The sequence below is a fragment of the Sphingomonas sp. genome, assembly GCF_048595155.1.
In the GTDB taxonomy this organism is placed as follows: domain Bacteria; phylum Pseudomonadota; class Alphaproteobacteria; order Sphingomonadales; family Sphingomonadaceae; genus Sphingomonas_I.
On the sequence record NZ_JBMDXN010000111.1, the window covers coordinates 1 to 55,205 of the forward strand.

Sequence of the window (55,205 nt, forward strand, 5' to 3'; positions counted from 1 at the left end):
CAGCGTCCATCACGCCGCCGATGGAACGCGCATAATAAACGTCGTCGACATAGAAGCCGACGCCTGGATCGGAGAAGATAGCGAAATCGTTCTGGCCAACGCCACGGATGAAGACGGTGGCATTGTAATTGCCGCCGGAAAGCGCCGCGGCGCCATCGAAACGAATGTTCGGCGTGTATTTGGCGATCTGGTCGAGCGTGTCGACATTGCGGCTGGCCAAAGCGGCGCCGCCGAAGGCGGTGACAGCGACCGGCACGTCCTGCAGGCGCTCCGACGTACGCCGTGCGGTTACCACGATGTCATTGCCGGTGACGTCCTGATCGGCCGAAGCGACGGGCTGCGCCGCCGAGGCGGGCGGCGCGCCCACTTCCTGTGCATGCGCGGCTGATGTCGCTAGCAAAGCGATGCCTGATAACAGGCCCGCGCGATAAATCCCCCTCATTTGATCCTCCTCAGGATTGCCCGGGTTGTTGTATCCACGCGCTGCCCACCCGGAGCATTGAGCGCGCGTACCTTGCGGATGAGATGATCGAGCGTCGCCTTCTCCTCGGCACTCAGCACGCCGAAGAAATCCGCATCATGATCGGCCGTGACCTGCTCCACCTCGGCGCACAGCCGGCGCCCCGGCTCGGTCAGGTGCAGAGCATTGGTCCGCCGGTCTCGTCCCGGACGGCGTTCGGCCGCGCCGATCGCGACCAGTGCATTCACCGTCGCCATCGTGCTGGCGCGGTTGATGCCGAGCGCGCGGCCGAGCGCATTCTGGTCGCAGCCTTCGTGCAGACTGATGAAGATGAGGGCGGTGGCGCGGCCGGGCGTGACGCCGATGTGCGACAGCGCCTCGAACAAGGCGCTCATCGCCATGATGTCGAGCCGGCGGAGCTGATAGCCCAGCCGCTCGGCGATGACGCCGAACATGGCATCGCGCGCGTTTGGCATTGTCCTCACCCTGTTCGCGCGGCTTGGTATCGCGCTCTTATCTTCTGCTATAGTACGCGTGACATACATTTAAGCAAGCGCGACTGCGGGTGTTGCCGCCATTGCTGCGCAATTTGTCGCTTTGGGCAGGATGCTTGGCCCGCAACGCCTGCCCTAAGCCTGCTCGTGCGCATCCTTCTGGCGCGCATAAGCCTGGGTGCCACGCGTATAGACGTGGTCGCTCGTCAGGATCGTCTCGACCGGCACGTCCGGCATTGTTTCCAGTTCCGCATAAAGCGGCCCGAAATCCGTCTCCAGGGTCGCGCGCAGGAGATCGTCGAAGCTGTCGATGACGAAGTAGGTCTGTTGATAATCGTCGATGCGATACTGGGTGCGCATCAAACGCCTGAGATCGAAGCCCAGTCGATTGGGCGAAGCGTCATCGAGCGCGAATATCGATTCTCCATAGGAGGAGACGATCCCTGCCCCATAGATGCGTAGCCCTTCCGCGGAGCGGACCAAGCCGAATTCGACGGTATACCAGTAAAGTCTTGCCAGTTTGCTGATCGCTCCGGCGCCCGCGGCGCGCTGGCCGCCTTTGCCATAGGCTTGCATATAATCGGCAAAGACGGGATTCGCGAGCAGCGGCACATGGCCGAAGACGTCGTGGAAAATGTCGGGCTCCTGCAGGTAATCGAGCTGCTCCGGCGTGCGGATGAATCGACCCGCGACGAAACGCCGCTCGGCGAGGTGATTGAAGAAGACGTCATCCGGCACGAGCCCCGGCACCGCCAGCACCTGCCAGCCGGTGGCCTGCATCAGTCGTTCGTTCAGCTCGTTGAAGTCAGGAATGCCGGGCTTGGACATGCGGAGTACCTCCAGCCCTTCCAGAAACTCCGGCACCGCGCGTCCTGGCAGCATCTTTGCCTGGCGCGCGAACAGGCGATCCCATGTCGCATGTTCGACAGCCGAATAAGATGCCCAATCCTGCGGGATGGACCAATCCGCGTTGGCATGAGCGGGGCGTTGCAAATCGGTGTCTGCCATGGATACAAAATCGCATGTGGTAGCCGAATTTGCCTTTCTATCTCGTCGGATTTATGCCGGGAAACGAAATGTAGATTCAAAAAAGCCAGGAATGATGAAAAACAGTTTCGGGCTGGAGTCGCTGGACCGGCGCATTGTCGATCAGTTGCAGAAGGATGCTGCAATCAGTCATGCGGACCTAGCGGAACGGGTCGGCTCGTCCCCGGCCTCCTGTTGGCGCAGGATCCGGGCCCTGGAGCATGCGGGCGTGCTTACCGCCAATGTCCGGCTGGTGGATCCGGAAAAGGTAGGGCGCGGTGTTAACGTGATCTGCAACATCCGCGTCCGCAGCCATGCGCGCGAGGTGAGGGCGCAGTTCGAGGCGTTTGTGCGCACCCGGCCGGAGGTTATGGAATGCTATTCCATGTCGGGGGAATGGGATTATCTGCTCCGCATCGTGTCAGCTGACGTCGCCGATTATGAGCAATTCCTCATGCGGACGTTGCTGGAGCATCCCTCCGTCGGGGGCGCGGCATCCCATTTCGCGCTCTCGACCACGAAATACACCACAGCATTGCCCGTGTAAGCGTATCCCCTGGGAGCTGCACGCCAAGTGCGGAAACGCTCATTTCCCAGGCAATTGCCCCGCCACGATACGGTGATGTTCGACATGCTCCGGCTTATCGAGCAGGAAGCGATCGTCATCCGGATAGTAGCGGGCCGTTTCAATCGCATCACCGGCGAAGGCGCGGATCGCGTCCATATCGGTCCACCAACTCAGGGTCGTCACCTCGCTGGTGCCGTCGCCCAGTGTCCGCAGCAGCATCTGCGCGCCCAGGTTTCCCGGAGTGGCGCGGTAATCCGCCAACCCGGTGTCGCCGATATAGGCGATGTAGGCGGCTTCATCCTCGGTACGGATGCGCGACGCCCAACGACGCAGGATCTGAGTGGATTGCGACATTCCTAGTCTCCCTGGTGCGTTGCGATAGAAACGCGTGATCGGCTGGCGGGCAAGTAGAAGATGTGACACACGGCCGCTGTGATCCAGCCGCGTACATCCTCCCTCTTCCTGATCGTGGGCCTGCTGCTTGTCCTGGCGGGTGTTGTCAGCTGGCAGGCCGGATGGGATCTGCCGCTTCACCACTTCTTCCGCCTGCGGGGCACGGCATGGACGTCAACGGTGGTGTTCTTGTCGGCCCTAGGGGGCTTTGGCGTAATGGGGCCGGTCGGATTTCTGGCGATCGGGATCCTTCTGGTTCGCCGCCGGGCGGGCGAAGCGTTGTGGCTATTTGCGACCGTGGCCACCGGGCGGCTGGCGGTGGAAGGGCTGAAGCTCGTCGTAACGCGGCCGCGGCCGCCGCTGATCGATCGGCTCGAACTGGTGCAATCGTGGAGCTTCCCGAGCTCGCACGCCGCCGGCACGCTGATGACCTGTCTCGCGCTCGCCGTCGTCATCGGCGGTCGGCCTGCCTTTTTCCTGGCCTTTTTGGCGGCGTTAACCATCGGTTGGACGCGTCTTGCACTTGCCGTGCATTGGCCAGGCGACGTCCTTGCCGGATGGGGTGTCGGGCTGCTGTGGCTTGGCTTGGCGCTCCGGATCCATACACCGGTGCGCGTCAGGCGCGTGCCGGCCTTGTCGTCGGAAGACGGATCGAGGCCTTAAGACCCTTGGGGTGATTATCGGCGAGGATGAGGCGCCCGCCATGGCTTTCCGCCACGCTGGTGGCGATCGCCAGCCCAAGCCCGGCGCCACCCGTGTCGCGATTGCGGGAATCCTCCAGCCGCTGGAACGGGCGCATCACCCGATCGCGGGCCTCCGCCGGGATGCCGGGGCCGGTATCCGCAACGCTCAGCAGGATGCCACCGTCCGCTGCTTCGACTGTGACAGCCGCACCACCGGCATATTTGACAGCATTATCGATCAGATTGCGCAGCGCGCGTCGCACCAGATCAGGCTGCACCGATGCAACCTGGCGGGTGGATGGGCCCAAGGTGACGGGCTGACCCATCTCTCGATATTCCTCGACCACTGCCTCCGCCAAGGCTGTCAGATCCACGTCGCGGGCGCTCTCGCGTGCCCGCCCGGTCCGAGCCAGCACCAATATGTCCTCCAGCATCGCGGTCATCTCCATGACCTTTGCGATCGCCGCGTCGCGCTCCTCCGCCGGCTCCATCGTCTCGATACGGATGCGCAGCGAGGCCAGCGGCGTTCGCAGATCATGCCCGATCGCGCCGAGCATATGATCCTTCTCGTCCAGCAGCCGGGTCATACGCTGGCCCATTGCGTTGAACGCTTCGATGGCCTGCGCGACATCGCTGGGCCCACGCGAGGGCACCGAGATAGGGTCGCCGCGTCCCTGAAAGCGGATCGCCGCGCGGGTCAGGTTACGCAATGGGCGAGCGATCCGAATCGCGATCCAGATGGTGGCGCCTAATACCAACAGATAGAGCAGGACGGTTGCCGCACCCAGGCGCACGGCGAGCAGCGGATCGCGCTTTGCGGTCGCGATGCGCGCGGTCAGCCAGCTGCCATCCTGCTGACGCGTTGCGAAACGCAACAACTGAAGATCGGGGGGGAAATCGCGTCGCCGCCCGGTCCGCAGGCTGATCTGCGCATCGCCGCCACGCGCGGCGCGGATGGCTTGCGCCGGGGCGCCCGCTTTGATCAGCGCCGTGCGCAGCTGCGATTCCAGCGCCGCATCCCGATCCTTGTCCGCGATGCCGCTGGTGGCGGCTGCGGCGAAGCGGGCGCCCCGCCGGCTCTGATCCTCGATCACCGCCTTGCGGAAGATCGGCGCGGCGTCGCCATAATCGTCCGCGACCGCCGCGAAGGTTGCGATGGCCGGGCCCTCCGTCCTGGCCAGGCTGAGCTTCTGCCGCTCGTTCAGGATCAACGCGAAGTTGGCCAGCTGCGCCACCAGCAACGCAAAGCCGAGCAGCAAAGCCATTTGCCCAGCAAGGCTGGTCGGTAAAAACCGCCTCATATCCGCCGAACCTCGGCGGCGAGCATGTAGCCGCCGCCCCAGATCGTCTTGATCAATTTGGGGTCTGCCGGATCGGCCTCCACCTTGCGGCGCAGGCGGCTGATATGATTGTCGATGCTACGCTCGAACGCGGCGAGCTCCCGCCCGGCGCTCAGGTCCAGCAATTGGTCACGGGTCAGTACGCGCTTGGGATGTGTAACGAACGCGTGGAGCAGATTATATTCGCCGGTGGAGAGCGGCACGGCCACGCCGTCTGCGCCGAGCAGTTCCCGCTCGCCGGTGCGCAGGATCCAATCGGCGAAAGCGAATCCCTGCGCGTCCGGTGCGCGGACTTCGCCGCCGGCCCCGCCGGTGCGGCGCAGCACCGCTTTGATGCGGGCCACCAGTTCGCGGGGGGAAAAGGGCTTCGTCACATAATCGTCCGCGCCGATCTCCAGGCCGATGATGCGGTCCATCTCTTCCGCCTTGGCAGTGAGCAGGATCACCGGCAATTGCGTCGTCGCGCGCAGGAAGCGGGCGAGCGACAGCCCGTCTTCGCCCGGCATCATGATATCGAGCAGGACCAAGTCGATGGCATGCACCGCCAGGATCTCCCGTGCCGCCGCAGCGCTGTCCGCCTTGGTGACACGCATCTCATTCTTGGTGAGATAGGACGCCAGCGGATCGCGAATATCGCGATCATCGTCGATCAGCAGGATGTGCGGTTGATCGGTCACGGCCGGTTCCGTAGCGCAGCTACGTCGGCAAAGCGAAGGCCCCGCGGCTTCGCAGCCGCGGGGCCTTGCTGTGGCTTAGTAGATCGCATTGGCCAGAACGGACGCGATCACGCCGCTGGTGATACCGATCAGCAGCGCATCATTGCCCGACTGAACCCAACGATAGCCGCGCGGCGCGTCGTGCAGGCGATAATGACGCGGGCTGGAAATCACCCGGTAGTTGCGAGCGTAGCGATAGTCGAAGCGCTCGCCCCGGCGCCAGTTGCGATATTGAACCTGATTGCGCTTGTCGTACCGATTGAACTGACCACGATTGTCATGGCCGCGATTGTCCCAACGCTGTTCGTGGCGGCCACGATCATTATGGCCGAAAGGCTGTGCCATAACCGGACCGGCAACCACGGAAGCGGCTACGGCGGCAAGAAGGAACTTCTTCATCTCTCATCTCCTCATCGACGCCGATCATCGGCGCTGAGGACTAAATGGACCCCGCTTGTCGCAAGCCTTTGTCGGGCAGAGCACTACTTTGTCGCAAATTGTCGCAAGATCGCGCCGGTCAAGAGTGGGCCTCGATATAATCTTCGGGATCCTTGTTGACGGGCCGGACGCCGGTCAGATGATCCGCTTCGAACGCGGCGAAGCGCACCGCTAGATCATGGCTGAGACTTTGATCGGCCCGCCGGCGGAAGTCGGCCAGCCCTTGCCGTTCCTCCTCAGCCATATGATCGCCATTCGCTTTGTTGCACGCATCGAGCGCGGCGAACCATGCGTCGCTACCAACCTCCTCTTTGTCGACCGCCGCGCCGGTGTCGCGTATCTCATTATGATCTTCGATCGCGTCCTCGGTTTCATCCTCGGCGCTGTCCGCATCGGCCGCCCCATCGCCGATCTTCAGCAGATCCGGATAGAAGAAACGCTCCTCCGCCTCGGCATGGGTGTCGAGCAGCGCGCGCAGCCGGCGCCAAATCGCGCTCAATGCGGCGGTGTCCGACCGGTCGATCTCGTCCAGCATCGCGAACAAGCGACGCTGTTCGGCATGGTCGTCGAGAATAAGTTGCGTGATTTCCAAGACGATTTCTCCAGTGCGGAACGGCATGCTCCCTGCCGCTAAGCGAGACGGCGGCGGCATGGTTCCCTCGCCGCTTGCTCTAGGTTGTCGTAGCGCTGCAACAGTGCATGGCGCGATGAAGCGGCTGCACGGTTCGCAATGGCGCCCGATGCCGCGGGAGCGGTAAGGCCGCCGCATGCAAATCGGACAGCGAATAGAAGAAACGGGGCTGCTGCTGCGTGAGGGCGGCAGCTTTTACCTGCGACGCGATGTCGGTGGCCGCTTTGCGCTCGACCTGCGGCGTACGCCAATCGACGAAGTGGAAAAGCGCGTGAAGCTGATCGGAACCTATGTCGGTGCCGATCTGATCGACGTCGATGGCGTATCGCTGATCTGACATTCAGCGGAGAGCAAGCGGGCGTGTTTTAGGCCTGCTTCATGCGGACCTTGCTTGCTGCAGCGCTGGCGCTTCTGTCCACCACGGCCTTCGCGCAGGCGGAGGACGAGGATGCCGAGCATCGTGCCGATCGCCTCCGCACCGAACAGCTGAATCGCAACGCCGCCGATCGGGTCGATTCTCGCAACGCCACCAATGCCGCAGCGATGGATCGATATCGCGATGCGCAGGCCGCCTATCAGCGTGCGCGGGAGCGGTGGCGCCGCCGTGTCGAGGCCTGTCAGGACGGCGATTACCGCGCCTGCGACCCCGGCTGACGCTTTCGTCCTAAAGCTCGCGCACCAGGCGGCGGGCCACTGCCAGCCACGGCGCATCGGCGATGACGGTTTGCCGGGCGCCGCTGGTCAGCGGCAGCAGCAGCAGCTTGTTGCCATCCATGCCGATCATGCGCCCGAAAGCCAGTCGGCCGCCGGGGCGCGGCACCAGCACATCCCGATTGAGCGCCCGCGTGAAATGGTCGCGCTCCACTTGCTCGCACCAGATCGCATCGCCCGCCCGATAATCGCCGACGCCTTGTTCCACCAGGATGACGAGGCTGTCGGGGCCCGGCTGGGGCGGTGTTGCCGACAGTGTCTTGCCCGGCACCCGCGCGCCGTCCCGCGTGAGTAGCGCGCGCACCGGCAGTTCGGCCTTGGCGGGCAGCTGTACCAGATCGGCTGCCGCAACCCCCAGCGCGGCGGCGATCCGGTTGAGCCAGCCGACACTTACGGTGCGCGTTCCCGTCTCCAGCCGCCCGATCGTCTGCGCCGTGGTCGGGGGATCGCAACGCGCGGCGACATCCAGCAAGGTTAACCCCTTGGCCAGACGCACTTCGCGGATACAGGCTATCATCAGCCACTACTCCTAACCAATGAGGTTGGTTGAATCAGGTAATGATGCGCTTGGCAAGGGTGTACCGGCTGTTGACAGTATCGATGCGCAAACCGCCGCGATCGGCTAGGATCATCGCCATGAAGGTTTCCCGTCTCCGCGCGGATCAGTTGCTGGTCGATCGCGGCCTTGTCGAAAGTCGCACTCGCGCCCAGTCGTTGATCCTGGCCGGGCTCGTTTTCTCGGGCGAACGCAAGCTCGCCAAGGCCGGTGAGCAGATTGCGGTGGATGCACCGCTGGATGTTCGGGGTCGCGATCATCCCTGGGTGTCGCGGGGCGGCATCAAGCTTGATCATGCCCTTGGGCATTTCGGATGGGATGTCACCGGGGCGGTGGCGATCGACGTAGGCTCATCGACCGGAGGATTTACCGATGTCCTGCTCACGCGTGGCGCGGCCCGCGTCTATGCGGTCGATAGCGGGACCAACCAGCTCGCCTGGAAACTACGCCAGGATGATCGGGTCGTGGTGCTGGAAAAGACCAATGCACGTAACCTGACCGAGGCGGAAATCCCCGAGCCGATCGACCTTATCGTCTGCGACGCCAGTTTCATCGGGCTCGCCAAGGTGCTCGATCGTCCGATCCGGTTCGCTAAGCCGAACGGCCGGCTGATCGCGCTGATCAAACCGCAGTTCGAGGCGGGACGTGATGAAGTGGGGAAAGGCGGGGTCGTGCGCGATCCAGGCGTCCACGCCCGCGTGTGTGAGGACGTGCGCGCCTGGATCGAAGGCGAGGGCTGGGTCGTTGCGGGGATTGAACGAAGCCCGATTACGGGGCCGGAGGGGAATGTCGAATTCCTGCTCGCGGCGACCAGAGGAGAGACGCCATGAAATTGTCCGCCTGGATGATCACGGTTCCCGTGATCCTGCTGCTGGGCATGGCGTCCGGCTGGCTCAGCAATTCCGGCTATGGCAATCCGTGGTTCGATCGGCTGGCCAAGCCCAGTTTCATGCCGCCGGGTTGGGCGTTTCCCGTCGCCTGGACCACGCTCTACATTCTGATGGGCGTGGCGCTCGGCCTCGTGTTGGAAACGCAGCACCCGCTCCGCAATATCGCGATCGGCCTGTTCGTGATCCAGTTGCTGCTCAACCTGGCCTGGTCGCCGGTCTTCTTCGGCCTGCACCAGGCGCGTGCCGGCCTCGCCATCATCGTCGTCCTGTTTGGCGCAGTGGCGGCGACAAGCGTCACTTTCTGGCGGATCCAGCCGACCGCAGGCATATTGCTGTTGCCCTATCTCGGCTGGTTGCTGCTGGCATCCGCACTCAACGCGGCGATCGTGCGGCTGAACTTGCCAAACGTCTAAGCGCCACCCATTTAGCCGACTAACACACTTCGCCTTCAACCCGGTTCAGGAGTCACGGCCATGCAGAGCGAGAACAAATTTTTCGAAGATCTGGTGAAGATGGCAAATGGCTTTGCCGGCACGGTGGCGGGCATGGGCCGCGAAGCCGAGGGTAATGCCCGCGAAAAGTTCAAGCAGTGGGTCGGTGGCTTCGATTTCGTCAGCCGCGAGGAATTCGAAGCGGTCAAGGCCATGGCCGCCGCCGCGCGCGACGAAGTCGCCGCGCTCAAGGCCGAACTTGCCGCCGCCAAGGATCCAGGTGCGGCGCCGGCCAGCTATGACGCCACCTCCGGCGAGGATGGTCCGGCGGCCAAGTCTGGCGGGAAGTAAGCAAATCCTCTAGCTTAATACCGTCACCCCAGCGCAGGCTGGGGTCCACGCCCTCTCCATGGGCCGTGCGCCAGAGGTGAGGTCCGTGGATCCCAGCCTGCGCTGGGATGACGCTTCAGGAACCCCCTTACGGTCACGCGGCTAAGCTGCGTCCACGCGGCTTTCCTGGGTGACAAGGCCGGCGGCACAACGCCGGAATTCACGTCTGTGCCGGGATGATGAAAGCCGAAGAGTATCGCTACCTTTGCGGCCCGCGCGCGCGCCTGCTAGGCGCGCGCCATGACTCCCCTCGACAAGATCCGTAATTTCTCGATCATCGCGCATATCGATCATGGCAAGTCGACGCTTGCCGATCGCCTGATCCAGCGTACCGGCGGCCTCTCCGAGCGCGAAATGTCAGCGCAGGTCCTCGATAATATGGATATCGAGAAGGAGCGCGGAATCACCATCAAGGCGCAGACCGTGCGCCTCGACTGGAAGGGGCATGTCCTCAACCTGATGGACACGCCGGGCCATGTCGATTTCGCCTACGAGGTCTCGCGCAGCCTCGCCGCATGTGTAGGCGCCCTGCTGGTGGTCGATGCAGCGCAGGGCGTGGAGGCGCAAACCCTCGCCAACGTCTACCAGTCGATCGAATATGATCATGAGATCGTCCCGGTCATCAACAAGATCGATCTGCCGGCGGCCGAACCCGAAAAGGTGCGGCATGAGATCGAGGAAGTGATCGGGCTCGACGCGTCGGAGGCGGTGCTGGCCTCGGCCAAGTCGGGCATCGGCATCGACGAGATTTTGGACGCGATCGTCGCCAAGATCCCGGCGCCGAAGGGTGATGCCACCGCGCCGCTGAAGGCGATGCTCGTCGACAGCTGGTACGACCCCTATCTCGGCGTCGTCATTCTCGTGCGGGTCATGGAAGGCGTGCTCAAGAAGGGGCAGCAGATCGCCTTCATGGCGGGCGGCACCCAGCATCTGGTCGATCGCGTCGGCTGCTTCCGGCCGAAGATCGAACAATTGACGGATCTCGGGCCGGGCGAGATCGGCTTCATCACCGCGCAGATCAAGGAAATCACGGAGACGCGCGTCGGTGATACGATCACTGATGCCAAGAAGCCTGCGGCCGAGCCTTTGCCCGGCTTCAAGGAGGTCCAGCCGGTCGTCTTCTGCGGCCTGTTCCCGACCGACGCGAACGATTTCGAGAAACTGCGCGACAGCATTTCCAAACTGCGGCTGAACGACGCCAGCTTCAGTTTCGAAATGGAGACCTCGGCGGCGCTCGGTTTCGGCTTCCGCTGCGGCTTCCTCGGCCTGCTGCACCTGGAAATCATCCAGGAACGGCTGATGCGCGAATATGATCTGGATCTGATCACCACCGCGCCCTCCGTGGTCTATCACATCCATCTGTCGCATTCGAAGACCGAGGATGCGCACACGCTGGAGCTGCATAACCCCGCCGACATGCCTGACCCGAACCGGATCGAGAGCATCGAGGAGCCGTGGATCGAAGCGACGATCTATGTGCCCGACGAATATCTCGGCTCGATCCTCAAGCTCTGCCAGGACCGTCGCGGCATCCAGAAGAACCTGACCTATGTCAGCGGCCGCGCGCAGCTTACCTACGAATTGCCGCTCAACGAGGTCGTGTTCGACTTTTACGATAGGCTGAAGTCGATCAGCCGCGGCTATGCCAGCTTCGATTATCACCAGATCGGCTATCGCGAGGGTGACCTCGTCAAGATGCAGATCCTGGTAAACGAAGAGCCGGTCGATGCGCTGAGCATGATCGTCCACCGCGCCGCCGCGGAAGCGCGCGGGCGCGGCATGTGCGAGCGGCTCAAGGATCTGATCCCCCGCCATCTGTTCAAGATCCCGATCCAGGCGGCGATCGGCGGCAAGGTGATCGCACGCGAGACGATCGCGGCGATGCGTAAGGACGTGACCGCCAAATGCTATGGCGGGGACGCGAGCCGCAAGCGCAAGCTGCTCGACAAGCAGAAAGAGGGCAAGAAGCGGATGCGCGAATATGGCAATGTCAGCATCCCGCAGGAGGCTTTCATCGCCGCGCTTCGGATGGGCGAAGAGTAAAGCCACCCTCTGTCCGTGTGAGCGGAATTCAATTAAGCCGGGCCCGGAATGAGGCGCACTCACATGCGCCTCCAACGGGAGCCTGATCATGCGCGTGACCTTCTTCGCCTTAGCCCTTGCGGTTGCGACCCCGATCGTGGCGCAGATGCCGAAGGAAGTGCCCGGCAAGCCGGACGTAAAGCTGGCGCTTCCCGGTCATTACACCGTCGAACCCAAGCATACGCAGATCCATTTCAGCGTCATGCACATGGGCTTCACGCCGTATTCCGGTTCGTTCAGCGACGCGTCGGGAACGCTGGATCTTAACCCGGCCAAGCCTGCCGAAACGCGGGTCTCGATCAGCGTGCCGACGGGCACGGCCTGGACGCCCGTCCAGAAGCTGACCGACGAGCTGCGTTCGCCGATGTTCTTCGATCCCGCCAAATATCCCGCGATGACGTTCGTTTCGGACCGCGTGACCTTCCGCGGCACCCGTGCCACGATCGTCGGCAAGCTGACCATGCATGGCGTCACCCGCCCGCTCACGCTTGAAGCGAGCTTCGTTGGCGCGGGCACGATGATGGGCAAGCGCACGGTCGGCTTCACCGCGACCGGAACGCTGAAGCGCAGCGAGTTCGGTATCAACGCAGTGCTGCCGCTGGTATCCGATGAGGTGAAGATCGACATTTCGGCGGCGTTCGAGCAGCCGGCCTAGGGGGGCGCCGGCGCCCCAACGCGTCAACGGGGCACAGGCTGGCGTCTATCCCGCGCTTGTGCCTGGCCGCGGAATGGATTCCAGCCTACGCTGGGATGACGGATGGCTTGCGGGAGGGGAAGCCGTCACCCCAGCGTAGGCTGGGGTCCATATCGCTCTCCGCCACGCGACAGGCGGATTTAGCGGGTATGGCAGCAGGAGGTCGCTAACTCACCGGGTGGATTCAGGCGAATCGCTGCTTCAGGTCCAGCATCGCGATCGACGCCTTGGCCGCCTCGCCGCCTTTATCCTTCTCGGTCGGCCGCGCGCGCGCCAGCGCCTGGGCTTCGTCCTCGACGGTCAGGATGCCGTTGCCGATCGGAATGCCGTCGAGCGTCAGCGCCATCAGACCCCGCGCGCTTTCGTTGGAGACGACTTCGAAATGATAGGTCTCGCCGCGGATGATCACGCCGAGCGCGACGAACCCGTCATAGCGACCGGTCTCAGCCGCCATTGCGATCGCGGCCGGGATCTCAAGCGCGCCGGGCACGGTCACCGTCTCATGGCTATGGCCAGCCTCTTCCAGTGCGGCGCGCGCGCCTTCCAGCAGCAGGTCGTTGAGATGCGCGTAGAATCGCGCTTCGGCGATCAGGAAACGTGCCATCAGGCCTCTTTCTCGGAACAGGGGATAGGACGTTCGCCCACAATCGACAGGCCATAGCCGTCGAGCGCGACCAACGTGTGGTGCGAATTGGTCAGCAGGATCATGTCCTGAACGCCAAGCTCGGTCAGGATCTGCGCGCCGACGCCATAATCGCGCAATTCCTCCGGATCGGGGGTGCCGTTGCTGCTGCCCTTTGCGGCAACCACTTGGCTGAGAAGACCGCCGACCATCGGCTTGTTGAGCACGACGATGACGCCGCTGCCTTCTTGCCCGATAATCTCCATCGAACGCGCCAGCATGCCGGCGCGCGGCCCTTCCTCACCAAACATATCGGAGAACAAGGCCTGGGCATGCATGCGCACCAAGGTCGGCTTGCTCGGATCGACCTGGCCCTTGACCAGTGCCACCTGCTCGTCGCCCGTAGCCTTATTGTAGAAGCTGATTGCGTTCCACTCGCCGCCCCACCGGCTGGTGAACCGGGTCGTGGCGCGCTTCTCGACCAAGTGGTCATGGCGGCGGCGATAGGCGATCAGGTCTCGGATCGTGCCGATCTTGAGGCCATGGCGCTGGGCAAAGGCGACGAGGTCGTCGAGCCGCGACATGCTGCCATCGTCATTCATGATCTCGCAGATCACACCGGACGGATTGAGCCCGGCCAGACGCGAGACGTCCACCGCCGCTTCGGTATGCCCGGCGCGCACCAGCACCCCGCCTTCGCGGGCAACCAGCGGGAAGACATGGCCCGGGCTGACGATTTCTTCCGGGCCGTTCGCGGCATCGATGGCGACGGCGATGGTGCGCGCGCGATCGGCCGCGGAAATACCGGTCGTCACGCCGGTGCGCGCCTCGATCGAGACGGTGAAGGCGGTCTCGTGGCGCGTGCCGTTGTGCCGGCTCATCAGCGGCAGGCCGAGTTGCTCGACGCGGGTCTTGGCCAGCGCCAGGCAGATCAGGCCGCGGCCATGCGTCGCCATGAAATTGATCGCGTCCGGAGTCGCCATCTGCGCCGGGATGATGAGGTCGCCCTCATTTTCCCGATCCTCATCGTCGACAAGGATGAACATACGCCCGTTGCGCGCCTCTTCGATCACCTCTTCTGGGGTCGAGAGGAAAGCGTGGCGCAGACGCGCTACGTTGGGATTAGTCGACATGCGCGATCCTCGGGCGCAATTGTTCCATGCGGCCCAGATAGCGTGCCAACACGTCGATTTCGATATTGAGCTGCCGGCCCGGCGCGATGTCGCCCCAAGTCGTCATCTGCTGCGTATGCGGGATGATGTTGAGGCCGAACCGCACGCCGCCGCCGGCAAGGTCCGACACCTCGTTCACGGTCAGCGAGATGCCGTCGAGCGCAACGGAGCCCTTCGCCGCGATATAGGGGGCGAGCGCCTGTGGCGCCTCCACCACGACGCGCGTACTGTCGCCCTCGGGCAGCACCTCGACCACAGTTCCGACACCATCGACATGGCCGGTCACGATATGACCGCCGAGCTCGTCGCCAACCCGCAGGGCACGCTCCAGGTTCAGCGGGGTGCCCTCCTGCCAGGATCCGGCCGTGCGCGACAGGGTTTCGGCCGATACTTCGACGGCGAACCAGCCCGGCGCCTTGTCGACGACGGTCAGGCACACGCCGGAGCAGGCGATCGAAGCGCCCAGATCAATGCTGGCCGTATCGTAGGCGGTGGCGATCCGCAGCCGCAGGTCGCCGCGATGCTCCACGCCGGTAATCCGGCCGATATCGGTGATGATGCCCGTGAACATATCTTCCTCTGCGCCTCACCGGGGCGGAAAAGTCGAACAACCTTTCCTGATGAGGGCTAAGCGCGCTCGTAGACTTCGAGCCGGTCGATGCCAAGCATCCGGCTGTCGGTCATTTTCCATCGGCCATGCGCCTCGGCAAGCGAATTCAGCCCAATATCTCCCAGCGCCGGCCTGCCCGCGCCGATCAGGATCGGCGCACGATAGAGAAGCAGTCGGTCGACCAGGTCGGTCCGCAGGAAGGCAGCCGCCGTCTGGGCGCCACCCTCGACCATCAGGTGATCGACGCCTGCGAGCGCTGCAATTTCGGACGGGGCCGTGATCGCCTCCCACGCACTTGGACCGGATGACGATGATAAAAGTATGCGTCGGGGCGACCGTTCCTCCAGCCCCGGCAGTCGCACGTCGAGCCGCGGCGAGTCTGCCTCCACCGTGCCGCGCCCGACCAGGATCGCCTCATGGCGGCTGCGTTCGAGATGGCCGTGCGCGCGGGCCGCCGCGCCGGTGATCCAGCGGCTCTCGCCGTTCGCTCGTGCGATCATGCCGTCGAGCGACATCGCCAGCTTGAGCGTCACCCTCGGCCGACCTTGCGCCTGACGGATCAGGAAGCCGGCCATGCTCCGCCGTGCCGCCTCCGCGAGTACACCCTCGACGACCGTGATGCCGGCGCCACGCAGCCGGGCAAAGCCTGCGCCTGCGGTCCGCGGATCGGGGTCTACGATCGCGGCCACCACGCGGGCTGGTTTGGCGGCGACCAGCAGGTCGGAACATGCCGGCCCGCGGATGCTGTGATGCGCGCAGGGCTCCAGCGTTACGTAGACGGTCGCGCCCTCGACAGAAGCTCCGGCCTGCGCCAATGCCATTGCCTCGGCATGGGGGCGCCCGCCAGGCTGGGTCCAGCCGCGTCCGATGACTCTGCCGTCCCGGACGATGATGCAACCGACATTCGGATTGGGCGCGGTCCGCCCACGTCCGCGCTCAGCGAGCGCGATCGCGGCGGCCATGAACCGCGCGTCCTGGGTCAGAGGCCGAGCCTCTCGAGGCTCTTGTCCAGCTTCTGCCACTGATGGCGGCGTTCATCGGCCAACTTGCGATTTTCCATCGCATCCTTGCGCTGCTGATCCTTGATCTCCGCATCGGTGCGGCTAACCGGCCAGTCGGCGGCATAGACGATCTGCGGACCTTCCGGCATCACGCCCCACCGCGATTCCACCACGAACATGGTCACCAACAGCGACGTCACCGCGATCGCGGCTGTGCCGAAGACGAGCTTGTAGCGACGCGTACTCGTCGCCCACAGCCGGCGGACGTCGGCCAGTACGGCGCGGGGATGGGCCGGGCGGGGGAAGAAAGCCATGGACCCAAGATAATCGCAGACCGGGCTGGTTGCCAGCCCTAGGCGATGGCAGCGGCCGCCAAACGCTCGGCAGCACGCTCACGACCGATCAGCGGCAGCAACGCCTTCATGTCCGGGCCATGCTCCTGGCCGGTCAGCGCCACACGGAGCGGCAGGAACAAGGCACGGCCCTTCCGGCCGGTCTGCGCCTTCAGCAAGCCAGTCAGGGCGTGCCAGGGATCCTCGTTCCATTCGATCTTGCCGGCCGCTTCGGCGGCGGCCTGCAGATAGTCCCGATCGGCCGGATCAATCGCGGGGCAATCGATGCGATGCTCCACGACCTGCAGCCAGGCTGCGGCGTCGTCGATCTTATCCAGGTTCGGCCGGACCGCCAGCCACAAGGCTTCGCTCATCCCCAGCGGCAGGCGGTGCCGCACTGTCGCAAAATCCATCATATGGATCGTGCGCGCGTTCAGCGTGCGCAGTTCTTCCATGTCGAAGCGCGCCGGCGCCCGGCCGAAGCGGCCGAAATCGATGCCTTCGATCAAGGGCGTCATGTCGGCGACCGCCTCGACCGGATCGCTGGTCCCGATCCGTGCCAGCAGCGCATTGAGCGCCAACGGCTCGATCCCGTCTTCGCGGAACGCATCTGCGCCGAGCGAGCCGAGACGCTTCGACAATTTGCCTTCGCTGCCGACCAAAAGCGCCTCATGGGCAAAGGCGGGTGCGGGCGCGCCGAGCGCTTCAAACATCTGCAGCTGCAGGCCGGCATTGGTGACATGGTCCTCGCCGCGCACGATGTGCGTGACGCCCATGTCGATATCGTCGATCACGCTGGGCAGCATGTAGAGCCAGCTCCCGTCGGCACGCCGGATCACCGGGTCCGACTGCAATTTGGGATCCAGATGCTGCGGGCCGCGGATCAGATCGTTCCAGGTGATCGTCGCATCATGATCCAGCTTGAACCGCCAGTGCGGGCGCTTGCCATCGGCTTCCAGCGCTGCGCGATCCGCGTCGGTCAGCGCCAATGCAGCGCGATCGTAGATCGGGGGCAGACCGCGTCCCGCCAGGATCTTGCGCTTCAGCTCCAATTCCTCGCTGCTTTCATACGCCGGGTAGACCCGGCCCGCAGCGCGCAAAGCATCGAACCGCGCCTCGTATAAGGCGAACCGCTCGGACTGTTTGAAGGCAGCGTCCGGCGCCAAGCCCAGCCAGTGGAGATCGGCATGGATCGCGTCGGCATAGGCTTCGGTCGATCGTGCCAGATCGGTATCGTCGAGCCGGAGCAGGAAGCGGCCGCCATGTTTGCGGGCCCACAGCATGTTATGCAGCGCGGCGCGAATATTGCCGACATGCAGCCGTCCGGTGGGGGAGGGCGCGAAACGGGTCACAACGATGGTCATCCTGTGCCCTTAGCCGCTTCTACGCGGCCTGTGCCAGCCGTGCTTCGTGCTCAGCCGAACAGGAATCCACCCAGCGTCCGTGTGGGTATCAGCGTGAAATAGCCGGCAATTACCAAGGCCGCGTAGACGATGGTCATGGTCCGCCGATGACGGGCGATCCGGCCCGCACGCGCATCCAGGATTGCGCGAGGCAGCGCCAGCAGGGTGACGACCGACAGGATGTGGATCAGGCTGAGATGCCCCGTCAGGTGGCGCACGCCGAAGCTCGCCAGCGCGGCGATCATCATCAGCGCCACCCAGACACGGCCGATCAGTCGATGGAGGCGATCCCCTTTCGGCCGCAGCAGCATGACCGCGCCGAGCGGGACCGCCGGGATGATCGTCAGCAGATGTACGGTCATCCATGGGCCCATGGCCACTGGTGGTTGGCCGAGATGACGGCCGAACGCCGCAACCAACAACACGAGCAGCAGGCCCGCCGCCGCCAGCAGCGGATCGCGGACGCTGCGCGGATACGTCCATGTGCCGGCCGTTATCGTGGTCACTTTATGCCCCCTGAATTCCCCGCGCCCTTGGTGGCAGAGACACGCATCTGTGCCAAGCTCTCGCAGGCCATGTATACGGTTTATCCCGCCGGCTCTTCCCCGCGCGCGGACCTGCCGCTAGGAGCCCGGTTCGAAAGGAAGCCCGCGCATGAAGTTGATGACCGGCAACGCCAACCGCGTGCTTGCCACGGCGATCGCCGATTATCTGGAGATCGGCCTGACCGATGCCTCGGTACGGCGTTTTGCCGACGAGGAAGTGTTCGTCGAGATTCACGAGAATGTCCGCGGAGAGGACGTGTTCGTGCTTCAGTCGACCGGCTATCCCACCAACGACAATCTTATGGAATTGCTGATCTGCATCGATGCGCTGCGACGGGCTTCGGCCAAGCGCATCACGGCGGTCATTCCCTATTTCGGCTACGCTCGGCAGGATCGTAAGCCCGGGCCGCGCACGCCGATCTCGGCCAAGCTCGTGGCCAACCTCATCACTGTCGCCGGCGCGGATCGCGTGCTGTCAGTCGATCTTCACGCGGGCCAGATCCAGGGTTTCTTCGATATCCCGACGGACAACCTCTACGCTGCGCCCGTCATTTCGGCCGATATCCAGGCCCGCTTCGGCAAGCGCAACCTGATGGTCGTTTCGCCCGACGTCGGCGGTGTCGTCCGCGCCCGCGCCCTATCCAAGCGGCTCGCCAATGCGCCGCTGGCGATCGTCGACAAACGGCGTGAAAAGCCGGGCGAAAGCGAGGTCATGAACATTATCGGCGATGTCGAGGGGCGCTTTTGCATCCTGGTCGACGACATCGTCGATAGCGCCGGCACGTTGTGCAATGCCGCCGCCGCACTGCGTGAGGCGGGTGCGGAAGATGTGGTGGCTTACGTCACGCATGGCGTGCTTTCGGGCGGCGCGGTCGCGCGGGTCGAAGGATCGCAACTGACCGAGCTGGTTATCACCGATTCGATCCAGCCGCTGGATGCCGTGCGCGATTCCAGCAAGATCCGCCTGCTGCCGATCGCCCCGCTGCTGGCCGAGGCGATCAAGCGCATCTCCGACGAGAGCTCGGTCTCCAGCCTGTTCGACTAGGCCGCGACCTGATCACGGCCGGCGGCCTTGGCCCGGTAGAGCGAACGGTCCGCCCGGGCCATTGCCAAGGAAAGCGTCGTCTCTCCTCCGTGGACGCGGGAAAGCCCGATGCACAGCGAATAGCGGGGCAGGCCGGAGCCCGTCAGATCGGGCACGGTTCGCACCTGCTCCGCCAGCGCCAGCGCATCGGTGTCGTCGGCCGTGGGGGCGACCAGCACGAACTCGTCGCCGCCCAAGCGCACGAACATGCCGTCGCGCGCCCGTGCCACCGCCTCGATCCGCGCGGCGAAGGTGGTCAGCACGGCATCGCCCGCGGCATGGCCATAGGTATCGTTGATCGTCTTGAAATGATCGATGTCGATCAAGAACAGGCTGTTCTGCGGGAGCGCCAGCGCTGCTTCCTGCTGCTTGAATGCCGTTCTGTTCCAGGCACCGGTCAGCGGATCCCGGTAGGCGGCGTCGGTCACCTCGCGCAGCGCTCGTTCCCACGGCGTTGCCAGCAGGCCAAGGTTAAGGACCCCCAGGAGCACCTGATCCTGCAGCATGGGAAGCAGGTCGAGCATGCCGGCACCGAGCGGTCCCCGTATTTCGATCCAGATCGAAAGCAGGTAGGTCGGGCCGTAGAGCAGCATGCCGAAGGCCACGATCTTGCGCGGCGTACCGGTCTCGCGATCGCCGCTAAGCAGGATAGCGCAGGCGCAAATAACCATGCAGCCGCCCAGCGCCAGCGCGCCGGTGATGTGGCTTGTCATGAGCGCGGCCGCAGGATCGGCTATGGCCATTAGCGGCAAGGCGACGCCGATCATGGAACCGAGGATCGGCACCGTCATCCAGAGGGCGAATGGGCGTTTCCCGTCGAAGCGCCGCATGCCCATCAGCAGCAGAAAATCGGATAGGGCAACGATCCCGTAATTCAGCGCCGCGCCGATCGGCGCATAGAGCGCATTCAGCGTTTCGAAACCGAGCAGGCCGGCCGCGTACAGAGCTGAACTCATCCCCCAATAAAGCAGGTAGGTTTCGTTTCGCCGCCGCGCCCACAGCACAAGGAAGATGGTCGCGTAGGATAGCGTTGCCAGCAGGCTGCATAGTCGCAGTGTGGGGATATCGGGCGTGTGCACAAACATACAGATGGCGCGGCTATACCTTAGTTGGACGGCGGATGATCAGACTTTTGCGCCCAATTGGGTGCTAGTTGCGCAATCTGACCCAGACCGGCGCGTGGTCGCTGGTCTTCTCCCAGCCGCGGACCTGGGCATCGACCTGGGCCTCCTTCAGCCGCTCCGCCAAGGCCGGGCTTAATAGGATATGGTCGAGCCGCAGGCCGGCATTACGGCCGTAAGCGTTCCTGAAATAATCCCAGAATGTGTAGATGGTCTCGGTCGGGTGACATGTGCGTAACGCGTCGGTCCAACCCTGTTCCAGCAAGCGGAAGTAGGCCGCCCGTGCCTCCGGCGCGAACAGCGCATCATCCATCCACCGTTCAGGTTTGTAGACGTCACGCTCGGTCGGCACCACGTTGAAGTCGCCCGCCAGGATAGCGGGCAGTCCACTCGTTGCCAGCGTCTCCGCATGATCGATCAGACGATCGAACCAGCGTAGCTTATAGTCGAATTTCGGGCCCGGCTTTGGGTTGCCGTTGGGGAGATACAGCGCTGCGATCAGGATGCCGTTGACGGCCGCCTCGATATAGCGGCTCTGCTGATCGGTGGGATCGTCCGGCAAGCCGCGCATGGTTTCATGGATCGCTCCGATCCGGCTCAGAATGGCAACGCCGTTCCAGCTTTTCTGGCCGTGCCAGATCGCCTGATAGCCGGCCTCGCGGATCGCTTGCTCCGGGAACTTGTCGTCAGGCGCCTTCAGCTCCTGCAAGCAGACGACGTCCGGCTGCGCCTCGGCAAGCCAGCGCAGCAGCACGGGCAGCCGGCCGTTTACGCCGTTGACGTTATAGGTTGCGATCTTCACCGCTTGCTACGCGTCAGCGGTTACGATGATTTTCCCTGGTTCTTGCGCCGCGTGACCCAGCCCTTGCGGGCTGCGGCTGATCTTTGCTCGGGCGAACCCGACTTATTCGCACGGCCGCCGCGGGAAGAGGCCGAATGATTGTCGGGCTTGCCGCGCCCGGAGCCAGATTTGTTGCCGCCTCCGGATTCCTTGTTCACCGTTGCCCACGCGCGCGCCTCAGCGGTCTTCTTGGGGACGCCACGCTCTTCGTAACTTTCCTCGATATGTCCGGCCTTGCGCTTCTGCTTATCCGTATAAGCGTCCTTGTCGCCGCGGGGCATCGTCCATCTCCTTGCATTAATGGGATAACGCGCGGCCGCATTGCCGTTTCCGGGCTTCTGTATGTGACGCCAAAAGAAAAGGCCGCTGCGAACAGCGGCCTCCCCTTTGAACATCCGTCGCGGCGCTTCAGAATTTGAAACGCGCCCCCAGCAGATAGCGTGCCGAACCTTCCTGCAGGAAGAAGGTCTGGACCTTGTCACGCCCGTAGGTACGGATACCTTCCTCGGTCAGGTTGATCCCTTCGAAGGATATGGCCAGATGCGGGGTGATGTCATAGCTGACGTTCACATCGAGCGTGCCATAAGGGGCTGCGAAGACAGGATTGTGGCTGCCGCCGCGGTTGAGCTCCGTCAGGAACTTCTTGCGGTAATTGTAGGCAATCCGGGCCGAGATGCCGTTCTTATCATAGATGCCCGTGATGTTGTACGTGTCGCTGAGGCCGATCAGCGCGAACTGGTTGGCGGTCGGGTCCGCATTCACATCCGCCTTCACGTCGCCGCGCACGAGCGTGTAGCTCGCCGCGATACCAAAGCCCGTATTTCCGAGGAAATAGGTCCCTGCCAGTTCGAAGCCCCAGATCTTGGCATTCTTATTGTTGATGGGGGTGCTGACCAGGAAATCTGCCAACGGATCGTTGGGATCGCCCGCAATATCGACCGCCGCCAACGTGGAGTCGACGAACGCCTGATTGAGCGATCGCGTGCTTGCATTGTAATTTTGGTTGAAGATCGATGTGGCGGCCGCGGTGTTGTTGTTATTCTGCTGCAGCAGCGCGGTGTAGGTGAACAAGTTCACGTCGCTGAGATCGTAGCCCAGGCCCTGCAAGGCCGTTTTGGCAGTGCCCGAACGGCTACCGGGTGTCGCTGCGGTTGGATCGCGCAGGCCGAACAGATTTTGGCTGACCAGGCTGTTGCCGATGAAGTTCTGCACACGCTTCTCAAAGAAGCCGCCTGAGACATAGCTTCCCGGCTTGAAATACCATTCAAGTGAAAGGTCGAAATTGTCCGAAATCAGCGGTTGCAGGTCGGCATTATGTGCATTGCCGCCGGCTGTGCCGCCAAGCGTCGTCGGCCGGCCCGGAGGGGCTGCCGTGGTCGCGGCGAACAGATCGCCATAATTGGGCCGGGAGATCGTCTTGCTGAACGAGAAGCGGCCGATCAGATTGGACGTGAAGTTGAGCTGGAAATCCATCGACGGTAGCAGATTGTTATATTTGCCCTTGGCTGAAATGGGCTGTTGATCCGCTGACTGCAGGATCGTGAAGTCATTATCTGCCTGCCATACCAGGGCGGTTGGGATTGTCTGGAGCGAGGTCGAGTGGACGGTCGTGCGCTCGTAGCGTGCGCCGGCCACCAGCGTGGCGTCCATATTGCCGAACTGGCCCTTCCACGTGAACTGGCCATAGATGGCGGCGATATTCTCATTCACGCGATTATTGTTGTTCGCGTCGATGCGGATGTTGTGACCAAGTTTCTGATAGGCATCGAACAGACTGTTATACAATTTCGTCGCGTCTTCGGTACGCCAGCCGATCAGCCCCGCGCCGCTCGCCTTGGGATCGTTATGGTGGAACTGGCAGGCGGTGCAGAATTCGAAGACCTGGCCCGGCGCATATTGGATCACGTCGCGCGGATTGGCGTTGCCCCAGTCGCCCAGCGTCTGGATGGTGTTGAACTGCCGCTGGGTGACCTTCGATTTGCGATAGTCGCCGCCGAAATCGAAGCGAGCGCCGTTGCCGAAATCCCAGCCGGCATCGATCCGGCCTTCTTTCAGATTCTGGTGCTGCCACGATGCAAACTGGCGGTTCTGCTGGGTAGCGAGATCGCCTTCGTCCCAGACGCCGTTATTGTTGCCCTTGGCGGAATCGTTGAACGAGATCTGCTGCTGCGGGAAACCCGTGCTCTGATCCAGTCCATATTCCGACAGGATAGGCGAGCTGATGGCGACCGCGGTCGAGCTGACGCCGTTGGGATTGTCGGGCGAGCTCGATGCGGTGCTGACATGCGCGTCGGCGGAAATCGTGAAACGATCGGAAACGTCCCATTTTGCATTCAAGCCGAAGTCCTTCACCGTGCCTTTCTGCGCGCGATAGGCTTGCTCCGCACCGCTATCCTTGGTCGATCCCTGCTCGATCTCGTGCAGGAAGATAGCGGTGGCGACGCCGGGATTGCTGTTGAAGGTGACCTGGTCGAACGGTCGGTTGAACCAGTTGGAGGTGTCGGAACGGCGTTCCGACTGCTTGTCCTGGGCATAGAGCACGTCGCCGGTGATCAGCAGCGTATCGGTGGGCTTCCACTGGACCGATCCCTGGCCGTTGATCCGCTCACGCCGATCTTCGGAGAAGTGGTACCGGAAATCGTCGGGGATGCCGACATAGCCGCTGGTCGGCGCATTCTTCACCACAGTCGAGCTGTTGATGTAAGGCCCGCCGGTATTCATGAAGTCGGCGATCGGGACGATATTCCAGCCATTATTGGCGACGCTGGGTACCGAGAAGTTGCGTTTCTGGTAGCTGCCGAACACGGACACGCCGAAGGTTTGCTCGGTGTTCGTCCAATTGAGGACGGCCGAGACTTCGGGTGTCACCTTCGATCCGCACTTCACGCAATCGTCGGCGCTGGTGTCGTAGGACGCTTTGCCGCCGATACTGCCGGTAAGGCCGCCTTCCTGGCCGTCCAGCGGCCGCCGGCTGACGACATTGATCGTCGCGCCGATGCCGCCGGTCGGAATCGCTGCGCGACCGGTCTTATAGACTTCCAGCGTCTTCACGCCTTCGGATGCAAGATTGGAGAAGTTGAACGATCGATCGAAACCGCCCGCACTGTCGCCATTCTGGTCACCACCGACGACGGTGATGTTCGCAGCGGCCAATTGCCGCCCGTTCAGCGTCACCAGATTGTACTGTGGGCCGAAGCCGCGCACCGTGACGGTTGCACCTTCACCGTTGACTCGGTTGATCGAAACGCCGGTGATGCGCTGCAGCGATTCAGCCAGATTGGTGTCGGGAAATTTGCCGATGTCCTGGGAAGAGATCGCGTCGACGACGCCGGTCGAATTGCGCTTGATGGCAATCGATCGTTCCAGCGATGCACGGATGCCGGTGACGACGACTTCGTCGGCTGTGCCGCCACCCGCAGCTTCCGCGGGCGTCGCCTGTGCTGTCGCCGGTGCGACCGCGGTCGGCTGCGCGTCGGTCGGACTGCCGGAGGCGGTCTGCGCCTGCGCCAGGCTTGGTACAATTAGACAAGTAACGATCGCGATTGCCGAAGCCGAGCGCGCGAGCGCCGAGGTTAGCCCGAAGCCTTTCATGATACCTCCCTTTGTGCGGTGCCGTTCCCATGGCACCGGTTTCATTTTTCGAAGCAGTGTGTTCCTGCTTGCCGGCAAAATTATCACAGGCGACATCGATGTCAAAGACTGAGATGTTAGCGGTATCAAGGTTTCTCGTCCGAATTGGCAGGCCTCGAGCTGCCGATCGCGTCAAAATTTACCGACAAGCGTATAAAAAGAGGCAAAAAAACGGCCACCGGGCATTCGCCCTGGCGGCCGTCAGCTCTCTCGGCGGAATGCCGGCCGGAGAGTAGGGGTAGATCCCAGAGAGGCGGGATCTGGCACAATATCGTTCGATTTAGACATCGATGTCAAGTCAGATCGGACGGGGTTGCGTGTGGCGTCCTGTCGGCTAAGAAAAGACGGTGGCTGCCGCGGCAAATACCGATCTGATCGCTGCGCGGCTGTTCCGCCTGTCGATCGGCGTCTTCTTCGTTGGCGGGTTCCTTTCTTCGCTGATCAGCCTGTTCGTGCCGCGTATGACGCTGGTCTATGGGCTCGATTACGCCCGCGCGTTGCTGGTCCAGCTGGCCTTTCACCTGTCCTATCTGCTGTTCGCCCTCCCGATCGGCATGACGATCATCCGGATCGGTTATATGCGCTCAGCGGTGGTCGGGCTCACCATCATGACCCTGTCCTGCGGACTGTTCCTGTGGTCCCATGGTCTCCATAGTTACGCGCTACTGCTCTTCTCCCTCCTGTCCCTCTCCGCGGGCATCACTTTTCTGCAGATCGCCGCCAACACGGTCGTGGCCGTTGTCGGCGGCGCCGGCGGGGCGGCTTCGCGCCTCAATCTGCTGCAGGCGTTCAATTCGGTCGGCACCGTGGCTGCGCCGCTGGTCGGTGCGGCGTTCATCCTCAAGAGCCCGACGGCCGCCCGCCACGCCGCCTTGATGGATATCGCACCCCCGTTTCTATTCGCCATATGCGTGCTGGCGACGCTGGCGCTGGCATTCCTGCTCCATCGTAATCTGTTGGCGCCGGTCGGCTCTGCCCAACCCGCCGGTGTTCGAATGGATTGGACGACGCTCTTGGCCGATCGTCGCCTTGTTGCCGGGGCGTTGGCGATCTTCGCCTATACGGGGGCCGAGGTCGCGATCGGGGCGTTGTTGGTCAATTATCTGGTTCAGCCGCAGATATTCGGTATCGGCTCGGTTGCCGCCGCCCGGTTGGTAAGCCTCTATTGGGCAGGTGCGATGATCGGCCGTCTATGCGGTGCCTTCGCGATGCGGCGCCTTTCGCCTGCGATAATGCTGATGGGGGCGGCCGTTGGCGCGGCGCTGCTCACATTGCTGGCAGCGACGGTGCAGGGCATCGGCGCCGGCCTTGCCCTCTTGGCGGTCGGTCTGTGTAACTCGATCATGTACCCGACAATCTATGTACTGGCGTTGCCGGCCGATCCACGGCTTGCCACGCCAGGAGCGACGTTATTGTGCATGGCTGTGGTGGGCGGGGCGATCGTCCCATTGCTCACCGGGATGCTTGCCGACCAGCTGGGGCTTGCCGCATCGTTGGCGTTGCCGGCGGGATGTTATCTGGGAGTGGCCGCCTTTGCGCGGCGGTGCCGAGGAAGCGGGTTTTGACGGTAGTAACGATTAAGGATGTCGCAGCGCGGGCGGGAGTTTCCGCCAAGACCGTGTCGCGGGTCATCAATGGCGAAGCGCATGTCCGCGCCGACAAGCGCGAAGAGGTGCTGCGGATCGTGCGCGAGCTCGATTACCGGCCGAACGCCTTCGCACGCAGCCTTTCGAGTTCGCGATCCTATCTGCTGGGCTTCCTCACCGACGATCCCGGCTCCGGCTATGCCGCCGACGTGCAATTGGGGGCGCTGAAGCGCTGCCGCGAACGCAGCTATCATCTGCTCATCGAGCCGATCGATCGATCCGATCCGCATTGGGCGCGTGACCTGACCGAGAGCGTCAAAACATTGCGCCTGGACGGCGTGATGCTGACGCCGCCCTTATGCGACGATGCGAGAGTGCTCGACATTCTGGACGCCGCCCAGATCCCCTATGTCCGGATCTCCCCAAGCGGTGCCGAAGATCGTTCAGGCTATGTGCGCATGGACGAACAGGCCGCCGCGGCCGAAATGACGCGCCATCTGATCTCGCGCGGCCACAGCCGGATCGGGTTCATCAAGGGGGATCCGGCCCACAGCGCATCGCGTAAACGCTATGCCGGCTTCGTCGAGGCGATGGTGGCGGCAGACCTGCCGGTGGAAGCAAGCCTGGTCATGGAGGGGGACTTTTCGGTTCGCTCCGGTGTCGAACTGGGCGAGCAGATGCTGTCCTCGCCCGAGCCGCCGACCGCGATCTTCGCCAGTAACGACGACATGGCATTGGGCGTGTTGATGATCGCAATGAAACATCATCTCGACGTTCCCCAACAACTCGCGATCGGCGGGTTCGACGATGCGCCCACGTCGCGCCTGGCCTGGCCGCAGCTTACCACCATTCATCAGCCGAAGGCGGCGATGGCGGCAGCGGCCGTCGATATGCTGACCGATCCTTATTATCGTCAGGCCGAGCATAGCGTCGGTTTCCGCCGCTCGATGGACTATTCCCTCAAGATACGCGGCAGCACCGATCCCTCCTGCTGAACACGCTCGCATGAGGGCGACGGCGCTACGCGGCGCAGGACGCTTGGCGGGCGCGCTGCGGCGGCCTAAGCGATGCCATGGACTTTGACGATCAGCTGCGCCGCTATTTCGGCACGGACGACCTTTCGAGCGTGCCCCAATCTGCGTTGATCGCGGGGATCGATCGGATGCGTGTCGATCTCGGTATGGAGCAGGATAGCGGCCGGCGCTTTGCCATGTGGGCGTTGCTGTACATGCTGGGCGGCGCGCCGGATCTGGATGTCGCGTTCGAGGATGAGGCTGATCGGGAGGCCGCACGGACGTTCATGGAAATGACCGAGCAGGAGGATGAGGAAAGCTGACGGACACGCTTTCCCCGTCAGAGGCCCGGCGGATCGCGCTGGCGGCGCAGGGTTTCGGCCATGCGCGGCCTGAGGGCCCGATTCGTCCCGATCATCTGCGGCGCGTGCTCGATCGCGTTGCCCTGCATCAGATCGACAGCGTCAACGTGCTTGTTCGGGCACACTACCTCCCGCTCTTCTCGCGGCTCGGCGCCTATCCGCGCGACCTGCTCGATCAGGCCGCCTGGGGTGCGAAGAGCAAGCGCCGGCTGTTTGAATATTGGGCGCATGAAGCGTCCCTGCTGCCATGGGATCTGCAGCCGCTGCTGCGCTGGCGGATGGAGCGCGCGGCGCGGGGCACCGGCATATGGGCCAATCTGAAGCCCTTTGCCTCGGATCGCGCGCCGGAAGCAGCCGCCATGTTCTCCCGCATTGCGGCCGACGGACCGCTCGCAGCGTCCGACATAGCGGAGACACGCGGTCCCGGCGGATGGTGGGGCTGGAGCGAGACGAAACGAGTGCTGGAATATCTGTTCTGGTCAGGCCGCATCATGACGCAGACACGGCGCAGCAGTTTCGAGCGCGTCTATGATCTGTCGGAACGCGTATTGCCGGCGGCCGTGCGGGACACGCCGACCCCGCAAGAGGCAGAGGCGCATCGCGATCTGATCGAACGATCGGCGCGCGCGCTCGGTATCGCCACGGCAACCGATCTGCGCGACTATTTTCGGCTGAAGCCAGAGGACGCGCATCCCCGTATCGCCGAGCTGGTCGAAGCGGGGCGGCTGCAGCCGGTTCGCGTGCGTGGGTGGACCCAGCCCGCTTACCTGCACGCGGACGCGCGCAAACCCCGCCGTAGCGCCGGGCAGGCGCTGTTGGCGCCGTTCGATCCGCTCATTTGGGAGCGATCGCGCGCAGAGCGGCTGTTCGGCATTCGCTACCGCATCGAAATCTACGTGCCTGCGGAAAAGCGTATCCATGGCTATTATGTGCTGCCCTTCCTGCTGGATGGGCAGATCGCGGCCCGCGTCGATTTGAAGGCGGATCGGCAGACCGGCCGGTTGCTGGTTCAGAGCGCCCATGGCGAAGCGACCGCGCCGTCGGACATGCCGGAGCGCCTATCGTCCGAACTCGCCGTGACGGCGCAATGGCTAGGCCTGGAACGGGTCGAGAGCGCTTCTGGCGTGCCTATTGCCGATCTGCTTCGCCGGTCGCGAGCCGCCGCAGCCGACTGAGGTCGAGCCTGTCAAGTGATTACGCCAGTTGTTTAGGCGTGCCGCGGTCGTCGTCGCTTGGTCCGTCCATGCGATACCCTGCCAACTCCGGCGCCATCCGTGTCTGGTTGCGCTCGCGCAGTCTGGCGCTGGCATCGTCATAGAAGAAGGGCAGGAAGGCATAACGCTTGCCGCGCGTGACCGGCGTTGCCTCATGCAGGAGCGAACAAGAGAAGATGACGGCGCCGCCGGTGGGAGCGCGATAGGTGCTTGGGCCGAACTCCGGAAAGCGCAGCTCGCCTCCCTCATATTCGTCCGCATTCAAATTGATTGTGCAGGCGAAGCGGCGGTGCGCCGTGCCGGCGGTCGTATTATCGCGATGCGGCCGGAAGAAGCCGCCGCTCGCGCTGTCGTAACAGGCGACCATCCAGCGCTCGACCCGTGTTGCGCGGAACTGAAAGGCCTTTTCGATCTGGGGGAGCAATCGCCGGACCAATCGCTCGCGCAGCATCGCGCGAAAGCCTTCGTCGCGAATATGGTAATCGTCGCGGCGCTTGAAGGCGTCGTCGAACTTGGCGACTGTTTGGCCGTTCTCCTCGCGCATGAAGCCGGATCGGGATCCGCCATGTTGTTCATATTGCTGGATCAGCGTCCGGCACAGATCCGGCTCGAACAAGCGGGGTATGATCAACACCGGCGCGCTGGTCGGTTCGGTCGTCGACTCGATCATTTGGGCAAGCGTCGCGAATAGCGCCGGCCCATCAGCCAAGTCGGCACGCTGGACGATCCGCTGCATCGCGTCGAGCAGGAACCAGCATGGCGCCAACCGCGTGCCGCTGGGCGTCAACTCAGCCGCGCCATAGGCGCGCGATATCGCGCCATCATAATCCAGAAACCAGCGGATCCCGGGCAATTGCCGCGCAATCCGTCCGCTGCCCGCGTCGTCCGGATCGACGGTGACGCCGAAGAAGCGCGCCTGACGGTCGTCGAACGTGGCGCGATGGCGGCCGAGCAACGCCAGCGCGGCCGCGGTCTGCGCGGATCGACCGCTGCCAAGAAACAGCAGCACGGTCGGGCAGCCCGCTGCCGTGTCGAAATGAAATTTCGCATTTCCGCCAAGGGTAGCCCCCACGAACAGGGGTGCCGCCTCGCCCGCCTTGAGCGCCACCGGCGGGGTGACCATCATCGTGCTCAACGTCTAGCCAAGCCCATTGTCGGCCAAATCCTTCGCCGCCAAGTCCAGCGCGGCCGGTGCATCGACGCCGGTCAATGCATAGGCCATGTCGCCATTGCGCCAGTAGGCGACGGTCGTCCGGCCCTTCTGGATGGTGGCGGGCTGGTCAGGCGCGTGGGTGGGCGTGCGCACGGCGAAGAGCGACACGGTGGAGCCGTCCGGTATTCGTACCATGAGCTGCAGTGCTGGGCCCTCTTCCGACGGAAAGAGCTGCACGTCGGTCACGCGCCAGCCCGACGGGATGACGGGGACACGAATGCGGGTGAAGCGCTGCACATCGTGCGCATCGAAACGCGGCGTTTCGAGCTGCGAGGGCATGTCCGCGCGCAGCAGGCTGGTATGATAGGCCTGGATCGCGTCGCCGACATAGGTAGGCGGCCCGGCCCGCGCGATCGGCGCATTGGGGATCACGACCAGCGCTGCCACTGCGGCCGCCGCGGCAAACCCGCTCATCCACTTGCGGCGTCCCAGAAAGTGCGTGAGCGGCCGCGTTGGTGTGCGCATACCAACGTCGAGCTGCGCGGCTGCCGCGGCAAGATCGGCCCGGTCCGCCAAATGCGGCTGGCTCAGCCGCAGCGCCGTGCGCCGACTGAAATCGGCCATCATCCGTGCGGCGGCTTCCGGATTGCGGGAGAGATATTCCTCGACCGCAAGACAACGGCTCTGCTCCAGCTCGCCGTCCAGATAAGCGTCCAGCTCTAATGCGCTCACGGCTTCAGGATACATCCTTGCCTCCCACGATGTGCAGTCGGTTGTGCGTCACGCGGTCTGCTGCCTCGCGTAGTGTCGCCCGCGCACGGCTCAGGCGTGACATGATCGTGCCGACCGCGACATTGAGCGTGGCGGCGGCTTCCTGATAGGACAGCCCTTCGATGGCGACCAGATGAAGCGCGGATCGTTGCCCTTCGGGGAGGGCCGCAAAGCGATCCGCCGTCTCACGCAGAAGCGCCGCATGCTCGGCGCCGCTCTCGACAGCCTCTTCATTGCGGCGGGCGATCTCACTCAAGGCGCGCTGTTCCACACCGGCGCGGCGTCGGCCGCTGATGAATTGGTTGTGCAGGATGGCGAACAGCCAGGCGCGCAACGAACTGCCTGGTTTAAAGCTCGCCCGACTCTCGTAGGCGAGCAACAGCGCCTGCTGGACCAGATCGTCGGCCGCGACCGGGTCGAGCGCCAGCGAGCGTGCATAGCGCCGAAGCGCAGGCACATGCTCGGTCGCATCGCTCGAACCCCAATTGGTCATGCCCGATATACGAGCAGGCGCGACTTTTATTCCATCCCGGCGGCACCGTCGGCGAAGCTTGACCCGCGCAGGGCCACCCATGTGAACTTAATCATCCGGCATGGCGCCGTCCCAAGAGCCGTGGTGGTTTGCGATGCGATCTGTCCGCGCTATCGCCTGCGCAGTCGGGCGAAGAGGGGGCGGCTGTGAAGATCCTGATCGCGTTGATCCTTGCGCTTGCGCCGCCAGCGGTCGCCGCCGGCCCGGCCCTGTTGCTACGCCCCGATCGCGTGTTCGACGGCACCACCGTGCATGCGGGCTGGGCGGTTCTGATCGAGGGCGACCATATTGCGGCCGTTGGGCCCGCATTGGCGACCCCGGCAGGGGCGCGCGTGATCGATTTGCCGGGCGAGACGGTCATGCCCGGGATGATTGAAGGCCACAGCCACCTCTTCTTGCACCCCTATAATGAGACGAGCTGGGACGATCAGGCCCTGCACGAGCCGCTTGCGCTGCGAACGGCGCGGGCGGTGGTGCATGCACGCGCCACGCTGATGGCCGGCTTCACGAGCGAGCGCGATCTCGGCACGGAAGGCGCCGGCTACGCCGATGCCGGACTGAAGCAGGCGATCGAACAGGGGGTGGTGCCTGGACCGCGCCTCTTGATCGCCACACGCGCGATCGTGGCGCGCGGTGCCTATGGTCCCAAGGGTTTCGAACCCGGCCTGAGCATACCGCAGGGCGCGCAGGAAGTGAGCGGTGTTGAGGAGATGGTACGCGCGGCGCGCGATCAGATCGCAGCCGGGGCGGACGTCGTGAAGATGTATGCCGACTATCATTATCTGCCCAAGGAGCCGAGCCGCGCGACACTGACGCAGGCCGAACTGTCCGCGGGTGCCGCCGTGGCGCATGATGCCGGCCGGCAGGTTGCAGTCCACGCGGTTACGGCGGAGGGCATGGGGCGCGCCATCGCTGCCGGCGTCGACACGATCGAGCATGGCTATGGCGGCACGCCCGAAATCTTCCGGGCGATGCACGAGAAGAACATTGCCTTGTGTCCGACGCTCGCGGCATCCGACGCGGTCGCGCATTATCGCGGATGGACCGGGCAAGAGCCTGCACCGCCGGCGGTGGCGGAAAGCCGTCAAAGCTTTCGCCTGGCGCTTGCTGCGGCAGTACCGATCTGCGTCGGCGGCGATGTGGGCGTGTTCGCACATGGCGCGAACAGCCGCGAAATGATCCTGATGCAGCAAGCCGGCATGGCTGCGGTGCAGGTTCTGACCGCCGCGACGTCCGGCAATGCCCGCATCTTCCATCTCGCCGATGTCGGCACGATCAAGCCGGGCCTGCTGGCAGACATCATCGCCGTTGCAGGCGATCCCACCCGCGACGTCGCGGCAGTACAGGACGTACGGCTGGTGATTAAGGGTGGGGTCATCGTGCGCGAATGACAGGAGGCTGCGACATCGGGTAGGCACGGGTCATGCCGGATCATCCTCGGGATGGCCGCTCGACGGCGGAGATGGAAAGGGATCGAGTGTCGGAGCTGCGCCCGCGAGGTGACGAAGGGTTGAAGGACGCGGCGGAACGGACCGACATGCCCAGTGCAGCCCTGGTCCCGCCCCAGCCCCTGTGGATGCGGATAGGCCGGCGCCTGCAGCCGGCCGTCAATCGGGTAGTCGCCCGATCATCGCAGGTCGGCGATCAGCCGGTTCACGATCCGCGGCAATTTCCCTGGGTCCGCGCGCTGGAGGATCATTGGACCGAGATCCGGGCAGAGGCGGAAGCGGTGCTGCAGGAGATTGACGCGGTTCCCCCGCTGGCGGAGATTTCGCCCGATCACCGCGATATTGCGCCACCCCGCAAATGGCGATCCTTTTTCCTCTATGGCTACGGCTATCGGCAGGACGCCAATGTTCAGCGCTGCCCGCGGACCAACGCCCTGCTGCAACAGGTTCCGGACCTGAACTCGGCCTTCTTCTCGGTGCTGGCGCCGGGCACGCATATTCCGGCGCATGTTGGCGTGACCAAGGCGATCATGACCTGCCACCTCGGGCTGAACGTGCCGCGAGACAGCGCCAATTGCTGGATGCGGGTGGTCGATCAGAAGCTGCACTGGCAACCCGGCAAGGCGCTCGTCTTCGATGATACGTTCGAACATGAGGTGGCGAACGATACCGACGAGGTGCGCGTTGTCCTTCTGATCCAGTTTCGTCGGCCTACCGGTCGTGCCGGCCGGGTGATCGGCGGGCTCTTCCTGTGGGCCGTGAAGCGCTCTCGCTTCGTGCAGGATGCACGACGGCGTGTGCGCGATTGGAACAAGGGCGGATAGAAATACAGGTCTGCCCGTTGATAGCCCGAACCCGTCACGACGGCGGTATCAATGGGATGATAAGCGATGAATGACGATCAATTGAGCGGCGAGGGCCGGGACATCACCGGCAAGGTCAAGGAAACCGCTGGTAACGTGACGGGCAATTCTTCCCTGCAGGGGGAAGGCGTCGCCGGTCAGCTCTCCGGCAAGGCACAGAAGGCCTATGGCGCGGCAACGGAGGCGTTTTCCGGCGGGGTTGGCCCGATGGTGGAGCAGGCCAAGGGATTTGCCCGCAAGCGCCCGTTCGCGGCGGCGGCTTTGGCAGGCGTGGTTGGATTGGCCGTACTCAACACGTTGCGCGGCAAGCGCTGACCGCTTTATCGGCGGGCCGATGTCGGCCCGCCGGCTTGCGTGGCGGTGTGCCACCGTCGCGTAAGGCCTTGATCGAGGGCAATGCGGCTGCGTAACAAAGTCGCTAATCATCGCGCCATCGACAGCAGGAATAGAGATGCTGTCGTGCGGCGCTGCGTCTCGCGGGCCGCCTCACAAGGGGCGGGGCGATGCCAAATTATCGATTATACTTACTGGACGCGAGCGATCGGATTATCCGATCGGAAGTCGTATCGGTCGAGACGGACGCCGAAGCCGGCGATGAGGCAGCACGGCTCGGCCATGAGAATGCGATCGAAATTTGGGAAGGGGCGCGCAAGGTCGCGCTCATCCGCCCCGCGTCGGCGGCATAGGATCTGAAAAGCACATTTTAACGCCAGTTGGTCAAGCATGCCAATTGGATGGAACGACCCCCGGCAGATGTGTTTTTTGACGCCATGCCGCGTTTTTACATTCACCTCGAAAATGGCGAGGGCGTTCTTGAAGATGAGGTCGGCCGCGATTGCGCGGATGAGCAGGCTGCGCGCAAGGAAGCGGTCTGCGCCGGCGCAGACATTATTGCCGATGAGCTGAAAGGCGGATTTTCTTCAGTGACGGTGACGCTGGTCATCGAAGATCAGGATCATGTCCGCCTGATGCAGGTGCCGATGACGGCGTCGATAACCTAGAAAGGAAGGAAGCTAGGCGGCCGCTTCCACCGCAAACAGGGTCGCTCCCGCATATTTGGGATCGGCGCTGTTGAACAGGGGCTCGGGCTGAAATGAGCGGCTGATGATCTCCCGGATCGTCAGGCCGGCGAGCTTGAACGTGCCGAGTTTCGTCTCCTTCGGTGGGCGACCTTCCCGCTCCACCGTCACCGCATCGACGAACAGCTCACCATGTTTGGTGTACAGGATATAGGGCGCCAGCTTGATCGCCGTACGGTTATACGTCGCCTCAATGCACTTTTGGAGGGCGATCGCCTCCAGCACCATTTTGCTCGATTCCATGTCGTGATTTTGCCTGACCTAAGAGTGAATCGCAAGCGAATTTGTGCGCTGCAGCATGAGGTTAGATCAAAATGCGATAGGGAGCCGCAAGGTAGCACGCAGTCCGCGTTTGGAAACGTTCGCCAGCATCAGCGTGCCTCCATGCAACTCGGCCAGCTCCCTCGTGATCGATAATCCGAAACCATGACCGTCGCCCCGTTCGTCCAGCCGGCGACCGGGTTCGACCGCGGCGGCAAGCAAGTCCTGGGCAATGCCGGGACCGTCATCCTCGACGTGCATCGCGACCATCCGTCCTTCAGAGACGGCGGTGACCCGCACTGCAGAGGCGGCCCATTTCCATGCATTGTCGAGCAAATTGCCGACCATCTCGTCCAGATCCTGGGGATCGCAGAGCACCGCCAGACGATCTGGTATCGCAAGATGCGCCTTGATCGACCGATCGGCATGGATCCGGCCCAGCGCAGTGACCAGTCCGTCCAATTGTGGCGCCAATGCCGTCGCCGCGCTGCCGGTACTGCCGGTGCTGGCGGCACGCGCGCGGCCCAGATGATGGCGGATCTGCGCATCGATCCGGTCCACATGGCGCGCGAGCTTCCGGGCAGACGGATCGTCCAGATCGAGCCGCAATGCCGCCAGCGGCGTCTTCAAACCGTGGGCAAGATTGGCGACATGGCCCCGCGCCTGCTCCAGCGCCGTGCGATTGTTGCGGATCAGTTCGTTCAATTCCTCAATCAGCGGCAGTAGCTCACTCGGCTCGCTGGCCTCCACCTGTGTGCGTCGGCCGGCGCGGACATCGGCCAGCATGGTGCGGAGGCGGCCGATCGGGCGCAGCCCGACGCGTAGCTGAACCAGGATTGCTGCCGACAGAGCCACGCCGAGCGCGAGCAGCGACAGTATCAAAGGCGCCATAGCTTCACGCAGCGGCCGTTCGGCGACAGCCCGCGGCCCCGCCGCCAGTATCTCCACCGGCCCCTGCTTTGTCGTAATCGTCAAGGCGCGCCCGTGGATCGTCAGCCCGGATGGATCGCTGCCGTCGAACGGATGCGGCGCGGCCGGGTTCGGGCCGGGAGGCGGCGCCAGCGGCAGGGTGGGCGGGGCAGGGCGCACGATATCGGCCGCGCCTAGCGATCGCGATCGTATTGTTCCGCCAGGCGCACGCACCTGCCAAGACCAGCCGCTGCCCGGTTGATCGAACGGCGGCAGATCCACCGCGCGGCCAAGGGCGATCCTGCCGTCTGGGCGAACAGCACGTGCAAGCACGGCAATCTGCGCATCCAAGCGGTCGTCCAGGCCGCGCATTACGAAATGTTCCAGCACGTGTCCGATCGTGAAGGCTGCGAAGAGCAAAGCGGCCACGATTGCGATGATGGCCGTGCCGAGCAGGCGCCCGAACAGAGAACGCGGCATCATTCGCACGCGGATTCTCCTGTGAGACGATAGCCGCGCCCACGCACCGTTTCGATCATGTCGGGCCCAATCTTGCGGCGCAGCCTGCCGATGATGACTTCCAGCGAATTGGAATCGACGTCGGCATCCTGTTCGTACACGCGTTCCAACAGATCCATGCGATCGACCACGATCTCCTTGCGCAAGATCAGGCAGGACAGAACGCGCCATTCGAACGCGGTCAGCTTCAGTGGGAGCCCATCCTGCTCGAACTGGCCAGTCTGGGCGTCGAAGCTGACCGGCCCGCACTGGATGACACTGGCGGCGTGGCCGGCCGCACGCCGCACGAGCGCGCGCAGACGCATCACCAGTTCCTCCACCCGAAACGGCTTGACCAGATAGTCGTCGGCGCCCGCCTTGAAACCCTGCACCTTGTCGGACCAGGCATCGCGGGCGGTAAGGATCAAAACCGGTAAAGATCGACCCGCCGCACGCCATTCGGCCAGGATGGATATGCCGTCCCGCTTAGGCAGGCCCAGGTCGAGCACAGCGGCGTCATAGGCCTCGGTTGCTCCCAGGTGACCGCCGTCTTCCCCATTATCGGCGACATCCACCGCGAAATGTTCGGCGCGCAATGCGCGGGCGATGCCGTGTGCAAGATCGGCATCATCTTCGACCAGCAAGACGCGCATAGATGGAACTCCTGCCGATGAGCGATGGCGCGTAACTTTGATGACTAAACCCAATCTGAACGGCACGGTTCAGTCGGCGATAGCGGGCGCGGCGTAGACATGGACATCCAACGAAGGAGTGATGTTCATGACTGAAGCGAATCAGGAACGCCGCCAAGGGCGGTTCGCAAGCTTCCGGCGTCTGCCGGTGATCGCCGGTACGGCCGCGGTGCTCGCGGTGGGCAGCGTCGCAGGGGCCGTAGTGGCCCGCGAAATGGGGCCATCGGTCGAGATGGCACCGCTGACCCCGGTGGCGATCCGAAGCCTGCCGAACAGCAGCGGCATCGTCACCGTGCGTGGACGTGTCGCCGAGATTTTTGGCAACAAACTGGTCGTCGACGACGGCAGCGCACGCGCATTGGTCGATACCGGGCCTCAGGGCGATGACCGTTCGCTTGCCAGCGTCGGCGCACCCATAACAGCACAGGGCCAATTTGACCGTGGCGTGCTGCATGCGTCTTTCCTGGTCGATGCGGCCGGCAAGGTCACCGCGCTTGGCCCGATCGGCGGCCCTCCGGGGCCGGGCGGGCCGCTCGGGCCGGCACCACGCCCGGGTGAATCGGCCCCGCCGCCGCCCCCAGGCATGGCTCCGCCGCCGCCGCCCCCGGGCGTGGCTCCGCCGCCGCCGCCTGCGGGCGCGCCTGCGGCACTTGCCAGCACTCCTGCCGCTCCGCCGCCGCCTCCTGCGGCGACGGCCGCCGTCGCGGCGCCGGCCAAATGAACCTCGTCCGGCGGGACCAAGCGTCCCGCCGGCTTCTCGTCAGGTAACGGGAGTAGGCAGACGCCCTCCCCCAAAAAAAGCATCAAGATTGGCGCGCAGCATCGTCATCATGGTGGCGATGGCGGCATCGGTCGCGCCAGCGGTGTGCGGTGTCAGGATCGTGTTCGGTACGTTCTGCCATCGCGCCGGCGGCGTAGGCTCCTGCATGAACACATCCAGCGCCGCACCTCCCAGTCGCCCATCCTGCAGCCGCGCGATCAAGGCGTCTTCATCGATCAGCTGACCCCGCGCGATGTTCACGAGCAAGCCATCCCGACCGAGCTGATCGATGATCTCTGCCGAAATCATCTTCTCGTTGCCCGCATGCGCCCGCGCCGCGATCACGAGGATATCGCTGTCCCGCGCCAACGTGGCCAGGCTGTCCGCACGCGGCCACGGCAGATCTGGCTTCTCCGTCGGCCCCCACCAGCAGGTGTGAAGACGCAAGGCATCGGCGCGGCGCGCAATCGCCTGACCGATGCTCCCCATCCCGACGATGCCGAGCGACGTGTCGGCAAGCGAACGGGTCAGCGCTTTGCTGCCGTTGCTCCAGCCACCGCTGCGCACCTTGGCATCGCCGACGACGATCTCGCGCCGGTGCGCAAGAATGAGGCCGATCGCGTGATCCGCCGCATCCTCACTATTGGCGTCCATCGCATGGGTCACGGCAATGCCGCGTGCCCGCATCGCCGGCACGTCGATCCCGTCATAGCCGACACTGAAGCACGCGATCAGCCCCAGCTGCGGCATCGCATCGATCAAGGCAGGCTCGATCCGGAATTCGCCTGCAACGACCAGCACGCGCGCCTCGGCCAGCCGCTGCTTATTCTCCTCAACCCATAGCGGCAGCGCCTCGTAATGTTCGCTCAAAGGATCAAGTACGAACCCCAGCAGGGGGTGGGCGATGAAAATAAGCGGACGGGAATTGTACATGCCACATTTTAGGCGTGGCGAGGGCCAGGTTCCAAGCGCAGCCTTGTCCAATCCCGCGCGAGCAGCGAGAGCGAGGCGATGGCGCGGTTGCACGATCCCTGGTTCCTTGCGGCGGCCGGTCTTGCTGTCCTCCTGCTGGGGCTGAGCAAGGGGGGCTTCGTCGGCATAGGGGCGCTCGGTACGCCCTTGCTGGCACTGGTGATCTCGCCGGTCGAGGCGGCCGCCATCATGCTACCGATCCTCATTGCCCAGGATGTGGTTGGCGTTTGGGCATTTCGGCGAACTTGGGACCGATCGATCCTCGTCATCATGCTGCCGGGGGCGGCGCTGGGCGTGGCGCTTGCCTATCTGTTCGCCTCGCGCGTTCCCGAAGCCGCGATGCAGATCGCGCTCGGCGGGATCTCCATTCTCTTCGCGATCCGAAGCTTGTGGATGCAGCGTGGCGGCAGGGTCCCGGCGCCGGCAAATCCTCCAAGATGGTTCGGCTTTGCTATGGGGCTTGCGTCCGGTATCACCAGCCAGATCGCGCATGCCGGCCAGCCGCCCTTTCAAATCTACGTGCTGCCGCGCCGGTTGCCGCGCGACCTTCTGGTCGGCACTACCGCCATCTTCTTCGCCGCACTGAATTGGATCAAGGTGCCGGCCTATCTCGCGCTCGGGCAATTCACCCGCGCCCATCTGTTGGCCAGCCTGATCCTGATGCCGATCGCCATCCCCTCTACCCTGGCGGGCGTCTGGCTAGTGCGACGGGTAAACGCGGAACGTTTCTACGCGCTGATCTACTGGCTGATGCTGCTGATCGGCGTGAAGCTGGTCTATGACGGGATCTGATCCAGGGTAAATTGCGCTTCGGCCGTGTCCCGGATCGCGCGCGCGCCATGGTTCGAGGACAGGCTATGTCCCAAATGATCGGCCAGCCGTAGCGACAGGGCAACGATCGTTAGTGTCGGGTTGGCTTGGCCGGACGTCGGGAAAGTCGCGGCCCCTGCGACGTAAAGATTGCTGGTTCCATGCACCAGGCCGTTGCGATCGACGACGCCTTGGCGCGGATCGTCGGACATCCGCGCCGTGCCGATATGATGACCCCCGACGGGAACCGTCTGCGCGCGCACGTCTTCATCAAGCTGCTGATCATCGAATTCGATTGTCCCGCAGCCGCTTTCTTCCAGGGCGCGGCGGATTTCCCGGATGGTGTAGGCGAGCGTCCGGTAATCGATGTCCTGGGCGCGCCAATCGATCTTGAGCCGCGGCACTCCGTTTTGATCAACCGTATCGCCCAGCATCACGCGGCTGTCGCGGTTGGGCGCCTGTTCCCCATAAATGTTGAGCGCATAGGAGCCGTTGGCATTACGCAGCGCGATATACGGCACCTTGCGTGGCGCGATGTAGCGCTGCGCGATCCAGGATGCTCCGAACTTCGTCAGCCCGGGCAATCCCAGCGCGACATTGCGGACGTGCTGGCCGAAAAAGCCTTGCCGCTCCGTTACCGCCCGGATGACCGGGTTCGTATCCACCAGGCTATATTTGCCCGCGTCGCCGCGCCCGTTCGCGATCGAGAAATGGCGGGCATATTCCGGAATGATGAATTTGCGCGCCAGGAAAAGGGCCGACAGAACCGGGTCGCGGTGGTCGGGATCGAGAATGCTGGGATGGTGGATGCGTGCTGCCGCATTCAAGATGCCCAACTGCGCCTGACGCTGCGAACTAAGGGTGAAGCGGCGCTTCACATAGATACCGTCGCTGGATTTCTCGAAGCCATAGACGACGCCGCGATCATGCGGCACGAGCCGCAACCCCGCGAAATTGATTTCGACATGGCACATGTAATTGCGCCCAAGCCATCCTGAGCCCAGGCCCAGCTTTGAGAATTCCAGCAGCCGCACGGTTTCCAAGCCGCCGACGGCGGCGACGAAGGAGCGCGCGCTGACCGTGAAGCGGCGTCCGTCTTTTCCCACGCACTCCGCGGCCTGGACCACGGCATGATTGTCTCCGGCATCGAAGCGTATGCAGCTCGCGCCGGTCACCACAGTCACGTTGCGTGATCGGATCAGTGCCTCGCGATAGCGCGGCCAGAAACGCGTCGGTGGGCTATAGCGTTCGATATTACTGGTCTGCACATAGGCATCGCGAAAGCCTTCGATCAGCGGCTTGTCATCAAGCGCGGTGGCCGCATGATAGTCGTAGTCGCCCACCTCCACCGCATCTTGCGCGCGCGAGTAATAAGGGCTGACTTCGGATCGTGGAAAGGGCCAGCCGCTGAAGGGAACGTGATCGCGTTCCACGAAATCCAGTTCGTCCAGGGGGGTGCATCGGCCGCCCCAAATTCCGCTCGATCCGCCCAGCCGTCTCTGTCGGTACATCTGCGAAGGCGGATGCACCGGATTGACGACCTCGCCGCCGTACGCGTCCTGGGTCGATGGCTCGACCTGCGGGCCGCCTGCCTCGATCATGATGATCTGCAACCCCGATCGTTCCAGTTCTAATGCCAATGTAAGACCAGCGGGACCCGTCCCGACGATACATACGTCGCCGCGCAACTGCGCTCCCTCGGCAATCGATTGAGACGGCCTCAGCATCCACACCACCAGCCTTCATGTTGCACCTGCACAATGGCGCGTTCGACGGACTGGGCAAGGCTAGCGGAGCGACGAACTGTTGGATTAGCGACGAATGACGAATTTTGTGGGAATCTTGCGACCAATTGATGGCCAATTGGCGGTTCGGTGCCTGAGCGGTTGCATGCCCTTTGGGGAAAATGCCGGAATCTGGGATAGACGTGCACCACAACGCAAGGCAGATCACCAATTGCCACGAGATGCAAAGCATGTTGCACCCGCTCTGGTGACAGTTCGTCGGCGGCTAAGCTATTGGGGAGAAAAGATCATGGCGCATCGGGCAATGATGATCAGCGTGGCGTTGCTGGCGTCGTGCGTGGTCAACGCGCAAGATAGTCAACCGCCGCGGGCGGCGAAACGTCCCTTTCAGGTGACGTCGCCCAACGGGCCGCGCGAGGATGATTATTACTGGCTGCGCGACGATACCCGCAAGAATCCCGATATGTTGGCGTATCTGGCCGCCGAGAATGCGTATGCTGACGCGCTGCTAGGCAAGCTTAAGCCGCTGCAGAACCGGCTATATGAAGAGACGGTCGCCCACATCAAACAGGACGACAGCTCCGTCCCCTATTTGAAGAATGGCTATTATTACGGAACACGCTACCAATCCGGGGCTGACTATCCGATCATCGAACGGCGCAAGGGCAGTAACAGCGCGCCGGCCGAGGTCATGTTCGACGAGCCGGCGCTCGCCAAGGGACACAGTTTCTTCGCGCTGAGCGACTGGGTGGTGAGCCCGGACAATCGTCTCGTCGCCTGGGCGGAAGATGTGGTCGGTCGGCGGCAATATGTGCTGAAGATCAAGGATCTGGCAACGGGGAAGGTGTTCGCCGACACCATCGCGAACGTCGAGCCGAACCTGCTATGGGCCGCCGACAATCGGACGATCCTCTATATTGCCAAGGATCCGGTGACGCTGCGCGGTTACCAAGTGAAAGCGCACGTGTTGGGCACGCCGGTAGCCAGCGATCGCCTTCTCTATGAGGAGAAGGACGACACGTTCCAGATGAGCATCGCGCGGACTGCGGACGACAAGTTCCTGTGCGTGGCCGTCGAAAGCACGGTCAGCGACGAGCAGCGCTGCGCACCGGTTGCGGCGCCGGGCGCCTTCACCCTCGTCGCGCCACGCGTGCGGGAATTCCGCTACAGTGCGGACCATCTCGGCAGCCGCTGGATCATCCGTACCAACAAGGACGCCAAGAATTACAAGCTCGTCACCGTTGCTGACGCCGATCTGGGCAAGGGGCCGACCGCCTGGCGCGACCTGACCCAGGCCAGCGACACAACCTTCATCGAGGACTTCAAGCCGTTCAACGGCTTCGTCGCGATCGATCAGCGCGAAGGCGGCAATCGCATGATCCGACTGCTCGCCGATAATGGTACGTCGCTGCCGGTGAAGGCGGACGAGCCGGCCTATCGCATGTCGCTCGACGTCAACGAAGAGCCGGCGAGCCGCTGGGTGCGCTACACCTATGGCTCGCTGGTAACGCCGACCACGACCTATGAGGTCAACGCCGAGAGCGGGGAGCGGCGCGTGCTGAAGGTCGCACCCGTACCAGGCTATGATCCGCGCAACTATGTGACCGAGCGCGTCTGGGCACCGGCACGCGACGGAACGAAAATCCCCGTTTCGATCGTCTATGCCAAGGGCGTGAAGCGTGATGGAAGCGCGCCGATGCTCCAATATGCCTATGGCAGCTATGGCATCTCGATGGACCCGGCGGTGGATCCGGGGCGGATCGGGCTGCTGGATCGCGGCATGGTCTATGCGCTTGCCCATATTCGCGGCGGGCAGGAGATGGGCCGCAACTGGTATGATGCCGGTCACCTGCTCAACAAGCAGAACAGCTTCACTGATTTCATCGATGTGACCCGCTATTTGGTGGCACAGAAATATGCCGCGCGTGATCGCGTGGCGGCGATGGGCGGCAGCGCCGGTGGGCTGCTGATGGGCGCGGTCGCGAACATGGCGCCGCAGGATTATAAGGTCATCATCGCGCAGGTGCCGTTCGTGGACGTGGTGACCACGATGCTCGATGCATCGATCCCGCTCACCACCTTCGAATATGACGAATGGGGCAATCCGGCGCAGAAGCCCTTCTACGATTATATGCTGAGCTATTCGCCTTACGACAATGTCACGGCCAAGGCATATCCGTCGCTGTTCGTCCAAACCGGCCTGTGGGATAGCCAGGTCCAATATTATGAGCCGACCAAATGGGTGGCCAAGCTGCGCGAACTCAAGACCGACAGAAACCCGCTGGTATTCCGGATTAACATGGAGGCAGGCCATGGCGGAAAATCGGGCCGGTTCGAACGGTTCAGGCAGAATGCCGAATGGCAGGCCTTCATGCTGCAGCAATTGGGCGTTGCGGATCAGCCCGGACAGCAGTGACCTTGCGGTCGCCTTAGCGCGACCGCCAAGGGTGTGACGTCGATGGGGGTAGCAGTCGGATCTGGTAAGTTTCGCGAGATCGTCACCAACGCGTAACGTTACTGTCGCGCCTCGGATCGTACGCGGCGGGGCATGCCCACCGGAATTGAGACTGCCGCGACCCGCCCGCGCACCTCCGCACTGCGCCTTGCTTGGTCGCGGCTGCTGGATCAAATTGGACGTGCGAGCCGCCGCGTCGATGCGGAGGATCTTCTGCAGGACGCCTATGTTGGGCTGCTCGCGCGCTCTGCGCCGGTGCGTAATGAGGAAGCCTTTCTGGTCCGCGCGGCGGTCAATCGCGGTCGGGATACGTGGCGACGCGAACGGGTGAGGGGCGAGCATGGCGACCCCGCATTGCTGGAAACATTGGCGGACTGCGCGCCGATGCCGGACGAAGCGATGATCATGCGCGAGCGGCTGAAGCGCGTCCGCGACGGCGTGGATCGGCTCAGCCCACGCACGCGTGAGATATTCCTGATGCAGCGGCTGGAAGGCTATAGTTATCGTCAGATTGCGGACCGGCTTGCCATCAGCCCGAGCGCGGTGGAAAAGCATATGGCAAAAGCGATGACGCAGCTCGCGGGCTGGATGGAGAGTTGGTGAACGCCGTCGACAGCCGGGCCGCCGAATGGATTGCGCGTCTGCACGCCGACGATCGCAGGCCGGCAGACGATGCGGCGTTTCGTGCCTGGTTGGACCAGGATCCTGCCCATGCGCGCGCCTTCGAACGCCTCACCTTGGTGTGGGATTTGGTGCCGGGCAGCGGCGCGCAGTCCGAGGCTCCCGTGATGGCCGCGGAACGGTCTCCGGCATTGACGCGCCGCCGGCTGCTACTGGGGATGGGCGGCATGGCGGCCACCTGCGGCAGCGGCGTGGTCGGCCTCTCTGCGGCTTATGCCGGTACCACCTATCGGACCGGTATCGGCGAGCGGCGCTCGGTTCGCCTGCGCGATGGATCGCGGCTTCTGCTGGATGCCGCCAGCCGCGTGACTGCCGATGCCTGGCCGCGCTATCGCAAATTGTGGCTCGAACAGGGGCGTATCCAGCTTGTGATCGCGCCCAACGCCGTACCGTTTGAAGTGGATGCCGGCCACGGCACGTTGGTTGCGTCGACGGGCCGGTTCGATTTGCGCCGCAATCGCGGGGATGATGTAGCGCTGGTAAGCCTTGCGGGGCAGGCTCAAGCGGGCACGGGCAGTGCGCTGCGGCCGCTCAAGGCGGGAGATCGCCTCCGGACGGGCCCCCATGACATGATCGTGGATCGGCCCGACCCCCGGCTGGTGGAAGCCTGGATTGACGGGCGAGCCGCCTTTCACGAAGACACGATCGCGGCCGTGGCCGAGGAGGCTAATCGCTATGCCCGCACGCCGCTTGCGGTTGCGGATGCGGAAACCCGGGCGTTGCGGGTCAGCGGCCTCTACCGGATGGGCGATAATGTCGCGCTCGCGGACGCACTGGCGTCGCTGCATGGGCTGCAGGTCCAGCGTAGCGGAGACATGATCATCATCGGGAAAAAAAGATCGGTTTAGGGGGTGGGGTGATCGGCGGCTGGCGCGTCGGGAAGGTGTGGCCGCAGGGCCGCCAACCGTCGGGGGACCATCTTCGTGATCAGCTATCGTCGAACATCCATGCGCTGCGCCTTTGTGCTGGGCACTGCCCTTGCGTCATGCATCGCCGCGCCCGCCTTGGCGCAGGGCAAGCCTATCTCGGCTCACCTCGTGGCGCAGCCGCTGGCCGGGGCGCTGGAATCGTTGGCACGGCAGACCGGGGTGAACATTCTGTTTTCGCCCGATGCGGTGCGCGGCATGGTGGCGCCGGCGCTCGACGAACGGCTCAGCGCGCAGGGAGCGGTGGATCGGTTGATCGCCGGCCGGCCGTTGCGGGTTCAGCAGCAGGGCGATGGTACCCTGTTGATCGTGGCAAGCTCGCCCGTTCGCCCGAGTGCGCTTCCTGCCGCCGGGACAGCGCCGGCGGATGCGGGCGATGAAATCGTCGTTACCGGCTATTCGAACAGCCTGACCGGCGCGCTGGAAGAAAAGCGCAAGGCAACGAACGTTATCGACGTCGTCCGCGCGGACGATATCGGCAAATTCCCCGCGCAGAACATCGCGGAGGCGCTGCAGCGCGTGCCCGGCGTCTCGATCGTGCGCGACCGGGGCGAGGGCGTCTTCGTCCGCGTCCGTGGTCTTGGCGCTAATTTTCAAGTCGTGACGCTCAACGGCCGCTCGGTCGCGGTGAACGAGAATGTCCGCGACAGCGGCCAGAGCGGGCGTCAGTTCCGGTTCGATACGCTGCCCTCCGAACTGATGTCGGCCGTGGAGGTCGCCAAGAGCCCACGCGCGGATCTGGATGAGGGCGGCATCGGCGCCATCATCAACCTGCGCACCTTTCGCCCGATGGACCTGAAGGAGCCGCTGCTGAACCTGTCGGCCAATGCCAGCGCGCCCTTGCTAGCCGACAAGGTCAATCCGCGCCTGTCGGGTCTCGCCAGCTGGATGAACGATGCCGGCACCTTCGGAGCGCTTATCGCCGCCGTCTATGATGAGCGCACCACCCGCCAGGATCGCGTCACCAGCGTCGCCTGGGCGGACGGCAGGATCGACGCCAACGCCGACGGCGTGCTCGATCCGGAGACGATCCTGGTGCCGACCAGCACGCGCCCGACGCTGGAACGGGAAGACCGCCAACGCATCGGGCTCAATGGCGCCCTTCAATGGAAGCCCAGCGAGCGGTTTGAACTGAATGTCGACGCGCTCTGGAGCCGGCTCGACATCGACTATGACGAGCTCACCTATTCCACCGACTTTTCAAACTCTGTCGCGCGCGCTTTGCTGCCTGGCACCGCCGTGGTGACGGACGGGGTGCTGACCGCCGGGACCGTGCAGACCTCGACGCAGATCGGCCGGGAACAATCGAAGCTGCGTTACTCGAACTGGCTGGTCGGGGCCAACGCCAAGTGGCAGGCCAATGGATGGACCGCGCGCGCCGATGTGAGCGTGGGCCGCGCCGTATCGGACACGCCATGGCCCATCTATCGGTACCGTCTGCTCGGCCCGGTCGGCTATGTCAGTTTCGATTACGCCAAAGTGGGCGATCGCCTGCCCAATTTGCGCTTCCAGTCGGCCGATCTGTCGCAGCCGGAAACCCTGCCGGGTCGCCGTATCGAATATCGCGTCAACGATTCGATCGACAAGGAAAAGGCGGTGAAGTTCGATCTGGAGCGCGAGCTCAGCGGCGTCGTGACGGCCCTGCGCACCGGCGTCAAAGCGGAGCGCCGCAATCGCGATTACGATCGCCGCGACATTAACTTCACCAACGGGATCGTCGGGCAGCGGTTCGGCGCCAATTTCTTCGATCCCTTCCCGGTCGATAATTTCCTGAAGGGAGTCGGCGGGGACCTCCCGCGCAGCTGGCTGATGCCCGATGGCGACGCCTTCCTGAACGCGGCGACCGGCAAGGAGGCGCTGCTGGCCGCACCGCTCGCCCGTGGCGATCTGCGCAACAGCTATGACATCGCCGAGCGGATCTATTCCGCTTACGCGATGGCGGACTTTGCCGCGCCGCTGGCCGGCATCACGCTGCGCGGCGACCTTGGCCTGCGTTACGCCCATACCCGCCAGACGTCGTCCGGCTACGCCGATGATGGTCGCACGGCCGTGCCGGTCAGCTATCGTCGCAATTACGGCAATTGGCTGCCGTCGCTCAATCTTGTCGGCGAGCTGACGGACAAGCTTCAGCTGCGCTTCGCGGCGTCCAAGGTCATCACCCGCCCATCGCTTGCGGACCTTGCCCCGCGCCTGACGATCAATTCCAATCCGACGGTGCTGACCGCTGTCGGCGGCAATCCCGAACTCAAGCCGTTCGAGGCGTGGCAGTATGACGGCACCGCCGAATGGTATTTCGCCCCGGGTAGTGCCCTGATCGGCGCGGCTTTCTACAAGGACATCACGGCGTTCGTCTTCCAGCAGACGCGTGATTTCGTACTGGATGGCGCCAATTACCGCCTCACCGCGCCGCAGAATGGCGGCAACGCGCATGTCGCGGGTTTCGAGATCGCCTATCAGCAATTGTTCAAGATGCTGCCGGCGCCGTTCGACGGCCTCGGTACCCAGATCAATTATACCCACACGTCCAGCAAGGGGACATATGCTGCCGCCGGCGGGGGCACTTTCCGCGATGCGTTGGTGGATGTCGCGCGCGATACGTTCAACGTCACCACCTTTTACGAGAAAGGCCCTTTCGGGGCGCGGGTCAGCTACAGCTGGCGGGGCAAGGTGCTGCGCGACGTGGGCGGCGCGGGCCTGACCGCCAATAATGACAGCCCGTTCGGCAGCCTGGATTTTGACATGTCCTATGCGATCCGGCCGAACCTGACGCTGGTGGTGCAGGGGATCAACCTCGCCGGCGGCCGCCAATGGCAATATGTCCGCGACAACCGCTTTTCCGGTTATACCGATTATGGCACGACGCTGATCGCCGGCATCCGGGTACGCTTCTGATGCGGACCCTTCTCAGCTTTTGCCTCGGGCTGATCGGCGCCCTTACAGCGATACCTGCCGTCGCAGCGCCGAGCGAGCATCTCGAGCGGGTCGTGATCGTCATGCGCCACGGCGTGCGCAGCGCTATGTCCAGTCCCGAGGAACTCGGCCGTTATAGCCTCAAGCCGTGGCCTCACTTCGCGGTTCCCCCCGGGTATCTCACCGAACGGGGTAGCAAGGCGGTGACGTTGCTCGGCGCGTGGTATCGGGCGCACTATCACGCGGCCGGCCTGCTGGCGGACGGCGATTGCGCCGTCTTCTACTGGGCCAATCATACGCAGCGAACGGAGGCAACGGCCGCGGCCTTGGCCGAGGGGCTCACGCCGGGTTGCAGGGCGATCATACACCAGTCGCCGGCCGCACCCGATCCCTTGTTCGACGCACCGCTTGTGCGCCCGGCTACGCTCGATCCGGCGCGGCGGCTGGCCGCCATCTCCGGCCGGATCGGCGGCGATCTGGCGGGATGGGACCGGCGGCTGCAACCCAACACCGATCGGTTCGAGGCGTTGTTGCTGCAATGTCGTGCCATCCCGTGCACCGCGCAGGAACGACGCCGCGTGGCACGGCGGCTTGGCGACACGCCTGTCGAGATGAAGCTCGATGGTGCCGGTGGCATGATCCTGACTTCGCCTGCCTTGCAGGTCGCCGGCATCGCCGAGAGCCTGATGATGGCCTATGGAGACGGGCTTCATTTCGCCGGCTGGCGCGGGGTTGATGCATCGACGATCGAAGCCGCTCTGACCGTGCATGGCGCCGGGATCGATCTGCGGACGCGCACGCCGGAGGTCGGACGTCAGGCAAGCGGCACGCTGGCATCGCGCCTGCTGGCGACGCTGCAGCAAGGCAGCGATCGGGCGGTGACGGGCGAACCAATCGGCGGTGCGGACAAGATCGTCGTGCTGAGCGGCCATGATGGCACCGTCACGATGCTGGCAGGGCTGCTCGGCCTCAACTGGCAGGTGCCGGGCTATGCCGCCGGTCAGGCCGCGCCCGGCGGTGGTCTGGTTTTCGAACGTTGGCGCCGTGTCTCAGGCGAACAGGTGGTGCGCGTCCGGTATGTCGCACAGAATTTGGACCAGCTTCGTAATCTCACACCACTCGAAGGCAATGTGGCGCCGGGCGTGGCGGCCGTCTTCGTGCCGGGCTGCAGTCAGGCCGATATGGCGTGCCCGCTCTCGCAATTCACCGAGCATGTGCTCAGCGCCGTCCGATGATCGAGCGGGCCTCAGCCGCTCACGGCGGGGTGCGCGCAAGGCGTGACCGGCTCGATGCCGGTCACCCGTCCATCCTCGATCAGGATGCGCCGCTCTGCCAGCCGTGCCACCTCCGCGGCGTCGTGGCTGACGAGGAAGACGGGCATGGCGAGCGCGGGCAGGAGAGTGGCGAGATAGTCGGTAAGATCGGCTTTCGCGCCGCTATCGAGGGCCGACAGCGGCTCGTCGAGGAGCAGCATCCGCGGCCGGATGAGCAGAGCCCGGGCAATCGCGATGCGCTGCGCCTCGCCGCCGGACAATCGGCCGGGCATCCGATTCAGCAGCGCGCCGATCCCCGTGCGCTCGACAATGTCGCTTACCGGCAGGGGATCCGCCGCACGGCGGGCTGCATAAGCAAGATTGGCACCCACGCTGAGGTGGGGCAGCAAATTGGCGCCTTGGAACACGAAGCCGACACGCCGATGTTGCGGTGGCAGGAAGGTGCGGTCGTCCTGCCAGATGGCGCCGCTCACGCGCACCACGCCGAATGCGCGTTCAAGCCCAGCGAGACAGCGCAAGATGGTCGTCTTGCCGGATCCTGACCGACCGAACAGGCTCGTCACCCCCGTGGCCGGAACATCGAAGGCGACATCCAGCAGCAGCGTGCCCAAGGTTGCCTTGAAATGTGCTTCGATCCCGCCGCTCACAACGCGATCCGTGTGCTGCGCCGTTCGATCATCAGCAGGGCGAACAGGCTCACGAAGGCGAACAGGACGAGACCTGCAGCGATTTGATGGGCTGCGCCATATTGGAGACTTTCGACGAGCGTGTAGATGCGGGTTGACAGAACTTCGGTATGGCCCGGTATCGATCCACCGATCATGAGCACCACGCCGAATTCGCCGACGGTGTGCGCGAACACCAGGATCGCCGCCGAGACAAAGCCGCGCCGCGCCAATGGGACGGCCACGGTGAGGAAACGATCCAACGGACCCGCGCCAAGCGTGGCGGCCACCTCTAACGGTCGTTCGCCGATCGCCTCGAACGCGGTTCGTAATGGCTGCAACGCAAAAGGCAGGGAGTAGAAAAGCGATCCGATCACGAGGCCGGTGAAAGTGAAGGCGAGCGTGCGCACGCCGAACCACTGGAGCGGCACCATCAGCGGGCTGTCCGGCCCCAGCGCGATCAGAACGTAGAAGCCGATCACTGTCGGCGGCAGGACCAGGGGGAGGGCGCTCAGCGCACCTGCGACCTCCTTCCACCAGCTGCGCGAGCGCGCGAGCCACCAGGCGAGCGGCGTTGCGATCAGCAGCAGGAGAAGGGTAGTGACCAGCGCGAGTTCGACAGTTGTGGCGAGCACGACGCCGATGGGGGATTCCATAATATTAACCCGACGCCGCGTCAGCGCGTTTGGTAGCCATAGCGCCGGATGATCGCGCGCGCGGCGGGGCTGCGCAGATACTGCAGGAAAGCGGCCGCGGCGGGGTTGCCAGTGGCAACCTTGAGCTCCACCGCCTGCTGTTCGATCGGCGCGTGCAGGCCTTGTGGTACCACCCAGCGCGACCCGCCGGGCCGGGTGATGACCTGGCTAAGGGCGACGAAACCAAGCGGCGCAGCGCGGGTCGCCACGAAGTCATAGGCTTGGCCGATCGACGTCCCCTTGACGATCTTCGGCGCAATGGCGGGATAGACGCCGAGCTTGTTCAAGGTCTGGAGCGCGGCCGACCCATAAGGCGCGGTGGCCGGATCGGCGATGGCGAGCTTGTCGAAATTGCCACGATTGAGCACCGCGCCGCGCGGATCGACCAGCTTTGGATCGGCCGAATAGAGCACCAATCGTCCGACCGCGTAGGTGAAGCGACTGCCGGGCACGGTAAGCCCATCCCGCTCGGCCTGCTTCGGCCGATCGGCGTCAGCCGACAGGAACAGATCGAACGGGGCCCCCTGCCGCATCTGGGCATAGAAAGATCCGGACGATCCGAAGGACAGCACGGCGCGATGTCCGGTCGCCCTTGCAAAGGCCGCAGCGATGTCCCGGGCCGGCTCGGTGAAGTTTGCAGCGACCGCGACACGTGTTGTGGCCGCGGAGAGGCACGATCCCCACAAGGCTGCGGCGAGGCAGAGCAATAGCGGGCGAAGGGCGAGCACATGCGTCATGTAACTGGGCTCCACCCCGACGTCTATTATTAGGCGCCCGCTTTTACGTCACTCAACGCGCTGTGTGCCCTTCCGTAGACGGCATAGATGAAGATGCCGAACAGGTTCCAGGCCAGGCAGCACAGCAACGTCATCCTCGGCAGGCTCGCAAATAGGTAAAGGCAGCCCAATATGGCGCCCGTGCCGACCAGCCAGACGGCCGGTACGCGGAAGGGACGCGGGGCGTTGGGACGCCTGATCCGCATCACCAGCATGCAGGCGGCGACGGCGATGAACGCGATCAGGGTGCCGGCATTGGCGAGCGCGGCAATCTCATCGATTGGCAACAATCCCGCTAGGATTGCGACAATGACGGCGGTGAGGATCGTAATGCGGACCGGCGTGCCACGCGGCGAGATGACGGCGAGCGCCGGCGGCAAGAAGCCATCGCGCGCCATGACAAGGAAGATGCGGCTTTGTCCGTACAGGAAGCCGAGCAACACCGTCGGTAGCGCGATGATCGCGGCGATGGCGATGATCTTCGCTATTCCCCCTTGTCCCATCTCGCGCAGGATCAAGGCGAGCGGTTCGGCGCTGCCGGCGAAGCGTAGATAGGGCACCGCGCCGACGGCCGCGACGGCGACGAGAACATAGAAAAGCGTGCTGATCAGCATGGATCCGATGATCCCGATGGCCAGATCGCGTTCCGGCCGCTTGGTTTCCTCGGCAGCGGTCGAAATCGCGTCGAATCCGTAGAAGGCGAAGAAGATGATGGCGGCCGCAGCCATCACGCCGCGGGGGGCGGCATGGGGATCGAGCTGCGAAGTGGCCGTTTGCTGCGTAAGCCAGCCAAAATCCGCAAATCCGTAGGGCATGAAAGGATGCAGGTTGGCGCTGTTGAACGCCGGCAGAGCGACTCCGACGAACAACGCCAACGTCGCGATCTTGATCAACACGAGGACGCTGTTCAGACGCGCGCTCTCCCGCGTGCCGATGCACAGCATGCCGGCGACCACGGCGATGATGAAGATCGCCGGCACGTTGGCAATACCGCCGAGCGATGGGCCGAGCGTGAGTGCCTTGGGAAAGCCGTTGGCGATAAGCAATGGCGCCGCATAGCCGGACCAGCCCACCGCGACCGTAGACACGACCAGCGAATATTCGAGGATCAGGCTCCAGCCCACGACCCAGGCGATTGTCTCACCCAGCACCGAATAGGAATAGGTGTAGGCGCTGCCAGCCGCCGGCATCATCGTTGCCATTTCGGCATAGGACAGCGCGGCGCAGGCACAGATCGCGCCGGCTATAGCGAAGGACAGGAGGACTGCCGGACCGGCGCGATCCACGCCCACGCCGATCAGCGTGAGGATGCCGGTGCCGACGATCGACCCAACACCCAGCGCGATCAGATGCGGCCAGGAGAGGGAGGCCGTCAGCCGTGGGCCGGTGCGGGTCGCCGCCATCTCGATCGGCTTGCGCCTGAACAATCCCGACATACCGCCCTCCCTAATTTGTCCGCCGCCTATCTCAGTCGTGCAGCATGCCATGCAAGCTGATCGGCCATGAAGGTCGAAATGAAATAATAGCTATGGTCATAACCGGGGCGGATGTTCAGCGTCAGCGTTATCCCGGCTTCGTCGCAGGCGTGGCGCAACAGGTCCGGCCGCAACTGGTCCTCCAGAAACTGATCGTCCGCGCCCTGATCGACCAGCAGGTCCGCAACGCGCGCGCCATCTTCGATCAGGGCCACAGCATCGTGCCGCCGCCAGGCGCCATGATCCGGCCCCAGATAACCGCCGAGCGCTTTCTGGCCCCATGGCACGCGGGAGGGCGCGACGATGGGTGCGAAGGCAGAGATCGCCTTGTACCGATCGGGATAGGCCAGGCCGATCGTCAGCGCGCCATGCCCGCCCATCGAATGCCCCATGATCGACTGGCGGGCCATGTCAGCGGGGAATTCGGCGCGGATCAATTCCGGCAATTCCTCGGTCACATAGGTTTCCATGCGGTAATTGGCGGCCCAGGGGTCCTGGGTCGCGTTGACATAGAAGCCGGCGCCCAGCCCGAAATCATAGGCGCCGTCGGGATCGTCGGGCACGCCGGGTCCGCGCGGGCTGGTATCGGGCGCAACGAAGATCAGGCGATGCTCCGCGCAGGCGCGGCGATATTCACCTTTATCGGTCACATTGGCATGCGTGCAGGTGAGACCGGACAGATACCAGACGACCGGCAGCTTCTCGCCCTCGTCATGCGGCGGGGCGAACACCGAAAAGGTCATGTCGGTACCGGTCGCCGCAGAGGCATGGCGGTAGACGCCCTGAACCCCGCCATGCGCCTTGTTGGTGGAGAGTGTTTCCATCGTAACCTGATCCGTTGGCCCTGAGCCTGTCGAAGGGCTGTCCTTTGCTCTGTCCAGGAAAAGCAGGGCTTCGACAAGCTCAGCCCGAACGGATGGGGGGCGTGCGCCATCGCCACGCACTTCGGGAAAATCCCGGGGCTCCTCGTCTTCGCTTGAAAGCGCGTCTCGACGTCGCTCGACGCGAATGGGCGGTGGGGCTCGGAGGTGCGGAGGCGGGAATCGCCGAAACGGCGCGGCGGCAATCAGTAGAGGACGACGCTACGGATGCTTTCCCCGGCGTGCATCAGGTCGAATCCCTTGTTGATCTCCTCCAGGCTTAGGACGTGCGTGATCATCGGGTCGATCTCGATCTTGCCGTTCATATACCAGTCGACGATCTTGGGGACGTCGGTGCGGCCCTTGGCGCCACCGAAGGCGGTGCCGCGCCAGTTGCGGCCGGTAACGAGCTGGAAGGGGCGGGTGCTGATCTCCTTGCCCGCCTCGGCGACGCCGATGATGATCGACGTGCCCCAGCCGCGATGGCATGCCTCTAGCGCGGTGCGCATCACGTCGGTGTTACCAGTGCAGTCGAAAGTGTAATCGGCGCCGCCATCAGTCAACGCCAGAATTTCGGCGATGGTGTCTTCGCGCGATTTGCCGCGGCCGTCGATATAATCGGTCATGCCGAAGCGGCGGCCCCATTCTTCACGATCGGGATTGATATCGACGCCGATAATCTTGTTGGCGCCCGCCATCTTCGCGCCCTGCAGCACGTTGAGGCCGATCCCGCCGAGACCGAAGACCACGATATTGTCACCGACCTGAACCTTGGCGGTGTTGACCACCGCACCCACACCGGTGGTGACGCCGCAGCCGATATAACAGCTCGTCTTGAACGGCGCGTCCTCACGGATCTTCGCGACCGCGATCTCAGGCAACACGGTGAAATTCGAGAAGGTCGAGCAGCCCATATAATGGAAAATCTGCTGGCCCTTGTAGCTGAATCGGGTGGT

60 protein-coding genes (1 of these 60 running past the window's edge) are annotated in these 55,205 nt (G+C 63.9%); 26 read left to right on the forward strand and 34 right to left on the reverse strand.

The features are described from left to right. The 3 genes from ACOJSI_RS17845 to phhA form a co-directional block, all read right to left on the reverse strand. A partial coding sequence (locus ACOJSI_RS17845) for a TonB-dependent receptor plug domain-containing protein (RefSeq protein ID WP_420139661.1) occupies window positions 1-442 on the reverse strand: 442 nt, incomplete at its 3' end. Continuing rightward, entirely contained in the window at window positions 439-936 is a 498-nt protein-coding gene (locus tag ACOJSI_RS17850; RefSeq protein WP_420139662.1) for a MarR family winged helix-turn-helix transcriptional regulator, read from the reverse strand. The genes ACOJSI_RS17845 and ACOJSI_RS17850, both read right to left, overlap by 4 nt. 153 nt (window positions 937-1,089) lie before the next feature. Then, a complete protein-coding gene (gene phhA, locus ACOJSI_RS17855) occupies window positions 1,090-1,962 on the reverse strand; it encodes a phenylalanine 4-monooxygenase (protein ID WP_420139663.1) in 873 nt (290 codons plus the stop codon). A 94-nt stretch (window positions 1,963-2,056) separates the two neighbouring features. Here phhA and ACOJSI_RS17860 point away from each other — a divergent pair, with 94 nt between their 5' ends. Further along, a complete protein-coding gene (locus tag ACOJSI_RS17860) occupies window positions 2,057-2,527 on the forward strand; it encodes an Lrp/AsnC family transcriptional regulator (RefSeq protein ID WP_420139664.1) in 471 nt (156 codons plus the stop codon). A gap of 39 nt (window positions 2,528-2,566) precedes the next feature. Here the strand turns inward: ACOJSI_RS17860 and ACOJSI_RS17865 are convergent, their stop codons facing one another. Next, window positions 2,567-2,902: a hypothetical protein gene (locus ACOJSI_RS17865; protein WP_420139665.1), complete on the reverse strand. Its 336-nt coding sequence runs from the start codon at window positions 2,900-2,902 to the stop codon at window positions 2,567-2,569. A 78-nt stretch (window positions 2,903-2,980) separates the two neighbouring features. Here ACOJSI_RS17865 and ACOJSI_RS17870 point away from each other — a divergent pair, with 78 nt between their 5' ends. Further along, complete coding sequence (locus ACOJSI_RS17870; RefSeq protein WP_420139666.1) at window positions 2,981-3,604, forward strand: phosphatase PAP2 family protein; 624 nt, start codon at window positions 2,981-2,983, stop codon at window positions 3,602-3,604. On the opposite strand, the gene ACOJSI_RS17875 is transcribed toward ACOJSI_RS17870, so the two are convergent. From ACOJSI_RS17875 to ACOJSI_RS17890, 4 genes are all read right to left on the reverse strand, one after another. Next, window positions 3,558-4,889 carry a sensor histidine kinase gene (locus tag ACOJSI_RS17875; protein WP_420139667.1) on the reverse strand — a complete coding sequence of 444 codons (1,332 nt, stop codon included), beginning with the start codon at window positions 4,887-4,889 and terminating at the stop codon, window positions 3,558-3,560. The genes ACOJSI_RS17870 and ACOJSI_RS17875 overlap by 47 nt on opposite strands. 32 nt (window positions 4,890-4,921) lie before the next feature. Continuing rightward, entirely contained in the window at window positions 4,922-5,641 is a 720-nt protein-coding gene (locus ACOJSI_RS17880) for a response regulator (protein WP_420139668.1), read from the reverse strand. A 75-nt stretch (window positions 5,642-5,716) separates the two neighbouring features. Beyond that, entirely contained in the window at window positions 5,717-6,079 is a 363-nt protein-coding gene (locus ACOJSI_RS17885) for an RcnB family protein (protein ID WP_420139669.1), read from the reverse strand. Between the two features lie 118 nt (window positions 6,080-6,197). After that, window positions 6,198-6,737 (reverse strand): hemerythrin domain-containing protein, encoded by a 540-nt coding sequence (locus ACOJSI_RS17890; protein ID WP_420139670.1) that lies wholly within the window; start codon window positions 6,735-6,737, stop codon window positions 6,198-6,200. A gap of 148 nt (window positions 6,738-6,885) precedes the next feature. Here ACOJSI_RS17890 and ACOJSI_RS17895 point away from each other — a divergent pair, with 148 nt between their 5' ends. Beyond that, window positions 6,886-7,086, forward strand: a complete 201-nt coding sequence (locus tag ACOJSI_RS17895) for a DUF5818 domain-containing protein (RefSeq protein WP_420139671.1) — start codon at window positions 6,886-6,888, stop codon at window positions 7,084-7,086. Window positions 7,087-7,127: 41 nt separating this feature from the next. Beyond that, window positions 7,128-7,403, forward strand: coding sequence for a hypothetical protein (locus tag ACOJSI_RS17900; RefSeq protein WP_420139672.1), 276 nt, complete (start codon window positions 7,128-7,130; stop codon window positions 7,401-7,403). A gap of 10 nt (window positions 7,404-7,413) precedes the next feature. Here ACOJSI_RS17900 and ACOJSI_RS17905 read toward each other — a convergent pair whose 3' ends face one another. Then, window positions 7,414-7,977, reverse strand: a complete 564-nt coding sequence (locus ACOJSI_RS17905; RefSeq protein WP_420139673.1) for a helix-turn-helix domain-containing protein — start codon at window positions 7,975-7,977, stop codon at window positions 7,414-7,416. A 119-nt stretch (window positions 7,978-8,096) separates the two neighbouring features. Between ACOJSI_RS17905 and ACOJSI_RS17910 the strand changes: the two genes are divergently transcribed. The 5 genes from ACOJSI_RS17910 to ACOJSI_RS17930 all read left to right on the forward strand — a co-directional run bounded on the left by ACOJSI_RS17910 (window position 8,097) and on the right by ACOJSI_RS17930 (window position 12,464). After that, a complete protein-coding gene (locus ACOJSI_RS17910; protein WP_420139674.1) occupies window positions 8,097-8,846 on the forward strand; it encodes a TlyA family RNA methyltransferase in 750 nt (249 codons plus the stop codon). Continuing rightward, window positions 8,843-9,319, forward strand: a complete 477-nt coding sequence (locus ACOJSI_RS17915) for a TspO/MBR family protein (RefSeq protein WP_420139675.1) — start codon at window positions 8,843-8,845, stop codon at window positions 9,317-9,319. The genes ACOJSI_RS17910 and ACOJSI_RS17915 overlap by 4 nt, the downstream gene beginning before the upstream one ends. Window positions 9,320-9,379: 60 nt before the next feature. Next, entirely contained in the window at window positions 9,380-9,688 is a 309-nt protein-coding gene (locus ACOJSI_RS17920; RefSeq protein WP_420139676.1) for an accessory factor UbiK family protein, read from the forward strand. Between the two features lie 279 nt (window positions 9,689-9,967). After that, complete coding sequence (gene lepA, locus ACOJSI_RS17925; RefSeq protein WP_420139677.1) at window positions 9,968-11,770, forward strand: translation elongation factor 4; 1,803 nt, start codon at window positions 9,968-9,970, stop codon at window positions 11,768-11,770. Window positions 11,771-11,858: 88 nt separating this feature from the next. Next, on the forward strand, window positions 11,859-12,464 hold the full coding sequence (locus tag ACOJSI_RS17930) for a YceI family protein (protein ID WP_420139678.1): 606 nt from the start codon (window positions 11,859-11,861) through the stop codon (window positions 12,462-12,464). Between the two features lie 223 nt (window positions 12,465-12,687). Here the strand turns inward: ACOJSI_RS17930 and ribH are convergent, their stop codons facing one another. Genes ribH through ACOJSI_RS17965 form a run of 7 tightly spaced genes read right to left on the reverse strand, consistent with a single transcriptional unit; the run spans window position 12,688 to window position 18,149 of the window. Then, window positions 12,688-13,107, reverse strand: a complete 420-nt coding sequence (gene ribH, locus ACOJSI_RS17935; protein ID WP_420139679.1) for a 6,7-dimethyl-8-ribityllumazine synthase — start codon at window positions 13,105-13,107, stop codon at window positions 12,688-12,690. Beyond that, window positions 13,107-14,258, reverse strand: coding sequence for a 3,4-dihydroxy-2-butanone-4-phosphate synthase (gene ribB, locus ACOJSI_RS17940; protein ID WP_420139680.1), 1,152 nt, complete (start codon window positions 14,256-14,258; stop codon window positions 13,107-13,109). Before ribB ends, ribH begins: the two co-directional genes overlap by 1 nt. Continuing rightward, window positions 14,248-14,868: a riboflavin synthase gene (locus ACOJSI_RS17945; protein ID WP_420139681.1), complete on the reverse strand. Its 621-nt coding sequence runs from the start codon at window positions 14,866-14,868 to the stop codon at window positions 14,248-14,250. The genes ribB and ACOJSI_RS17945 overlap by 11 nt, the downstream gene beginning before the upstream one ends. A gap of 56 nt (window positions 14,869-14,924) precedes the next feature. Continuing rightward, complete coding sequence (gene ribD, locus ACOJSI_RS17950; protein WP_420139783.1) at window positions 14,925-15,890, reverse strand: bifunctional diaminohydroxyphosphoribosylaminopyrimidine deaminase/5-amino-6-(5-phosphoribosylamino)uracil reductase RibD; 966 nt, start codon at window positions 15,888-15,890, stop codon at window positions 14,925-14,927. Beyond that, window positions 15,887-16,222 (reverse strand): hypothetical protein, encoded by a 336-nt coding sequence (locus ACOJSI_RS17955; RefSeq protein ID WP_420139682.1) that lies wholly within the window; start codon window positions 16,220-16,222, stop codon window positions 15,887-15,889. The genes ribD and ACOJSI_RS17955 overlap by 4 nt, the downstream gene beginning before the upstream one ends. Before the next feature lie 38 nt (window positions 16,223-16,260). Further along, window positions 16,261-17,598 (reverse strand): glutamate--tRNA ligase, encoded by a 1,338-nt coding sequence (locus ACOJSI_RS17960; protein ID WP_420139784.1) that lies wholly within the window; start codon window positions 17,596-17,598, stop codon window positions 16,261-16,263. Between the two features lie 56 nt (window positions 17,599-17,654). Further along, complete coding sequence (locus tag ACOJSI_RS17965) at window positions 17,655-18,149, reverse strand: DUF2306 domain-containing protein (protein ID WP_420139683.1); 495 nt, start codon at window positions 18,147-18,149, stop codon at window positions 17,655-17,657. Between the two features lie 148 nt (window positions 18,150-18,297). On the opposite strand from ACOJSI_RS17965, the gene ACOJSI_RS17970 reads away from it, so the two are divergent. After that, window positions 18,298-19,233: a ribose-phosphate pyrophosphokinase gene (locus ACOJSI_RS17970; protein ID WP_420139684.1), complete on the forward strand. Its 936-nt coding sequence runs from the start codon at window positions 18,298-18,300 to the stop codon at window positions 19,231-19,233. Here ACOJSI_RS17970 and ACOJSI_RS17975 read toward each other — a convergent pair. The 4 genes from ACOJSI_RS17975 to ACOJSI_RS17990 all read right to left on the reverse strand — a co-directional run bounded on the left by ACOJSI_RS17975 (window position 19,230) and on the right by ACOJSI_RS17990 (window position 24,825). Continuing rightward, window positions 19,230-20,357, reverse strand: coding sequence for a diguanylate cyclase (locus ACOJSI_RS17975; RefSeq protein ID WP_420139685.1), 1,128 nt, complete (start codon window positions 20,355-20,357; stop codon window positions 19,230-19,232). The genes ACOJSI_RS17970 and ACOJSI_RS17975 overlap by 4 nt on opposite strands. A gap of 64 nt (window positions 20,358-20,421) precedes the next feature. Further along, window positions 20,422-21,195 (reverse strand): exodeoxyribonuclease III, encoded by a 774-nt coding sequence (gene xth, locus ACOJSI_RS17980; protein WP_420139686.1) that lies wholly within the window; start codon window positions 21,193-21,195, stop codon window positions 20,422-20,424. Between the two features lie 20 nt (window positions 21,196-21,215). Then, window positions 21,216-21,515: a plasmid stabilization protein gene (locus tag ACOJSI_RS17985; protein WP_420139687.1), complete on the reverse strand. Its 300-nt coding sequence runs from the start codon at window positions 21,513-21,515 to the stop codon at window positions 21,216-21,218. 127 nt (window positions 21,516-21,642) lie between these two features. Continuing rightward, window positions 21,643-24,825 carry a TonB-dependent receptor gene (locus tag ACOJSI_RS17990; protein WP_420139688.1) on the reverse strand — a complete coding sequence of 1,061 codons (3,183 nt, stop codon included), beginning with the start codon at window positions 24,823-24,825 and terminating at the stop codon, window positions 21,643-21,645. Window positions 24,826-25,211: 386 nt separating this feature from the next. Here ACOJSI_RS17990 and ACOJSI_RS17995 point away from each other — a divergent pair, with 386 nt between their 5' ends. The 4 genes from ACOJSI_RS17995 (at window position 25,212) to ACOJSI_RS18010 (ending at window position 29,000) form a co-directional block, all read left to right on the forward strand. After that, window positions 25,212-26,429 carry an MFS transporter gene (locus tag ACOJSI_RS17995; RefSeq protein WP_420139689.1) on the forward strand — a complete coding sequence of 406 codons (1,218 nt, stop codon included), beginning with the start codon at window positions 25,212-25,214 and terminating at the stop codon, window positions 26,427-26,429. Next, complete coding sequence (locus ACOJSI_RS18000; protein WP_420139690.1) at window positions 26,426-27,445, forward strand: LacI family DNA-binding transcriptional regulator; 1,020 nt, start codon at window positions 26,426-26,428, stop codon at window positions 27,443-27,445. Before ACOJSI_RS17995 ends, ACOJSI_RS18000 begins: the two co-directional genes overlap by 4 nt. A gap of 77 nt (window positions 27,446-27,522) precedes the next feature. Next, window positions 27,523-27,786 carry a hypothetical protein gene (locus ACOJSI_RS18005; protein WP_420139691.1) on the forward strand — a complete coding sequence of 88 codons (264 nt, stop codon included), beginning with the start codon at window positions 27,523-27,525 and terminating at the stop codon, window positions 27,784-27,786. Between the two features lie 104 nt (window positions 27,787-27,890). Further along, window positions 27,891-29,000, forward strand: coding sequence for a winged helix-turn-helix domain-containing protein (locus ACOJSI_RS18010; protein WP_420139692.1), 1,110 nt, complete (start codon window positions 27,891-27,893; stop codon window positions 28,998-29,000). A gap of 19 nt (window positions 29,001-29,019) precedes the next feature. On the opposite strand, the gene ACOJSI_RS18015 is transcribed toward ACOJSI_RS18010, so the two are convergent. The 3 genes from ACOJSI_RS18015 to ACOJSI_RS18025 are packed head-to-tail and all read right to left on the reverse strand — an operon-like array spanning window position 29,020 to window position 31,456. Further along, window positions 29,020-30,165, reverse strand: coding sequence for a 2OG-Fe(II) oxygenase (locus ACOJSI_RS18015; protein WP_420139785.1), 1,146 nt, complete (start codon window positions 30,163-30,165; stop codon window positions 29,020-29,022). A 12-nt stretch (window positions 30,166-30,177) separates the two neighbouring features. Beyond that, window positions 30,178-30,924, reverse strand: a complete 747-nt coding sequence (locus tag ACOJSI_RS18020; RefSeq protein WP_420139693.1) for an anti-sigma factor family protein — start codon at window positions 30,922-30,924, stop codon at window positions 30,178-30,180. A 4-nt stretch (window positions 30,925-30,928) separates the two neighbouring features. After that, on the reverse strand, window positions 30,929-31,456 hold the full coding sequence (locus ACOJSI_RS18025) for a sigma-70 family RNA polymerase sigma factor (protein ID WP_420139694.1): 528 nt from the start codon (window positions 31,454-31,456) through the stop codon (window positions 30,929-30,931). Window positions 31,457-31,647: 191 nt separating this feature from the next. On the opposite strand from ACOJSI_RS18025, the gene ACOJSI_RS18030 reads away from it, so the two are divergent. The 5 genes from ACOJSI_RS18030 to ACOJSI_RS18050 all read left to right on the forward strand — a co-directional run bounded on the left by ACOJSI_RS18030 (window position 31,648) and on the right by ACOJSI_RS18050 (window position 34,807). Next, window positions 31,648-32,886 (forward strand): amidohydrolase family protein, encoded by a 1,239-nt coding sequence (locus tag ACOJSI_RS18030; protein WP_420139786.1) that lies wholly within the window; start codon window positions 31,648-31,650, stop codon window positions 32,884-32,886. Window positions 32,887-32,918: 32 nt separating this feature from the next. Continuing rightward, complete coding sequence (locus ACOJSI_RS18035; RefSeq protein ID WP_420139695.1) at window positions 32,919-33,767, forward strand: aspartyl/asparaginyl beta-hydroxylase domain-containing protein; 849 nt, start codon at window positions 32,919-32,921, stop codon at window positions 33,765-33,767. Window positions 33,768-33,833: 66 nt separating this feature from the next. Next, window positions 33,834-34,121 (forward strand): CsbD family protein, encoded by a 288-nt coding sequence (locus ACOJSI_RS18040; RefSeq protein WP_420139696.1) that lies wholly within the window; start codon window positions 33,834-33,836, stop codon window positions 34,119-34,121. A 188-nt stretch (window positions 34,122-34,309) separates the two neighbouring features. Then, entirely contained in the window at window positions 34,310-34,492 is a 183-nt protein-coding gene (locus ACOJSI_RS18045) for a hypothetical protein (protein WP_420139697.1), read from the forward strand. Between the two features lie 48 nt (window positions 34,493-34,540). Next, window positions 34,541-34,807: a DUF6894 family protein gene (locus tag ACOJSI_RS18050; RefSeq protein WP_420139698.1), complete on the forward strand. Its 267-nt coding sequence runs from the start codon at window positions 34,541-34,543 to the stop codon at window positions 34,805-34,807. Window positions 34,808-34,819: 12 nt separating this feature from the next. Here ACOJSI_RS18050 and ACOJSI_RS18055 read toward each other — a convergent pair whose 3' ends face one another. The 3 genes from ACOJSI_RS18055 to ACOJSI_RS18065 all read right to left on the reverse strand — a co-directional run bounded on the left by ACOJSI_RS18055 (window position 34,820) and on the right by ACOJSI_RS18065 (window position 37,206). Then, window positions 34,820-35,128, reverse strand: a complete 309-nt coding sequence (locus ACOJSI_RS18055) for a hypothetical protein (protein ID WP_420139699.1) — start codon at window positions 35,126-35,128, stop codon at window positions 34,820-34,822. 66 nt (window positions 35,129-35,194) lie between these two features. Beyond that, complete coding sequence (locus tag ACOJSI_RS18060) at window positions 35,195-36,538, reverse strand: sensor histidine kinase (RefSeq protein WP_420139700.1); 1,344 nt, start codon at window positions 36,536-36,538, stop codon at window positions 35,195-35,197. After that, window positions 36,535-37,206, reverse strand: coding sequence for a response regulator (locus ACOJSI_RS18065; protein WP_420139701.1), 672 nt, complete (start codon window positions 37,204-37,206; stop codon window positions 36,535-36,537). The genes ACOJSI_RS18060 and ACOJSI_RS18065 overlap by 4 nt, the downstream gene beginning before the upstream one ends. Window positions 37,207-37,333: 127 nt before the next feature. Here ACOJSI_RS18065 and ACOJSI_RS18070 point away from each other — a divergent pair, with 127 nt between their 5' ends. Then, entirely contained in the window at window positions 37,334-37,966 is a 633-nt protein-coding gene (locus ACOJSI_RS18070; RefSeq protein WP_420139702.1) for a hypothetical protein, read from the forward strand. Between the two features lie 39 nt (window positions 37,967-38,005). On the opposite strand, the gene ACOJSI_RS18075 is transcribed toward ACOJSI_RS18070, so the two are convergent. After that, window positions 38,006-38,938: a 2-hydroxyacid dehydrogenase gene (locus ACOJSI_RS18075; RefSeq protein WP_420139703.1), complete on the reverse strand. Its 933-nt coding sequence runs from the start codon at window positions 38,936-38,938 to the stop codon at window positions 38,006-38,008. 78 nt (window positions 38,939-39,016) lie between these two features. Between ACOJSI_RS18075 and ACOJSI_RS18080 the strand changes: the two genes are divergently transcribed. Beyond that, window positions 39,017-39,769: a sulfite exporter TauE/SafE family protein gene (locus ACOJSI_RS18080; RefSeq protein WP_420139704.1), complete on the forward strand. Its 753-nt coding sequence runs from the start codon at window positions 39,017-39,019 to the stop codon at window positions 39,767-39,769. Here ACOJSI_RS18080 and ACOJSI_RS18085 read toward each other — a convergent pair. After that, a complete protein-coding gene (locus tag ACOJSI_RS18085; RefSeq protein WP_420139705.1) occupies window positions 39,754-41,475 on the reverse strand; it encodes an FAD-dependent oxidoreductase in 1,722 nt (573 codons plus the stop codon). The genes ACOJSI_RS18080 and ACOJSI_RS18085 overlap by 16 nt on opposite strands. A gap of 346 nt (window positions 41,476-41,821) precedes the next feature. Between ACOJSI_RS18085 and ACOJSI_RS18090 the strand changes: the two genes are divergently transcribed. The 5 genes from ACOJSI_RS18090 (at window position 41,822) to ACOJSI_RS18110 (ending at window position 49,739) form a co-directional block, all read left to right on the forward strand. After that, complete coding sequence (locus ACOJSI_RS18090; RefSeq protein WP_420139706.1) at window positions 41,822-43,948, forward strand: S9 family peptidase; 2,127 nt, start codon at window positions 41,822-41,824, stop codon at window positions 43,946-43,948. Window positions 43,949-44,080: 132 nt separating this feature from the next. Beyond that, entirely contained in the window at window positions 44,081-44,590 is a 510-nt protein-coding gene (locus ACOJSI_RS18095; RefSeq protein WP_420139707.1) for an RNA polymerase sigma factor, read from the forward strand. Then, entirely contained in the window at window positions 44,587-45,516 is a 930-nt protein-coding gene (locus tag ACOJSI_RS18100) for a FecR family protein (protein ID WP_420139708.1), read from the forward strand. The genes ACOJSI_RS18095 and ACOJSI_RS18100 overlap by 4 nt, the downstream gene beginning before the upstream one ends. Window positions 45,517-45,591: 75 nt before the next feature. Further along, window positions 45,592-48,486: a TonB-dependent receptor gene (locus tag ACOJSI_RS18105; protein WP_420139709.1), complete on the forward strand. Its 2,895-nt coding sequence runs from the start codon at window positions 45,592-45,594 to the stop codon at window positions 48,484-48,486. Then, on the forward strand, window positions 48,486-49,739 hold the full coding sequence (locus ACOJSI_RS18110) for a histidine-type phosphatase (protein ID WP_420139710.1): 1,254 nt from the start codon (window positions 48,486-48,488) through the stop codon (window positions 49,737-49,739). The genes ACOJSI_RS18105 and ACOJSI_RS18110 overlap by 1 nt, the downstream gene beginning before the upstream one ends. An 11-nt stretch (window positions 49,740-49,750) precedes the next feature. Here ACOJSI_RS18110 and ACOJSI_RS18115 read toward each other — a convergent pair whose 3' ends face one another. From ACOJSI_RS18115 to ACOJSI_RS18140, 6 genes are all read right to left on the reverse strand, one after another. Further along, a complete protein-coding gene (locus tag ACOJSI_RS18115) occupies window positions 49,751-50,425 on the reverse strand; it encodes an ATP-binding cassette domain-containing protein (protein ID WP_420139711.1) in 675 nt (224 codons plus the stop codon). After that, entirely contained in the window at window positions 50,422-51,099 is a 678-nt protein-coding gene (gene modB, locus ACOJSI_RS18120) for a molybdate ABC transporter permease subunit (protein WP_420139712.1), read from the reverse strand. Before modB ends, ACOJSI_RS18115 begins: the two co-directional genes overlap by 4 nt. A gap of 20 nt (window positions 51,100-51,119) precedes the next feature. After that, window positions 51,120-51,875 carry a molybdate ABC transporter substrate-binding protein gene (gene modA, locus ACOJSI_RS18125; RefSeq protein WP_420139713.1) on the reverse strand — a complete coding sequence of 252 codons (756 nt, stop codon included), beginning with the start codon at window positions 51,873-51,875 and terminating at the stop codon, window positions 51,120-51,122. A gap of 29 nt (window positions 51,876-51,904) precedes the next feature. After that, window positions 51,905-53,350: an amino acid permease gene (locus tag ACOJSI_RS18130; RefSeq protein WP_420139714.1), complete on the reverse strand. Its 1,446-nt coding sequence runs from the start codon at window positions 53,348-53,350 to the stop codon at window positions 51,905-51,907. Between the two features lie 26 nt (window positions 53,351-53,376). Continuing rightward, window positions 53,377-54,213 (reverse strand): S-formylglutathione hydrolase, encoded by an 837-nt coding sequence (gene fghA, locus ACOJSI_RS18135; RefSeq protein ID WP_420139715.1) that lies wholly within the window; start codon window positions 54,211-54,213, stop codon window positions 53,377-53,379. A gap of 242 nt (window positions 54,214-54,455) precedes the next feature. Beyond that, on the reverse strand, window positions 54,456-55,205 hold the 3' portion of the coding sequence (locus tag ACOJSI_RS18140) for an S-(hydroxymethyl)glutathione dehydrogenase/class III alcohol dehydrogenase (RefSeq protein ID WP_420139716.1). 363 nt of this gene lie beyond the right edge of the window; the window shows 750 of its 1,113 coding nt (coding positions 364-1,113); the start codon falls outside the window, past its right edge; it ends in the stop codon at window positions 54,456-54,458.

Excerpts from the sequence above, each read along its gene's own strand:
- ACOJSI_RS17850 (WP_420139662.1), bottom strand. The coding sequence starts at position 936 with ATGCCAAACGCGCGCGATGCCATGTTCGGCGTCATCGCCGAGCGGCTG.
- phhA (WP_420139663.1), bottom strand. The coding sequence starts at position 1,962 with ATGGCAGACACCGATTTGCAACGCCCCGCTCATGCCAACGCGGATTGG.
- ACOJSI_RS17860 (WP_420139664.1), top strand. The coding sequence starts at position 2,057 with ATGAAAAACAGTTTCGGGCTGGAGTCGCTGGACCGGCGCATTGTCGAT.
- ACOJSI_RS17865 (WP_420139665.1), bottom strand. The coding sequence starts at position 2,902 with ATGTCGCAATCCACTCAGATCCTGCGTCGTTGGGCGTCGCGCATCCGT.
- ACOJSI_RS17875 (WP_420139667.1), bottom strand. The coding sequence starts at position 4,889 with ATGGCTTTGCTGCTCGGCTTTGCGTTGCTGGTGGCGCAGCTGGCCAAC.
- ACOJSI_RS17885 (WP_420139669.1), bottom strand. The coding sequence starts at position 6,079 with ATGAAGAAGTTCCTTCTTGCCGCCGTAGCCGCTTCCGTGGTTGCCGGT.
- ACOJSI_RS17890 (WP_420139670.1), bottom strand. The coding sequence starts at position 6,737 with ATGCCGTTCCGCACTGGAGAAATCGTCTTGGAAATCACGCAACTTATT.
- ACOJSI_RS17895 (WP_420139671.1), top strand. The coding sequence starts at position 6,886 with ATGCAAATCGGACAGCGAATAGAAGAAACGGGGCTGCTGCTGCGTGAG.
- ACOJSI_RS17900 (WP_420139672.1), top strand. The coding sequence starts at position 7,128 with ATGCGGACCTTGCTTGCTGCAGCGCTGGCGCTTCTGTCCACCACGGCC.
- ACOJSI_RS17905 (WP_420139673.1), bottom strand. The coding sequence starts at position 7,977 with ATGATAGCCTGTATCCGCGAAGTGCGTCTGGCCAAGGGGTTAACCTTG.
- ACOJSI_RS17910 (WP_420139674.1), top strand. The coding sequence starts at position 8,097 with ATGAAGGTTTCCCGTCTCCGCGCGGATCAGTTGCTGGTCGATCGCGGC.
- ACOJSI_RS17915 (WP_420139675.1), top strand. The coding sequence starts at position 8,843 with ATGAAATTGTCCGCCTGGATGATCACGGTTCCCGTGATCCTGCTGCTG.
- ACOJSI_RS17920 (WP_420139676.1), top strand. The coding sequence starts at position 9,380 with ATGCAGAGCGAGAACAAATTTTTCGAAGATCTGGTGAAGATGGCAAAT.
- lepA (WP_420139677.1), top strand. The coding sequence starts at position 9,968 with ATGACTCCCCTCGACAAGATCCGTAATTTCTCGATCATCGCGCATATC.
- ACOJSI_RS17930 (WP_420139678.1), top strand. The coding sequence starts at position 11,859 with ATGCGCGTGACCTTCTTCGCCTTAGCCCTTGCGGTTGCGACCCCGATC.
- ribH (WP_420139679.1), bottom strand. The coding sequence starts at position 13,107 with ATGGCACGTTTCCTGATCGCCGAAGCGCGATTCTACGCGCATCTCAAC.
- ribB (WP_420139680.1), bottom strand. The coding sequence starts at position 14,258 with ATGTCGACTAATCCCAACGTAGCGCGTCTGCGCCACGCTTTCCTCTCG.
- ACOJSI_RS17945 (WP_420139681.1), bottom strand. The coding sequence starts at position 14,868 with ATGTTCACGGGCATCATCACCGATATCGGCCGGATTACCGGCGTGGAG.
- ACOJSI_RS17955 (WP_420139682.1), bottom strand. The coding sequence starts at position 16,222 with ATGGCTTTCTTCCCCCGCCCGGCCCATCCCCGCGCCGTACTGGCCGAC.
- ACOJSI_RS17970 (WP_420139684.1), top strand. The coding sequence starts at position 18,298 with ATGAAGTTGATGACCGGCAACGCCAACCGCGTGCTTGCCACGGCGATC.
- ACOJSI_RS17975 (WP_420139685.1), bottom strand. The coding sequence starts at position 20,357 with ATGTTTGTGCACACGCCCGATATCCCCACACTGCGACTATGCAGCCTG.
- ACOJSI_RS17985 (WP_420139687.1), bottom strand. The coding sequence starts at position 21,515 with ATGCCCCGCGGCGACAAGGACGCTTATACGGATAAGCAGAAGCGCAAG.
- ACOJSI_RS17990 (WP_420139688.1), bottom strand. The coding sequence starts at position 24,825 with ATGAAAGGCTTCGGGCTAACCTCGGCGCTCGCGCGCTCGGCTTCGGCA.
- ACOJSI_RS18005 (WP_420139691.1), top strand. The coding sequence starts at position 27,523 with ATGGACTTTGACGATCAGCTGCGCCGCTATTTCGGCACGGACGACCTT.
- ACOJSI_RS18015 (WP_420139785.1), bottom strand. The coding sequence starts at position 30,165 with ATGATGGTCACCCCGCCGGTGGCGCTCAAGGCGGGCGAGGCGGCACCC.
- ACOJSI_RS18025 (WP_420139694.1), bottom strand. The coding sequence starts at position 31,456 with ATGACCAATTGGGGTTCGAGCGATGCGACCGAGCATGTGCCTGCGCTT.
- ACOJSI_RS18035 (WP_420139695.1), top strand. The coding sequence starts at position 32,919 with ATGCCGGATCATCCTCGGGATGGCCGCTCGACGGCGGAGATGGAAAGG.
- ACOJSI_RS18040 (WP_420139696.1), top strand. The coding sequence starts at position 33,834 with ATGAATGACGATCAATTGAGCGGCGAGGGCCGGGACATCACCGGCAAG.
- ACOJSI_RS18045 (WP_420139697.1), top strand. The coding sequence starts at position 34,310 with ATGCCAAATTATCGATTATACTTACTGGACGCGAGCGATCGGATTATC.
- ACOJSI_RS18050 (WP_420139698.1), top strand. The coding sequence starts at position 34,541 with ATGGAACGACCCCCGGCAGATGTGTTTTTTGACGCCATGCCGCGTTTT.
- ACOJSI_RS18055 (WP_420139699.1), bottom strand. The coding sequence starts at position 35,128 with ATGGAATCGAGCAAAATGGTGCTGGAGGCGATCGCCCTCCAAAAGTGC.
- ACOJSI_RS18060 (WP_420139700.1), bottom strand. The coding sequence starts at position 36,538 with ATGATGCCGCGTTCTCTGTTCGGGCGCCTGCTCGGCACGGCCATCATC.
- ACOJSI_RS18065 (WP_420139701.1), bottom strand. The coding sequence starts at position 37,206 with ATGCGCGTCTTGCTGGTCGAAGATGATGCCGATCTTGCACACGGCATC.
- ACOJSI_RS18070 (WP_420139702.1), top strand. The coding sequence starts at position 37,334 with ATGACTGAAGCGAATCAGGAACGCCGCCAAGGGCGGTTCGCAAGCTTC.
- ACOJSI_RS18075 (WP_420139703.1), bottom strand. The coding sequence starts at position 38,938 with ATGTACAATTCCCGTCCGCTTATTTTCATCGCCCACCCCCTGCTGGGG.
- ACOJSI_RS18080 (WP_420139704.1), top strand. The coding sequence starts at position 39,017 with ATGGCGCGGTTGCACGATCCCTGGTTCCTTGCGGCGGCCGGTCTTGCT.
- ACOJSI_RS18090 (WP_420139706.1), top strand. The coding sequence starts at position 41,822 with ATGGCGCATCGGGCAATGATGATCAGCGTGGCGTTGCTGGCGTCGTGC.
- ACOJSI_RS18095 (WP_420139707.1), top strand. The coding sequence starts at position 44,081 with ATGCCCACCGGAATTGAGACTGCCGCGACCCGCCCGCGCACCTCCGCA.
- ACOJSI_RS18110 (WP_420139710.1), top strand. The coding sequence starts at position 48,486 with ATGCGGACCCTTCTCAGCTTTTGCCTCGGGCTGATCGGCGCCCTTACA.
- modB (WP_420139712.1), bottom strand. The coding sequence starts at position 51,099 with ATGGAATCCCCCATCGGCGTCGTGCTCGCCACAACTGTCGAACTCGCG.
- modA (WP_420139713.1), bottom strand. The coding sequence starts at position 51,875 with ATGACGCATGTGCTCGCCCTTCGCCCGCTATTGCTCTGCCTCGCCGCA.
- ACOJSI_RS18130 (WP_420139714.1), bottom strand. The coding sequence starts at position 53,350 with ATGTCGGGATTGTTCAGGCGCAAGCCGATCGAGATGGCGGCGACCCGC.
- fghA (WP_420139715.1), bottom strand. The coding sequence starts at position 54,213 with ATGGAAACACTCTCCACCAACAAGGCGCATGGCGGGGTTCAGGGCGTC.